This window comes from Sphingomonas sp. Root710 (assembly GCF_001429065.1).
Classification (GTDB): Bacteria; Pseudomonadota; Alphaproteobacteria; order Sphingomonadales; family Sphingomonadaceae; genus Rhizorhabdus.
On the sequence record NZ_LMIB01000012.1, the window covers coordinates 230,171 to 285,330 of the forward strand.

Annotated in this window: 57 protein-coding genes and 2 pseudogenes (1 of these 59 cut by a window edge); 28 read left to right on the forward strand and 31 right to left on the reverse strand. The window is 60.4% G+C overall.

Annotation, left to right across the window (positions count from 1 at the left end):
- Positions 1-217: 217 nt before the first annotated feature.
- Positions 218-433, reverse strand: a complete 216-nt coding sequence (locus ASE00_RS10920) for a hypothetical protein (protein ID WP_056380140.1) — start codon at positions 431-433, stop codon at positions 218-220.
- A gap of 76 nt (positions 434-509) precedes the next feature.
- On the opposite strand from ASE00_RS10920, the gene ASE00_RS10925 reads away from it, so the two are divergent.
- The 3 genes from ASE00_RS10925 (at position 510) to ASE00_RS10935 (ending at position 2,775) form a co-directional block, all read left to right on the forward strand.
- On the forward strand, positions 510-716 hold the full coding sequence (locus ASE00_RS10925) for a helix-turn-helix domain-containing protein (protein WP_056380142.1): 207 nt from the start codon (positions 510-512) through the stop codon (positions 714-716).
- Positions 717-1,159: 443 nt separating this feature from the next.
- Positions 1,160-2,149 (forward strand): NAD(P)H-dependent flavin oxidoreductase, encoded by a 990-nt coding sequence (locus ASE00_RS10930; RefSeq protein WP_056381582.1) that lies wholly within the window; start codon positions 1,160-1,162, stop codon positions 2,147-2,149.
- Entirely contained in the window at positions 2,149-2,775 is a 627-nt protein-coding gene (locus ASE00_RS10935) for a TetR/AcrR family transcriptional regulator (RefSeq protein WP_056380144.1), read from the forward strand. Before ASE00_RS10930 ends, ASE00_RS10935 begins: the two co-directional genes overlap by 1 nt.
- Before the next feature lie 27 nt (positions 2,776-2,802).
- Here the strand turns inward: ASE00_RS10935 and ASE00_RS10940 are convergent, their stop codons facing one another.
- From ASE00_RS10940 to ASE00_RS10950, 3 genes are all read right to left on the reverse strand, one after another.
- Positions 2,803-3,240 (reverse strand): VOC family protein, encoded by a 438-nt coding sequence (locus ASE00_RS10940; protein WP_056380146.1) that lies wholly within the window; start codon positions 3,238-3,240, stop codon positions 2,803-2,805.
- 108 nt (positions 3,241-3,348) lie between these two features.
- Positions 3,349-4,161: an SDR family NAD(P)-dependent oxidoreductase gene (locus ASE00_RS10945; protein WP_056380148.1), complete on the reverse strand. Its 813-nt coding sequence runs from the start codon at positions 4,159-4,161 to the stop codon at positions 3,349-3,351.
- A 108-nt stretch (positions 4,162-4,269) separates the two neighbouring features.
- Complete coding sequence (locus ASE00_RS10950) at positions 4,270-5,034, reverse strand: SDR family NAD(P)-dependent oxidoreductase (protein WP_162256443.1); 765 nt, start codon at positions 5,032-5,034, stop codon at positions 4,270-4,272.
- A gap of 256 nt (positions 5,035-5,290) precedes the next feature.
- Here ASE00_RS10950 and ASE00_RS10955 point away from each other — a divergent pair, with 256 nt between their 5' ends.
- Together ASE00_RS10955 and ASE00_RS10960 are read left to right on the forward strand one after the other, a co-directional pair.
- Positions 5,291-5,698 (forward strand): acyl-CoA dehydrogenase C-terminal domain-containing protein, encoded by a 408-nt coding sequence (locus ASE00_RS10955; protein WP_082594728.1) that lies wholly within the window; start codon positions 5,291-5,293, stop codon positions 5,696-5,698.
- A 267-nt stretch (positions 5,699-5,965) separates the two neighbouring features.
- Positions 5,966-6,709, forward strand: a pseudogene (locus tag ASE00_RS10960) (acetyl-CoA C-acyltransferase); the annotation flags it as partial.
- Between the two features lie 26 nt (positions 6,710-6,735).
- Here ASE00_RS10960 and ASE00_RS10965 read toward each other — a convergent pair.
- The 4 genes from ASE00_RS10965 to ASE00_RS10980 form a co-directional block, all read right to left on the reverse strand.
- Positions 6,736-7,275, reverse strand: coding sequence for a gamma carbonic anhydrase family protein (locus tag ASE00_RS10965; RefSeq protein ID WP_056381584.1), 540 nt, complete (start codon positions 7,273-7,275; stop codon positions 6,736-6,738).
- A gap of 404 nt (positions 7,276-7,679) precedes the next feature.
- Positions 7,680-8,630 carry an NmrA family NAD(P)-binding protein gene (locus ASE00_RS10970; protein ID WP_056380152.1) on the reverse strand — a complete coding sequence of 317 codons (951 nt, stop codon included), beginning with the start codon at positions 8,628-8,630 and terminating at the stop codon, positions 7,680-7,682.
- A gap of 223 nt (positions 8,631-8,853) precedes the next feature.
- Positions 8,854-9,738, reverse strand: coding sequence for an amidohydrolase family protein (locus ASE00_RS10975; RefSeq protein WP_056380154.1), 885 nt, complete (start codon positions 9,736-9,738; stop codon positions 8,854-8,856).
- Positions 9,739-9,877: 139 nt separating this feature from the next.
- Positions 9,878-11,548 carry a class I adenylate-forming enzyme family protein gene (locus ASE00_RS10980; protein WP_056380156.1) on the reverse strand — a complete coding sequence of 557 codons (1,671 nt, stop codon included), beginning with the start codon at positions 11,546-11,548 and terminating at the stop codon, positions 9,878-9,880.
- Between the two features lie 313 nt (positions 11,549-11,861).
- Between ASE00_RS10980 and ASE00_RS10985 the strand changes: the two genes are divergently transcribed.
- Positions 11,862-12,938, forward strand: a complete 1,077-nt coding sequence (locus ASE00_RS10985) for a zinc-binding dehydrogenase (RefSeq protein ID WP_235538629.1) — start codon at positions 11,862-11,864, stop codon at positions 12,936-12,938.
- Positions 12,939-13,005: 67 nt separating this feature from the next.
- On the opposite strand, the gene ASE00_RS24320 is transcribed toward ASE00_RS10985, so the two are convergent.
- From ASE00_RS24320 to ASE00_RS11025, 9 genes are all read right to left on the reverse strand, one after another.
- Positions 13,006-13,380 carry an alpha-hydroxy-acid oxidizing protein gene (locus tag ASE00_RS24320; protein WP_321164018.1) on the reverse strand — a complete coding sequence of 125 codons (375 nt, stop codon included), beginning with the start codon at positions 13,378-13,380 and terminating at the stop codon, positions 13,006-13,008.
- A 183-nt stretch (positions 13,381-13,563) separates the two neighbouring features.
- Positions 13,564-14,085, reverse strand: coding sequence for an alpha-hydroxy acid oxidase (locus ASE00_RS24325; RefSeq protein ID WP_321164031.1), 522 nt, complete (start codon positions 14,083-14,085; stop codon positions 13,564-13,566).
- Between the two features lie 73 nt (positions 14,086-14,158).
- On the reverse strand, positions 14,159-14,998 hold the full coding sequence (locus ASE00_RS10995; protein WP_056380160.1) for an SDR family NAD(P)-dependent oxidoreductase: 840 nt from the start codon (positions 14,996-14,998) through the stop codon (positions 14,159-14,161).
- Between the two features lie 89 nt (positions 14,999-15,087).
- On the reverse strand, positions 15,088-16,683 hold the full coding sequence (locus tag ASE00_RS11000; protein WP_056380162.1) for a class I adenylate-forming enzyme family protein: 1,596 nt from the start codon (positions 16,681-16,683) through the stop codon (positions 15,088-15,090).
- A 13-nt stretch (positions 16,684-16,696) separates the two neighbouring features.
- The gene (locus tag ASE00_RS11005) at positions 16,697-17,626 is read right to left on the reverse strand and encodes a PDR/VanB family oxidoreductase (protein ID WP_056381586.1); all 930 of its coding nucleotides are present in this window, start codon (positions 17,624-17,626) and stop codon (positions 16,697-16,699) included.
- A 17-nt stretch (positions 17,627-17,643) separates the two neighbouring features.
- Positions 17,644-18,513, reverse strand: a complete 870-nt coding sequence (locus ASE00_RS11010; RefSeq protein WP_082594632.1) for a 3-hydroxyacyl-CoA dehydrogenase family protein — start codon at positions 18,511-18,513, stop codon at positions 17,644-17,646.
- On the reverse strand, positions 18,513-19,697 hold the full coding sequence (locus ASE00_RS11015; protein WP_056380165.1) for an acetyl-CoA acetyltransferase: 1,185 nt from the start codon (positions 19,695-19,697) through the stop codon (positions 18,513-18,515). The genes ASE00_RS11010 and ASE00_RS11015 overlap by 1 nt, the downstream gene beginning before the upstream one ends.
- Positions 19,694-21,052: an OB-fold domain-containing protein gene (locus ASE00_RS11020; protein WP_056380168.1), complete on the reverse strand. Its 1,359-nt coding sequence runs from the start codon at positions 21,050-21,052 to the stop codon at positions 19,694-19,696. The genes ASE00_RS11015 and ASE00_RS11020 overlap by 4 nt, the downstream gene beginning before the upstream one ends.
- A gap of 2 nt (positions 21,053-21,054) precedes the next feature.
- A complete protein-coding gene (locus ASE00_RS11025; protein ID WP_162256444.1) occupies positions 21,055-22,350 on the reverse strand; it encodes a cytochrome P450 in 1,296 nt (431 codons plus the stop codon).
- Positions 22,351-22,622: 272 nt separating this feature from the next.
- On the opposite strand from ASE00_RS11025, the gene ASE00_RS11030 reads away from it, so the two are divergent.
- Positions 22,623-23,528 (forward strand): TetR family transcriptional regulator, encoded by a 906-nt coding sequence (locus tag ASE00_RS11030; protein ID WP_082594634.1) that lies wholly within the window; start codon positions 22,623-22,625, stop codon positions 23,526-23,528.
- A gap of 147 nt (positions 23,529-23,675) precedes the next feature.
- On the opposite strand, the gene ASE00_RS11035 is transcribed toward ASE00_RS11030, so the two are convergent.
- On the reverse strand, positions 23,676-24,338 hold the full coding sequence (locus ASE00_RS11035) for an alpha/beta fold hydrolase (RefSeq protein WP_056380173.1): 663 nt from the start codon (positions 24,336-24,338) through the stop codon (positions 23,676-23,678).
- A 512-nt stretch (positions 24,339-24,850) separates the two neighbouring features.
- On the opposite strand from ASE00_RS11035, the gene ASE00_RS11040 reads away from it, so the two are divergent.
- Positions 24,851-27,112: a TonB-dependent receptor gene (locus tag ASE00_RS11040; protein WP_056380175.1), complete on the forward strand. Its 2,262-nt coding sequence runs from the start codon at positions 24,851-24,853 to the stop codon at positions 27,110-27,112.
- Between the two features lie 169 nt (positions 27,113-27,281).
- Here the strand turns inward: ASE00_RS11040 and ASE00_RS11045 are convergent, their stop codons facing one another.
- From ASE00_RS11045 to ASE00_RS11050, 3 genes are all read right to left on the reverse strand, one after another.
- A complete protein-coding gene (locus ASE00_RS11045) occupies positions 27,282-27,677 on the reverse strand; it encodes a hypothetical protein (RefSeq protein WP_414819852.1) in 396 nt (131 codons plus the stop codon).
- A 127-nt stretch (positions 27,678-27,804) separates the two neighbouring features.
- The gene (locus tag ASE00_RS24450; RefSeq protein ID WP_414819846.1) at positions 27,805-27,960 is read right to left on the reverse strand and encodes a hypothetical protein; all 156 of its coding nucleotides are present in this window, start codon (positions 27,958-27,960) and stop codon (positions 27,805-27,807) included.
- 319 nt (positions 27,961-28,279) lie between these two features.
- Complete coding sequence (locus ASE00_RS11050) at positions 28,280-29,389, reverse strand: hypothetical protein (RefSeq protein ID WP_056380177.1); 1,110 nt, start codon at positions 29,387-29,389, stop codon at positions 28,280-28,282.
- 464 nt (positions 29,390-29,853) lie between these two features.
- Between ASE00_RS11050 and ASE00_RS11055 the strand changes: the two genes are divergently transcribed.
- From ASE00_RS11055 to ASE00_RS23445, 3 genes are all read left to right on the forward strand, one after another.
- Positions 29,854-30,585 (forward strand): TetR/AcrR family transcriptional regulator, encoded by a 732-nt coding sequence (locus ASE00_RS11055; RefSeq protein ID WP_056380179.1) that lies wholly within the window; start codon positions 29,854-29,856, stop codon positions 30,583-30,585.
- Between the two features lie 225 nt (positions 30,586-30,810).
- A complete protein-coding gene (locus tag ASE00_RS11060) occupies positions 30,811-31,005 on the forward strand; it encodes a helix-turn-helix transcriptional regulator (protein WP_056380181.1) in 195 nt (64 codons plus the stop codon).
- 101 nt (positions 31,006-31,106) lie between these two features.
- Positions 31,107-31,943 (forward strand): hypothetical protein, encoded by an 837-nt coding sequence (locus tag ASE00_RS23445; RefSeq protein ID WP_156405385.1) that lies wholly within the window; start codon positions 31,107-31,109, stop codon positions 31,941-31,943.
- A 44-nt stretch (positions 31,944-31,987) separates the two neighbouring features.
- Here the strand turns inward: ASE00_RS23445 and ASE00_RS24455 are convergent, their stop codons facing one another.
- Positions 31,988-32,227 carry a DUF6471 domain-containing protein gene (locus tag ASE00_RS24455; RefSeq protein WP_056380185.1) on the reverse strand — a complete coding sequence of 80 codons (240 nt, stop codon included), beginning with the start codon at positions 32,225-32,227 and terminating at the stop codon, positions 31,988-31,990.
- A gap of 104 nt (positions 32,228-32,331) precedes the next feature.
- Between ASE00_RS24455 and ASE00_RS11075 the strand changes: the two are divergent.
- From ASE00_RS11075 to ASE00_RS23450, 3 genes and pseudogenes are all read left to right on the forward strand, one after another.
- A pseudogene (locus ASE00_RS11075) lies at positions 32,332-33,287 on the forward strand (IS1595 family transposase).
- A gap of 93 nt (positions 33,288-33,380) precedes the next feature.
- Positions 33,381-33,932, forward strand: a complete 552-nt coding sequence (locus tag ASE00_RS11080) for a Panacea domain-containing protein (RefSeq protein WP_056380187.1) — start codon at positions 33,381-33,383, stop codon at positions 33,930-33,932.
- On the forward strand, positions 33,907-34,233 hold the full coding sequence (locus ASE00_RS23450; protein ID WP_156405386.1) for a hypothetical protein: 327 nt from the start codon (positions 33,907-33,909) through the stop codon (positions 34,231-34,233). The genes ASE00_RS11080 and ASE00_RS23450 overlap by 26 nt, the downstream gene beginning before the upstream one ends.
- 9 nt (positions 34,234-34,242) lie before the next feature.
- On the opposite strand, the gene ASE00_RS11085 is transcribed toward ASE00_RS23450, so the two are convergent.
- Complete coding sequence (locus tag ASE00_RS11085) at positions 34,243-34,488, reverse strand: hypothetical protein (RefSeq protein WP_156405387.1); 246 nt, start codon at positions 34,486-34,488, stop codon at positions 34,243-34,245.
- Between ASE00_RS11085 and ASE00_RS23455 the strand changes: the two genes are divergently transcribed.
- On the forward strand, positions 34,487-35,236 hold the full coding sequence (locus ASE00_RS23455) for a hypothetical protein (RefSeq protein WP_156405388.1): 750 nt from the start codon (positions 34,487-34,489) through the stop codon (positions 35,234-35,236). The genes ASE00_RS11085 and ASE00_RS23455 overlap by 2 nt on opposite strands.
- Here ASE00_RS23455 and ASE00_RS24240 read toward each other — a convergent pair.
- A complete protein-coding gene (locus ASE00_RS24240) occupies positions 35,233-35,355 on the reverse strand; it encodes a hypothetical protein (protein ID WP_268801353.1) in 123 nt (40 codons plus the stop codon). The two genes, ASE00_RS23455 and ASE00_RS24240, sit on opposite strands and share 4 nt — an antisense overlap.
- 450 nt (positions 35,356-35,805) lie before the next feature.
- Here ASE00_RS24240 and ASE00_RS11095 point away from each other — a divergent pair, with 450 nt between their 5' ends.
- The 3 genes from ASE00_RS11095 to ASE00_RS23460 are packed head-to-tail and all read left to right on the forward strand — an operon-like array spanning position 35,806 to position 38,278.
- The gene (locus ASE00_RS11095) at positions 35,806-36,570 is read left to right on the forward strand and encodes a PDZ domain-containing protein (RefSeq protein ID WP_056380192.1); all 765 of its coding nucleotides are present in this window, start codon (positions 35,806-35,808) and stop codon (positions 36,568-36,570) included.
- Complete coding sequence (locus tag ASE00_RS11100; RefSeq protein WP_056380194.1) at positions 36,567-37,766, forward strand: hypothetical protein; 1,200 nt, start codon at positions 36,567-36,569, stop codon at positions 37,764-37,766. The genes ASE00_RS11095 and ASE00_RS11100 overlap by 4 nt, the downstream gene beginning before the upstream one ends.
- Positions 37,763-38,278 carry a hypothetical protein gene (locus ASE00_RS23460; RefSeq protein WP_156405389.1) on the forward strand — a complete coding sequence of 172 codons (516 nt, stop codon included), beginning with the start codon at positions 37,763-37,765 and terminating at the stop codon, positions 38,276-38,278. Before ASE00_RS11100 ends, ASE00_RS23460 begins: the two co-directional genes overlap by 4 nt.
- 99 nt (positions 38,279-38,377) lie before the next feature.
- Here ASE00_RS23460 and ASE00_RS11110 read toward each other — a convergent pair whose 3' ends face one another.
- The 3 genes from ASE00_RS11110 to ASE00_RS23465 all read right to left on the reverse strand — a co-directional run bounded on the left by ASE00_RS11110 (position 38,378) and on the right by ASE00_RS23465 (position 41,777).
- Positions 38,378-39,799, reverse strand: coding sequence for a DNA modification methylase (locus ASE00_RS11110; protein WP_235538632.1), 1,422 nt, complete (start codon positions 39,797-39,799; stop codon positions 38,378-38,380).
- 26 nt (positions 39,800-39,825) lie between these two features.
- Entirely contained in the window at positions 39,826-41,076 is a 1,251-nt protein-coding gene (gene terL, locus ASE00_RS11115) for a phage terminase large subunit (RefSeq protein ID WP_235538688.1), read from the reverse strand.
- A 215-nt stretch (positions 41,077-41,291) separates the two neighbouring features.
- Entirely contained in the window at positions 41,292-41,777 is a 486-nt protein-coding gene (locus ASE00_RS23465; RefSeq protein ID WP_162256446.1) for a DUF5681 domain-containing protein, read from the reverse strand.
- Between the two features lie 722 nt (positions 41,778-42,499).
- Here ASE00_RS23465 and ASE00_RS11125 point away from each other — a divergent pair.
- On the forward strand, positions 42,500-42,700 hold the full coding sequence (locus tag ASE00_RS11125) for a hypothetical protein (protein ID WP_056380204.1): 201 nt from the start codon (positions 42,500-42,502) through the stop codon (positions 42,698-42,700).
- Between the two features lie 9 nt (positions 42,701-42,709).
- Entirely contained in the window at positions 42,710-43,528 is an 819-nt protein-coding gene (locus ASE00_RS11130) for an alpha/beta fold hydrolase (RefSeq protein WP_056380206.1), read from the forward strand.
- Between the two features lie 82 nt (positions 43,529-43,610).
- On the opposite strand, the gene ASE00_RS11135 is transcribed toward ASE00_RS11130, so the two are convergent.
- Positions 43,611-45,890 (reverse strand): TonB-dependent receptor, encoded by a 2,280-nt coding sequence (locus ASE00_RS11135; RefSeq protein WP_056380208.1) that lies wholly within the window; start codon positions 45,888-45,890, stop codon positions 43,611-43,613.
- A 485-nt stretch (positions 45,891-46,375) separates the two neighbouring features.
- Between ASE00_RS11135 and ASE00_RS11140 the strand changes: the two genes are divergently transcribed.
- Positions 46,376-47,041, forward strand: coding sequence for a TetR/AcrR family transcriptional regulator (locus ASE00_RS11140; RefSeq protein ID WP_056380210.1), 666 nt, complete (start codon positions 46,376-46,378; stop codon positions 47,039-47,041).
- On the opposite strand, the gene ASE00_RS11145 is transcribed toward ASE00_RS11140, so the two are convergent.
- A complete protein-coding gene (locus ASE00_RS11145) occupies positions 47,014-47,373 on the reverse strand; it encodes a TonB-dependent receptor domain-containing protein (RefSeq protein ID WP_082594636.1) in 360 nt (119 codons plus the stop codon). The genes ASE00_RS11140 and ASE00_RS11145 overlap by 28 nt on opposite strands.
- Between ASE00_RS11145 and ASE00_RS11150 the strand changes: the two genes are divergently transcribed.
- Entirely contained in the window at positions 47,305-47,493 is a 189-nt protein-coding gene (locus tag ASE00_RS11150) for a hypothetical protein (RefSeq protein ID WP_056380214.1), read from the forward strand. The two genes, ASE00_RS11145 and ASE00_RS11150, sit on opposite strands and share 69 nt — an antisense overlap.
- Before the next feature lie 18 nt (positions 47,494-47,511).
- On the opposite strand, the gene ASE00_RS11155 is transcribed toward ASE00_RS11150, so the two are convergent.
- A complete protein-coding gene (locus ASE00_RS11155) occupies positions 47,512-48,429 on the reverse strand; it encodes a LysR family transcriptional regulator (RefSeq protein WP_056380215.1) in 918 nt (305 codons plus the stop codon).
- 110 nt (positions 48,430-48,539) lie between these two features.
- On the opposite strand from ASE00_RS11155, the gene ASE00_RS11160 reads away from it, so the two are divergent.
- Genes ASE00_RS11160 through ASE00_RS11170 form a run of 3 tightly spaced genes read left to right on the forward strand, consistent with a single transcriptional unit; the run spans position 48,540 to position 52,322 of the window.
- Positions 48,540-49,697, forward strand: coding sequence for an iron-containing alcohol dehydrogenase (locus ASE00_RS11160; RefSeq protein ID WP_056381588.1), 1,158 nt, complete (start codon positions 48,540-48,542; stop codon positions 49,695-49,697).
- A gap of 35 nt (positions 49,698-49,732) precedes the next feature.
- Complete coding sequence (locus ASE00_RS11165; RefSeq protein WP_056380217.1) at positions 49,733-51,235, forward strand: CoA-acylating methylmalonate-semialdehyde dehydrogenase; 1,503 nt, start codon at positions 49,733-49,735, stop codon at positions 51,233-51,235.
- A gap of 10 nt (positions 51,236-51,245) precedes the next feature.
- On the forward strand, positions 51,246-52,322 hold the full coding sequence (locus ASE00_RS11170; protein ID WP_056380219.1) for an enoyl-CoA hydratase/isomerase family protein: 1,077 nt from the start codon (positions 51,246-51,248) through the stop codon (positions 52,320-52,322).
- Between the two features lie 74 nt (positions 52,323-52,396).
- Here ASE00_RS11170 and ASE00_RS11175 read toward each other — a convergent pair whose 3' ends face one another.
- The gene (locus tag ASE00_RS11175) at positions 52,397-53,065 is read right to left on the reverse strand and encodes a TetR/AcrR family transcriptional regulator (protein ID WP_056380222.1); all 669 of its coding nucleotides are present in this window, start codon (positions 53,063-53,065) and stop codon (positions 52,397-52,399) included.
- Between the two features lie 207 nt (positions 53,066-53,272).
- Between ASE00_RS11175 and ASE00_RS11180 the strand changes: the two genes are divergently transcribed.
- Entirely contained in the window at positions 53,273-54,439 is a 1,167-nt protein-coding gene (locus tag ASE00_RS11180) for a thiolase domain-containing protein (RefSeq protein WP_056380224.1), read from the forward strand.
- A gap of 10 nt (positions 54,440-54,449) precedes the next feature.
- Positions 54,450-55,160, forward strand: coding sequence for a CoA transferase subunit A (locus ASE00_RS11185; RefSeq protein WP_056380225.1), 711 nt, complete (start codon positions 54,450-54,452; stop codon positions 55,158-55,160).
- Position 55,160: a 1-nt sliver of a 3-oxoacid CoA-transferase subunit B gene (locus tag ASE00_RS11190; protein WP_056380227.1), read on the forward strand. The gene runs 635 nt beyond the window's last position; a 1-nt sliver of its 636-nt coding sequence is all that appears in the window; the start codon is cut by the window's right edge — 1 of its three bases falls inside, at position 55,160; the stop codon falls past the right edge of the window. Before ASE00_RS11185 ends, ASE00_RS11190 begins: the two co-directional genes overlap by 1 nt.

Here is a 55,160-nt window from a genome sequence, read left to right on the forward strand (position 1 = left end):
ATAGTCCTTAGGCAGCCAGTTCTGAGTTCCGTCGAGACAGAACGGCTCCACGGCTTCCCCCAAAACACCGGGGCCTTCAAGAATAACGAGAGTGTCGACAGCTACTGGTCTATCGTCACTTGCAGGCAGCACGGCGAAATGTCTCCAGCCCTCGTATCCTCCGGCCCTGCTCTTGGCGTTTATCTCACCACAGAAAGTCAGCCGGTCCTGGCTTTGATCACGCCTTTTCGAATATGTTGCTCGCACATTTTTGAATCGAGAACTGGGGGAAATCGGGCAGTTCGTTGTCCATGATCGTCTGACCGAGGGCGGCATAGCCGTCAGCCAGCGCTTGAACGCTGGCCGGTATCGAATCTTGCCCCCATGTTGGAGCGCAGACCACCATCAAGCCGCAAATCGACACCGTCGTAGAAAAAACCTTTATCAGTGGCATAGTGCAATAACCTCGAAAGCCGTTTACATATTATAGTTGATAAACTTAACCGGCCCGGGTCGGCAGTTATTTGTGCATGGACATGCGCAAACTCGTGGCGACGAACGTGGCGCGAATACGTCGTGAAAAAGGTCTGACTCAGGAGCGGCTTGCTGAGCTGTCTGGACTGAGCCAGCAGTACCTTAGCGGGCTCGAGCGCGGGAACCGCAACCCGACGATAGTCACACTCCATGAACTTGCTACCGCGCTGAAGGTAAGCCACGTCGACCTCGTCATGCCATGACGCCAGGTCGGCGATTGCTCCCGAATTAGCGTTACAGAGCGAGCGGAAGGTCCTTTTCGTCCGACCTACGTCCTCCCGCTCCAGCACATCTCGTTGTATTTATTGGTCTTTTTAGCCGGATAAGGTGCCCCGTCCGGGCTTCCATCCGGGTTTTGAAACCGGATACGCACGGTCCGATGCGGTCACCTGTGGATGAACCAAGACGAACCGTTTACGCCAACGTCCATCATCCTTCTGGCGTGAGCTTGCTGTCGATGGTCTTCATCCCTTCAGCCGCTCTCGATTTTAAGAAGCAACGCTCAACGCTTCGCTCACCCGAGCACGGTTCTCCGTCACCACTTGTCTGTGCCGACGATCTACGTCGTCTTCGAAATCCCTATGCCAACTCTGGAAACAATGTTACCTTGGGCAACGATGTTTCTCGAATGATAGAAGGGGCCACTGTGCGAACACGAATAACGCAATTGTTCGGTATTGAGCATCCAATCATGCAAGGCGGCATGCATTTCGTTGGACTTGCGGAATTGGCGGCTGCCGTCTCCAACGCGGGCGGCTTGGGGGTCATTACCGGCCTCACGCAGCGGACCCCCGAGCTCTTGGCCCGCGAAATCGCGCGCTGTCGTGATATGACCGACAGGCCGTTCGGCGTGAACCTCACTTTTCTGCCGACGTTCAGTACGCCCCCTTATCCAGAATATATTCAAGCGATCGCCGAAGGCGGCGTTCGGATCGTCGAGACCGCCGGCCGGAGTCCAGAAGCCTATATGCCCGCCCTCAAAGAGGCTGGCATGACGGTGATCCATAAATGTACCTCCGTTCGCCATGCGCTGAAGGCTGAATCGATCGGTTGCGACGCGGTGAGCGTCGATGGTTTCGAATGCGGAGGCCACCCCGGCGAAGACGATATCCCCAACATGATCCTGCAGCCCATTGCGGCCGATCGGCTGCGCATTCCGTTCGTTGCTTCGGGGGGAATGGCCGATGGGCGCAGCCTCGTCGCTGCGCTTGCGTTGGGCGCCGAAGGCATCAATATGGGTACGCGGTTCCTCGCGACGCTGGAGGCGCCTGTCCATGCGAACGTCAAGCAGGCCCTTCTGGAAGCGACTGAAACCGATACGCGCCTCATCATGCGATCGTTGCGCAACACCGAACGCGTGCTCAACAACGCCAATGTCGCGCGACTTATCGAGATCGAAAGAGAGAGGGGAGACAGCCTGACGATCGCCGACATCCACGATCAGGTGGCGGGCGTATATCCCAAGGTAATGATCGACGGAAACATGGACGCCGGGGCATGGAGTTGCGGAATGGTCGTCGGATTGATTCATGATATCCCTGCTGTGGCGGTTTTGATCGAGCGGATCATGGCCGAAGCGAGCACGCTGATCCGCGAGCGCCTTATTGGACTGCTTGATAGCGAGCCGACCCAGTAATGAGCACCTGCGACGCTTCGATTCTCGGCGACGTGCGTGCGGCCCGGATGGCAATGGAGACGGATACCCGCGCCTTATTGCTCAAGGCGGCCGCCGTGGTGCTGACTGAAGAAGGACCGTCGGCGCTGACGGTCCGCCGCGTGGCCGAGAGAGTCAACGCATCTACGAAGATGATCTACACCCATTTCGGCGGCAAGGACGGATTGCTCGAGGCCTTGTATCTGCACAGCTTTGCTGGCCTCACGGAGGCGTTCAAAGCGCAGAACGAAGAGAGCGATCCGGTCCTGCGGTTGGACAAGATGGTGTGCGCCTACCGCACTTTCGCGTTGAGCGAACCCGCGCTCTACAATGTCATGTTCGGCGATCTAGGGCGCGCATGGGAAGCACCGATCGAGAGCCGCAAGCAAGCATGGACGAGCTTTGAAACACTGCGCGACACAGTCCGGCTCTGCATGTCGCCGGCGCAGGCTGCGGAGGCCGGACGAATAACCTATCTATTGTGGGCGGCGATGCATGGTGTTGTGAGCTTGGAGTTGCGCAAGCTGATTGGCGGTCCGGACGGCGGTGAGCATCTATATCAACTCGCAGCCGCTGCTGTCCGCCAAGCGCATCAGGTGGGACAATGATCTGATCTGAATACCGGTGCCGACCGGTTATCCAGCGAAGGAAGAAGCGGTCATCTTCTCAACCAGTTTCTCGGCACCCTTGGCGAACTCCGCCACCGACGGCACGTTGTAAATTGCGAGCTTGTTACCGAAAGGGTCGCGGAAATAGGCGATGTACATCTCCGGCGTTCGGTAGCCGGGTCCGCCTTCGTCGACCGACCCGTTCCTCATGGCAATACCGTAAACTGCATCAACAAGACGCTTCGTCAGTGCGGGTATGCCAAACATCGAGCCATTACCGTTAGTGACGGCGCCCTTGTCGTAGGGGGCGGCTATCGCCAGCATCGTGGCTCCACCGTCGAGTGCGTAGAATATCATTTTGGGCGCGGCTACGATCGCTCTGCCGCCGAGAGGTTGCAGGATCGCGTCGTAGAAGAGGCGGGAAGCAACGAGATCATCAGATCCGATCGTGACATAACCGATCATTACAGCTCCCTCAGAACTTCGGACACCGTGGGCAGGCTTCGTTAGTGGAACACCATCCGAAGCAGCCCCTGGTGTGATCGATGGAGAGTTCCGTCCTCTCGCGCAATTTCACTTCGCCGACGCACGCGCACCCGTGCCCGTTATGATGCCGCCGTCGATAACCAGTTCGGTTCCCGTCATATAACTCGAAGCGTCCGAGGCGAGGAACAGCACCCCGTCGGCAATCTCGTCGGGCCGTCCTGCCCTGCCGAGCGGTACCACTGCCCGCAACGCTTCATCCGCCAGCATGGCCACAGCGATCTCTTGCCCACCCTGCTCAGCGGAAAGCTTTTCCCAGATTGGCGTGTCGACGAAACCGGGATGTACCGAGTTGACGCGGATACCGTCCGCCGCCTGGGCACATTCCATGGCAATCGACTTCGCGAATAGACGCACGGCGCCCTTGGTTGCGCTGTATCCCGCAAGATTGGCCGACCCACGGAGACCTGCCGCGGAGGACATCATAATGATTGAACCCGGCCCCGTGCGACGCATCAAAGGGAGGCAATATTTGACGGAAAGAAACACGCCATCAAGATTGATGGCAGTTTGGCGACGCCAGTCGACAAGGCTCATGTCCACGATCGAAACCGATCGAATGGCTATTCCGGCGTTGGCCACGAGGATGTCAAGGCCGCCATATCGTTTCTCAATGTCGGCGACCAAATCCCGCCAGCAACCTTCGTCCGTCACATCTTGGTGCAGGTAGATCGCTTCGCCGCCATCACTTCTGATCCGGTCGACCAAGCTTTGTCCGAGAATGTCGTCAATATCAGTCGCGATGACCCGAGCACCCGCTTTCGCCAAGGTGGAGGCACAGGCTGCGCCGATTCCCGAAGCGGCTCCCGTCACGAATGCAACTTTCCCGTCTACCTGACCCATGTTTCCTCCGCGGGGCGGCTTGGCCCGAATAGTTCGTCCAGCGCTGTCGGAATATGCTCAACTGGCGCGAGACGCTCGACAGATTGGTGCCACGAGAGCTTTCGGTAACTACAACAGGCTCTTGTTCATCCCGCCGTCCACCGCAAGCGTCGTCCCCGTGACGTATGACGCGAGGGGCGAAGAGAAGAATGTCGCGACAGCAGCAATTTCCGCAACATCGCCTTTACGGCCGAGCGGGATCATTTTGGCCGCTTCATGATATTCGGCGGCCGACGGACCACCTGCAAGCTCCAACCGCGGAGTCTCGAAGAGGCCGGGGCACAGCGTATTGATCCGGATACCTTTGGGCCCGAGTTCGTGAGAGAGCGTTTTGGCAAGACCCACCACGCCCGCCCAAGTGGAAACAGACAGGCCAAAGCTTGCCAAGGGCTGAATAGCGGTCAGCGCGGTAATATTAAGAATGCTGCCGCCTCCACGGCTTTCCATCATCGGCGCGACACCTCTGATCATTCGAACAACACTCAATAGATTCTGTTCGAATGCCCGGGTCCAGCGCAGGTCGTCGAAATCCAGCGCATTCCCGAGCGGCGGCGCGCCGTCATTATTGATCAAAATGTCAACGCCGCCCCTTTCACGGACGGCGGCAATGATATTGTCGCACCCATCCAGCATGCGGATGTCGCCAACAACGGTTCGAACAGCCTGACCGGTCTCGGCGTTTATTTGCTCAGCCGCCTTGCTAAGCGCATCTTCCTTCCGCGCGCTGATAAGTACGTCGACGCCCTCTGCCGCAAGGGAACGCGCAATCGCGAAGCCGATGCCTTGGCTAGCACCATTAACGACTGCCGCTTTTCCCCTCAGCTTCAAATCCATCATCGTCTCCCCAGAGGTCGTTTGTGCCGTCTTCCGAATAGGGGAGTAGGGCACGAAGTGAGCAAGGTCAATAACGGTTCAGTTTAATGACTTCAAAGTCACATTCTATTGGTGTTCGCGGAATTCACGATGGCGATGTCACCAACAAGCGACTCCGCAGGGGCGACTCCGGCGCAACGCGATTCGTTGTGCGACCGTGCGCTTCCGGACCTACGCGATACGCTGACACCCACCGGGTACCAACGGCGTGCCGGCGATGGATCTAGTCGGACGGAACCTGGCCCTGGGTGGCGGCACGGTGGTTGAAGACTATTTCGCCTTAGTCGCATCGGATCTCGATCAGGCGCAGGGGCTGCCAGTTGCGGAGAGAAGGCAGGTAGCACTCGCTCTGCTGCGCGACGTGACAGCCACGCTGCGCGGAGCGAGCGGAGGCGCGGCTGGCGCCGCAGCTGTGGACTATCTGCGGTTCTTCGCGCTGGTGGCAATCGGATGGATGTGGACGCGCATGGCCGCGGCCGCCCGGAGCGAGAGTTCTCTGTACCAAGAAAAGCGCGCGGTGGCTGACTTCTTTGTCCAACGCGTCTTGCCGCAAGTTCAGGGGCTGGCAGCAAGCACCGCAGCAGGCGACGAGTCGATTATGGCGCTGGACGCCGCGGTCTTCTGAGCAAGGGTGATTTGGATGCCTGGTGAGAGCATGCCTAAGGGGGCGGCCATGTCTTGCGGCGGGGTGATGAGATCGCTTACCGTCCGCGCGACGTCGATAGGATCCGCGTTCGCGGCTACGGCGTTAGCCACGGGCGCAGTGGACCAATGTTCCAAGCTGATATGAAGAGCTTGGCTGCCGTACTCGATAAGTATCGCGGTCGTGCCGTCGACTGTCACGAGTGGGCATGGACTCCAACGCCACTATTCGAACAGCCCGCAGCCAACCGGCGCGCTCAGCGATCCGTTCCAGGCGATCCACATGGGCGTAACCGCAGAGAATGTCGCGATACGCTAAGGTGTTTCGCGAGACGACCAGGATGCGCTCGCTTTCGAAAGCCAAAGACGAGCGGCCAATGCGATCGCGCAGGGCTATTTTAAAGATCAGATCGTTCCCGTCGAGGTGTCCGCGCGGCGCAAGCCCCTGTCTTTCGACACCGACGAATTCGTTCATGGTGACGCGACTGCGCTAGATTTCGCCAAGCTGAGGCCAGTCTTTCAGAAGGGCGGTACGGTAACCGCCGGCAACGCGTCCGGCATCAACGATGGAGCCGCAGCATTTATCCTAGCAAGTGAGGCAGCGGTTAAGGCTCATTCCCTCAAGCCTATTGCCCGGCTGGTGGCCTATGGACATGCAGGCGTCGAGCCAGCCTACATGGGCATCGGTCCGGTTCCCGCGACCCGTAGTGCGCTTGCCCGAGCCAACCTTACCGTCGAAGATCTCGATGTCATCGAGTTCAACGAAGCCTTTGCAGCACAGGCTTGCGCGGTTGCGAGGGAGCTTGGCTTCGATTCCGCGAAGGTGAATCCCAATGGGAGCGGGATCTCGCTTGGCCACCCGGTTGGAGCAACCGGCGCAATCGTCACCACAAAACTCATGTATGAGCTGCAGCGGGTGCAGGGCAGATTTGGATTGACCACTATATGCATTGGCGGCGGCCAGAGAATAGCAGCCGTCTGGGAACGGTTATAGGCTGACCAAGGTAGTGCTTTGCAGAGCTAGAGAATTTCGCACGGGTGTAGTTCGCGCGCAAAATGGCGCTGGCGATCGACATAGTGGGCCGCCCCCGCAGGGGCGAGCTTACCGATTTCTTCGGATGACAACGATCGAACGGCCTTTGCGGGCGATCCGACGATCAAGCTACCAGGCGGGAACCTTTTACCCTCTGTGATGAGTGCGCCTGCGCCGATTAGGCAGTCGTCGCCGATCACCGCGTCATTGAGCACCCGCGCGCCAAGTCCGACCAGTACGCGGTCACCGATCGTGCAGCCATGCAGGATCGCGTGGTGACCGATCGTACAGTCGGCGCCGATCACAAGGGGGCTGCCTACGTCCGAATGCAGCATTGCACCCTCCTGAACATTCGTGCGGTCGCCGATGCCGATCGAGGTATTGTCTGCGCGGATGACTGCACGGAACCAGACGCTCACGTCCCCGCCTAACCGCACATCGCCGATAACATCGGCCGATGGCGCGATCCAAGCTGAGCCGTCAGCAGGCAGCGTTGGCACAAGATTGCCGAGGGCATAAAGCGTCATGGTCGTCCTTTCATCATTGACCGGAATCGGCACCGTGCTGGCGACACGCAGACCTTTCAGTAGCGCGGATGCTCGCCTGTCGTGCAATCGCAGATCCGCTCGCCTTGATAGCTGATCTGGAGAGCGATTTTCGCGCCGAATACCAACGATTTTTCAGTAGTTCGACAACAACCTGCTCGCGGGGAAGGAATGTCCACAGTAACGGGCAAGGCCCACGTAAACGATTTCCTCGAATGCGTTGAAGACAATCCACCTCGAAATAGCTGCTGTGCAGCGGCGGCGAATCGGCGAATCGGCGAATGCCAGATAAGGCATATCGCCTGGGGGCGGGAGGTAGAAAATCTCCCTGAGCCCAGGTCCAATCTACATAATTCCGTCTGCACGCCGCCGCGCGCGCAAGCCTCCTAATCTCTGGCACCCCAAGTATAAAATGAGTCGGCCTCTTCGCGTCCAGAAGCGACCAGCTCCTGATAACGCGGCTTCCAAACGTCTCTGATGAAGTCTTCCATTTTAGTCGGCAACAGAGGACGCACGGGCGGGCCATCGCTATGAAAATGAACAACTCCGTTGTTGAAAGCGTCGGCGCTCTGATTGTCGTCGAGCCACCTTTCGGCCGTCCCGAAGCGTTTCAGAAATTCGGTTTCTATGTCCTTGCGCGATCTATCGATGCAACGATACTCAACCGGTCGGCCGATCTCTCGCCCAATCATCGCCGCCAGCTCGTCCATGGTGAGGTCTTCTGAGCCGGCTTCACGGATTACACGGTGTTCGCCTGTTGGCTGGGTCAGCTCTACTGCCGCAAGATCAGCAATATCATTTGTTGCGACCCATGGCATCTTGAGATCCGGCTTGTAGAACCAAGCCATCCGGCCATACTTTGCGACCGACTGGGTCCAAGCTGCGGTGTTTTCCATGAACCAAGCCGCCCGCACGTGAACGAGGTCTATATTGTTAAGTTCGTTCAACTTCTGCTCGAGAATATAGAAGCATTCGGAATGGCCGGTCTTGCCATTAACCTCGGCTCCGAAAGCCGATAGACTGACTGCCAGTTTGACGGGAGATTGGCTGAGCGCATCGACAAAGCGCTGGGAGACCACTGGATAGTGCCCGGTAGGATTATTCCAGTCGGACTTGACCATCAGGAAAGCAGCGTCGACATCGTCGAAGAACTTATCAAGTTCACCGGTGCCTGTGTCAAAGCTGCCCAGAAATGGTTCTGCACCAATTTCTGCCAGTTCGTCTAGGGCTGCGCCGCCCCTAGAGAGGGCTCTTACCTGGTGTCCCTCGCTCAGTAGCTTGCGCGTGAGCCGAGCGCCCGTTCTCCCGGTCGCGCCAACGACAGCAAATTTTGTCATAAAAGTCTCCAGACGAATTGGAATTGCAAAAGCCGCATTTTACTGGCGAAGCCTCGCTCCGCCCGACGGGTGAGCATGGCCATCACGCCACACCGCCTAATATTTACAAATCGCGGGACGGCGATCAGAGGCCCCAACTGTATCAGTGTCCGGCATGAGATTAATTGGAAACTCGCCCGCGGCAGTGTGGTACAGCTGATCGCCGGAGTTTCGAAAAACCCCATTAGATGACACCGAGGGATGTGAGGAACCTTTCCCCGTTGCCGGAGAACACATCGTCGAGAACGTCGGACTCGAAGCCTTCCTCCCGCCACTCTTTTACAAGGCGTTCGTGGGTGAGCATCGGGTAATCGGCTGCGAAGAATGTCTTCTTACGAAGCCGTTTGCTGATCTCGCGCTTGAGTTCGTCGGAGAAGTAGCGAGGCGACCAACCGTGGAGCTCCATCCATACATTGCCTTTGTGCAAAGCGATGGCAATCATTTCCGATTGCCAGGGCCACGCCACTCGGGCTGCGATGACGTTCAAGTCGGGATAGCGAGCCGCGATTCGATCGATGTAGCGCGGATGGCAGTCCTCGAGCTTGAGACCGCCGCCTCCACGTGTGCCGGCACCGCCCGCCGACATGCCCGCAAGCATGAGGACCGGACGGTTGGCCTCGATGCACAAATTGATGGCGCTCGCCCACCCCGGCTCGTCCGGCAGGCCCGCCGCGCAGAATGGATGGAGTCCCATCCCAATCAGTCCCGGCCCCTCGCTGAGGCAGCGTTCGAGTTCCTTGACGTGACCGGGCTTGGTCGGATCGATACCGATCCAGTTGCCGAGGACGACGTCGGGGTGCTGGCGAGCATAGTCGAACGCATAATTATGCTGATCGCGCATCGCGCCCACATCCATCTTGTAGGTATAGGCGAGATCGAGCATCGCCTTGACATTCGCGCGACGGAATTGAGCGGCCTGCTCCTGCTCGCTAACGAAGCTCATGTCCCATTTGAAGTAGGCACGTACGGCCTCTCGCGCCTCCGCGGATTCGAACGGGCTTCCCTTCCAGCCGCGCTCCGTGCCCCAATGGGAATGAAAATCGAGCAGACGCGGCGGCATGGCGGTCATGCGGGAACCCTTTCGTTATAAAATGCCGGAGGCAGTACGGACGCATCGACACTCCCGATTATTCGCTGGAAAGGTGTCCAGGGTTCGGTCATGTCGCAGCAGGGATGACCCGTTTCGTGCGGGTGTTGCCGATCTGTTTTCATTGTAGTGCCCCGCTGGGCCTTGCTGCGGTCAGGCGCCTTTCCACCTCATCGGCCAGCTCGCGCTTCAGGACCTTTCCTGTCGATCCCAGAGGAAAGGTGTCGAACAACTCGAGGTACTGCGGCAATTTGTACTTGGCGACGTCGGCCGACATGAACGCGATAACTTCCTCCAGCGTCAGCGTGAAACCGGGTCGCGGAATGATGCAGGCGCAGACATTCTCGCCCGAGCGGTCGTCGTTAACTCCCACCACCGCGACATTGGCGACGGCGGGATGCCGGGAGAGCACTTCCTCGAGTTCTCGCGGCCATATGTTGCGGCCACCATGGATAATCATGTCCTTGGAGCGGCCCGATATTGTCAGCCTGCCGGCCTCATCGATATAGCCGCGGTCGCCAGATCGGAACCAGCCATCGGCGGTCCAACTCTCCTTGTTCTTCTCCGGGTTTCGGTAATAGCCGACCATGATCGACGGCCCAGTCTTCACGATCTCACCCTCGACGCCGACGGGCACATCCTTGTCCTCGTCATCGAGGATTCGTACCTGCATCCATGGATAGGGCCGCCCGACCGTACCTACCCATTGCTCATAGGGTTCGTCGGGGGCCGTACATGAAGTGACGCCTGTTTCGAGCATGCCGTACAGGTCGACAACCGGGCAGCCAAGCCGCTCATTGGCCTCTCTGAGCACCTTCATCGGCGTCGATGATCCTCCCGTATACACCAACCGCAAGGACGACAGGTCCCTCAGGTCGAGACTTTCGTCGGCCAAGATCGCGATGAGGGCGGCCGGCGCCGCGATAAACGACGTGACTCTATATTTCTCGACGAGCTCCAGCGTCGCTGTTGGATTGAACCGCTCCATCAGGACGGCTCGCGCGCCAGCGATCGCGGCCTGAATCACCAGGCTGAAACCGGCGTTCATGCCCACAGGCAGTAGCACGAGAACCGTGGAATCGCTGTCGAACACCTGCCCGTTATTTTCGCGCTCATGGCCAAACAAGGTGGTGTTGCCGGTGTGGATCACCGCCTTTGGCTCGCCGGTCGTGCCGGAAGTGAAGGCGATGCGCATGACGTCGTTTGCATCATTGGGCCGGTCGGGCGCCGGGTCAGCAGGATCGATGTCATGGCGAACCTGATCAAGCGTGACCCAAGGGCTGGCGTCCACCGCGGCCACGGCTTCGCCCGTGACGACAGCGATTGTATTGACCAGATGCGGGAGGCGCTCCCGCATGCCGTCGATCATCGCGACGTGATCGAAATTCCGGAACTGGTCCGGTACTATCACGGTGTGCGCGTCGGAGAACTGGAGGATGAATTCGATCTCGCGTGCACGGTAATCCGGCGGAAACTGGCAGATCACCGCGCCAAGGCGTACTACGGCGCCCAAGATGTAAACGAATTCGACGCGGTTCGGAAGTTGAACGGCGACGACGTCGCCCCGCCCGACCCCAAGGCGGGAAAGCCCTGAGGCAACTTCCCCACTGATCCGCCAAAGCTCGCCCCACGTCACCTGCAGCCGAGCATCAATGAAGGCGGTCTTGTCCGGGGTTTCGTGGGCATTCCGCCGGAAGATGTCGGCAAGCGTGGTATCTGTCCAATAGCCGGCTTCGGTGTAAGTCTCGATCACCTCCGGCGTGAGGATCGTGTCGTTCCGGGTTATCGCCATGAATGTCCCTTGGATGCTCGCTAGTAGCTTCGACGAGATCGCGTCGAGCTAGACTCTTTCGGAGGGGTAGATCGCCTGTTCGAAAACCGCGCTCTCAGCCAAACCTTGCATCGGGAATTAGCCTGACCAAGCCCATCACATCCTCCTCCGTGAATCTATATGATAGCACGATAGTGACTAGCTTATTCTATCAAATGACTCCAAAGTCAATGTAGTGAGAGTAGCATCTCACGGACACTCCGGCTTTTTGAAGGACGCTGCCATGTTTGGATTTGGGCGCGAGATGCGATCTCGGATCGAACAGGACGGGACGATGACCGTTTCGCTCGAACAGGTCGAAATTCCCGACCCCCGCGAAGACGAGATTATCGTACGCGTGGAGGCCAGCCCAATCAATCCAAGCGATCTCGCGCTTTTGCGCGGCCCCGCAGATCTGGCGTCCTTTACGCAACTAGGGACAGCGGATGCGCCTCTTCTCTCTTGCTCGGTGCCCGCAGTGAGGCTTGCGAGCGTTCGGGGCAGGCTCGGTCAATCTCTACCGATCGGCAATGAGGGTGCGGGAACCGTTGTAGCAGCGGGCCCCGGTGCCGCTGGCCTCGAAGGCAGGCGGGTAGGGATGTTTGGGGGAGCTATGTACGCCGATTATCGACGGCTCAGCAGCCGGGACGTCATCCCGCTTCCCGACGGCGCATCCGCCGCTGATGGGGCCTCAATGTTCATCAACCCGCTCACAGCGCTTGGATTCGTCGAGACCGCCCGCAATGAGGGACACACCGCCATCGTTCATACCGCGGCGGCTTCGAATCTCGGTCAAATGTTGCAAAAAATCTGTCTGGTTGACAATATTCCGCTAATCAACATCGTCCGTTCACAAGCGCAGGTCGAAATCCTTCGCGGGATTGGTGCCGTTCATGTCCTGAATAGCGCTGATGACGATTTTACCCCTCGTCTCGCAGCTCTAATCGAGCAAACCGGCGCCACTATCGCCTTCGACGCGATCGGCGGGGGGATGCTGGGAAGCGACATCCTGCAGGCGATGGAACAAGCCTCGGTGCAGCGCATGACCGAATATAATCGCTACGGATCGGAAACCTTCAAGCATCTCTACCTCTACGGTGCCCTGGATCTCAAGCCGACGACTCTCAATCGCCTAACCTTCGGCTTTGAATGGAGCGTATCGGGCTGGCTTCTCTTTCATTTCCTGCGCAAGGCCGGGTCGCAGGTTGAGGATCGTCTGCGCAAGCGGGTGGCGGACGAACTAACCACCACCTTTGCCAGCCACTACACGCGTACCGTCGGCCTCGCGGAGGCGCTGCAGCCCGATCTACTTCGTGCTTACGCGCGCTTGGCGACCGGGGAGAAGTTCCTTATCGATCCGACTCGAGGTTGACGCGGTCCTCCCGAGAGGAAGCCCAGCCGATCGCCCCCGTGGATGCGATGATGTTTCGGTCGACGGCCTAGACGTCGCGCAGCCCGCACAGCGCCATCGTCACGTCCAGCTCGCGCCTGATGATATCAAGAGCGAGTGTCACCCCTTCCTCGCCCCGCGCGCCCAACCCGTAGAGGAACGAGCGACCGATCATCACGCCCTTCGCGCCGAACGCCAACGCCTTGATCACGTCCTGACCCGATCGAATACCTCCGTCCATCAGGATCTCCGTTCTGTTTCCGACTGCTTCAACAATCGCCGGAAGGGCTGAAATCGAGGATGGGGCGCCGTCGAGTTGACGCCCCCCGTGATTGGAAACAACGATCGCGTCCACGCCCGTTCGCGCGGCATATTCCGCATCCTTGGGGTCCAGGATTCCTTTGAGGATGAGTTTCCCGGCCACCTGTCCCTAAAATAATTCATGTTCTCCCCGCTCAACCTGGGATCGAATTGGGTGGCGATCCAGGAGGCGAGGGAACTCATGTCATCCACCCCCCGTACGTGCCCCTGGAGATTGCCGAACCCTCGCCTGTGCGTTCCGAGCATATTCCAGCACCAGCGCGGCTTGGTCGCGAGATTGATGAGATTAGCCAGGGTAGGTTTTTGGGGGCGTGCTCAATCCGTTGATAACATCCTTATGCCTTTGACCCATGATCTGCAGGTCCAACGTAAGCACTAGCGCGGAACAGCCTGCATGCTTCGCTCGATCGATCAGGCTATCGATGAAGGCGCGGTAGCGCATCACGTAGACTTGAAACCAGAATGGCCGGTCCGTATTCGCAGCGACGTGTTCGATTGAGCAAATGCTCAAGGTCGATAGGGTGAAGGGAACCCCGGCTTTAGCCGCGGCTCGTGCCGCCAGAATTTCACCGTCGGCGTGCTGCATCCCCGTCAGCCCGGTTGGAGCGAGCGCCACTGGCATGCTGACGGGCTGCCCAACCATCGTGCTCGCGAGCGAGCGATCCGTCATATCGACCGCAATGCGCTGGCGAAGCTGGATGGCCTGGAAGTCGCTGCTGTTCGCGCGATAGGTGCTTTCAGTCCACGACCCTGAATCGGCGTAATCGTAGAACATGCGCGGGACTCGCCGTCTGGCAAGCAGTCGCAGGTCCTAGATACAGGTAACCGGTTTCGACATGAGCACTGTCCAATATTCTCGGTGCCGGAAACATGGTGCCTGCCTATTGCTTCACGTCTAGAGTGTTCTGAAGCGATAGGTAAGCTTGTTGCTGCGCGCTCCAGTTCTTTCCACCCGTAACTCCACCGTCGATCACGAGGTCGTGCCCATTGATGAAACTGGACTCGTCACTCGCCAGAAAGACGGCGGCGTGTGCGACATCATCAGACATGCCGGCGCGGGGGATAGGTTGCGCGCTTTCATATAACTTGGCGGCCGCCGCCGCCGATTTTTCCGCAGCCTCCCCGGTGAGCCCCATCGCCTTGCCCAGGATTCCCGTTGCTATCGCTCCCGGAGAGATGCTGTTGACGCGAATATTGTCTTCGCCCAATTCCATCGCAACGCATCGCGTCAGATGGATGACCGCCGCTTTGGCGGCGCCGTAAACCAGGGAGGACGAATAACCTGCGGTTCGCCCCGCGATGCTGGCATTGTTGATGATGCTGCCCGACCCTTGTCGCCGCATATGGCTGGCGACATGCTTCATGCCGATCATCGCGCTACGCACCAGGGTGGCCATCGCTTCGTCGAAGCGGTTTACGTCAAGGTCGGCGATCCCGCCCGTTTGGGCCGGTCCGCCAGCGTTGTTGAACAAGCAGTCGATGCGACCGAATTCGTTAATGGCGTGTGCGATCAGGGCTTCGACCTGCGCCTCAACGGTAACGTCCGTTTGCATGAAGCTACACGCATCGCCAAGCCGATGCGCGAGCGCCTGACCTTCGCTCGCCCGGCGTCCGGCAACCACCACGCGAGCCCCTTCTCGGACGAAGATTTCGGCCGTTGACAAGCCGATGCCGCTGGTCGCCCCTGTGATGACCGCGACTTTTCCGTTTAAACGCCCCATGCGGTCCTCCCCTAATACCTATAAATGCGCGATGCGTCTGGATACGATTGGCGCCGAGCGCCTCGGCCCGGTCCGCGACGCTGCCCCGCCTAGCTTCGGGCCGCCAGGGTCTGAGCGCGAGCCTCTTTCAGTTCACGGCGCAGAATCTTGCCTGTCGCCGTTTTCGGAAGCGCTTCCACCAGCTCGATCGAGCGTGGCCGCTTGTAATTGGAGAGCCGCCCTCTGCAGAATTCATCCAGGTCGGTCAGCGTGATCCGTTCCGAACCTTGTGCCACGATCACCGCGTGAACCGCCTCGCCCCAAACGGGATGCGGAATGCCGATGATCGCGAGTTCCGCGATGGCTGGGTGGCTTGCAAGAACGTCCTCGACCTCGGCGGGGTAAATATTCTCGCCGCCGCTCAAGATGAGATCCGTCCGGCGATCTACGATGTAGATATAGCCTTCGTCGTCCTGCCGGGCGAGATCGCCAGCAGTAAACCAGCCGTCGCGAAAAGCACGGTCAGTAGCATCGGGGAGACCGTCATATTCATGAAACGTCGGCCCTAAAGAATAGAGTTCGCCGACCTCGCCCGGCGCTACCTCATTCCCTTCGGGATCGAGAAGCCGCACTTGCACGCCAAAAATCGGCAGCCCGACGCAACGTGTTTTGCGCGCCTGGTCCCTGGGCTTCAGGTTGGTCACGATGCCCGCTTCCGTCGAGCCATATAATTCGTTCAGTTCGGCATTGGGGAAAACCTTGAGAATGCCTTCCTTCGTTTCAGTCAGCAAAGGTGCGGAAGACGAAATGAAGACCCGCATGCTGCGAACATCGTATTGGTCAAGCGTCTGCTTCGGCAAAGCTAGGATACGGGTATACATGGTTGGCACCAATGACACGTAACTCACCCCATGGCGCTCGATCGCCTGCAGGACCCCCTCGGGCTCGAAATTACGCTGGATCACGATGGTGTTGCCGAGCATCAGCCCGATGTGAGTGAACGCAAAGCCATTGGAGTGAAACATCGGCATCACGACGAGAGCGACGTCAGTGTCGCGTAACCCGTACTCGATGGCCGCATACAGTGCCGGCATGGTGCGGGCACCGTGGGTCAGCACCGCGCCTTTGGGGAAGCCGGTGGTGCCCGAGGTAAAGCCGATGAACCACGGATCATTGTCGCCGACGGCAACCGACGGCTCAACCTCACTGCTGACGGCCAGCAATGGCTCGTAAGCGTGGGTGCCCTCCAGCAGCGGCGCACCGACCGCGACAAAGTGACGAACCTCGACAAGGTTGTTGCGAATCTGCGCTACGTGGCCTGCATAGTCGTCGCCAAAAACGAACGCCTTGCAATGCGGCTGCGTCACCACATACTGGATTTCGGGCGCACTGAAGCGGAAATTCACGGGCACAGCCACCATCCCGCATTTGCCGACCGCCATAAGCAACTCGGCCATCTCGCTGCAATTTCCCAGCAGAATGGCGATACGATCGCCCTTCCGCAGTCCCAGCGATAACAAAGCGTTGGCGGCACGATTCACACGCGCGTTGAATTCGCGGTAGGTGTAACGGCGTTTCTCGAAGACAATGGCAGTCTTATCCGGATATTTCCGGACGCTGCTCAGTAACGAGTCCGTGATCGTCAGATGAAGATTCATGGATTGACCGGTTTCAGCGTTATGATCGACCACATTTTGCGGCACCATTGATTCGAAAATATCATAGGTCTAGCACTAGACGTTTTGACTTCGAGCGCGATACGCAAATCAACATCTTGTCGCCGGCTTCTCTCTCTTCGTTATCCAGCAATGAGTCCCTGTGGTCCGGCGTGCCTTTTAGAACCATCGTTAAACACGTTCCGCACGTACCCTGCCCACAGGAGGAAAGCGTTGAAATTCCGGCATCTTCGATAGTCTCGAGGATCGATCGATCTTCGAGCACCTGCAGTATCGTACCGGACTGCCTTAATTCAATCTCAAAGCTCTCAGACATCCGATCGTCCATCGGCTTGGGCGCGAAACGCTCAACATGGAGGGAACCGCGGGGCCAATGCGCGGTCCCGCGCTCGACCGCCTGCAGCAGCGACTCAGGTCCGCAACAGTAGACCTGCATTCCTTGAACCGGCGTCTCGAGCCAGGATTTCAGATCCAGGAGGCCGCTTTCGTCCTGCGGCGCCAGCGTGACTTGGTCGCCATATTTTTGTAGCCGATCGACAAACGCCATCGACTGGCGATCCCGCCCGCCATAGAGAAGGCGCCAGTCCGCCCCCGCCGCCTCAGCAGCTTGTATCATCGGAAGGATGGGCGTGATGCCGATGCCGCCGGCGATAAACAGGTAACGGGGCGCCGGCACCAGCTTAAACAACAACCGTGGCTCGCTGACGTCAAGCATGCTGCCCGGTGCCACGTTGCGGACGATATGTCGTGAGCCCCCTCGTCCCTCGGCTTGGTCAAGCACCGCGATCTCGTAACGATCCACATCCGATAAATCGCCGCAGAGCGAATAATGCCGCACCAGGCTACCGGGCAGATCGATTTCGAGATGCGCGCCCGGCTGCCACGGGGGCAGCGGCTTGCCCTCGGCGTCGCGTAGCACGAGCCGAACAACGTCGCGTGCGACGATTTCGCGCTGTTCAACGACCAGGGTCATTCGCCCAAGAACCATGTTCAGGCGCCCGGATAGTCGTAAAAGCCGGCGCCGCTTTTCCGGCCGAGACGACCCTGCGCCACTAGCTCCTTCAGATAGCCCGGTGGCGTAAATCGGTCGCCGCCGTAATGCTCCGACAAAGCCGTCGTCGTCAGTAGCGCAGTATCGAGTCCGGCTAGGTCGAGCGTTGTAATCGGCCCCATCTTGTGCCCGAACATGAGCCGCGCAACGGCGTCGATATCGGCCGGCGACGCGATGCCCTCGTCCACCAGGCGCGCGGCCTCCATGAAAAGAACGGCAGACATGCGGTTGGAAATGAAGCCCGGCACGTCCTTGCGGCATACCACCGAGGATCGGTTGCAGGCATGGACAAAATCGACGGTGGCGGAGAGCACCTCGTCGGTCGTCAGCGAGCTGACGATAATCTCGACGAGCATCATCAAGGGCGGCGGGTTCGACCAGTGCATACCGATGACGCGCTCCGGTGAAGCGCATCGCTCGGCAATCTGGCCTATCCGGAACTGCGAGGTGTTGCTCGACAGGACAACGTCGTCGGAACACCACTCGCCCAGCTTGGCGAACAGCGCCTGCTTCGGTTCCAGCGCCTCGATAATCGCCTCGATGACGAGATCGGCGCGTCCCGCGGCATCTTCCAGATCCAACGTGAAGGCGATGCGGTCGAGGATCGCTTCGGGAGCGTCGCTGAGTTTGCCGGAAAGCTCAAGCCGTTTCAGGCTGCCAAGGATGCGCTCACGCGCCTGGTCGAGCGCACCCTGTTGTGAATCAACAAGATCGACTCCGAAACCAGCCGTTGCGGCCACCTGCGCAATGCCAGCGCCCATTAGGCCGGAGCCCACCACGAGAACCTGGCTGATAGCTCGCACCGTCATCAGCCGAGCTCCTTGCCGAACAGCCCGATGAACGAGACGAACTCGCCCGGCAGTCCACCCATATTGTGAGCAAGGCCGATCTGAGGGTCCGGTAACTGACGACCGCCCGCCTCGCCACGGAATTGCAGCCAGAGTTCGAACATCATTCGGAGACCGCTTGCGCCCACCGGGTGCCCGAAAGATTTCAGGCCACCATCAGGGTTGATTGGCAACCGCCCGGTCAAATCGAAGGCGCCGTCCAGCACATCTCGCCACGCCTCGCCGCGTTTGGAGAAACCGAGATCCTCCATCAACAGCAATTCCGTCGGCGTGAAGCAGTCGTGCACTTCCGCCATGGAAATCTGATTTCGCGGATCGGTGATCCCGGCATGTGCATAGGCTTCGGCGGCGCAGGCCACCACTTCGGGGAAGCTGACGTAGCTCTGGCCGGCAGTGACAGACCCCTCGCAGCGGCCCGCGTGCAGCGACATGCCCTTAAGGTACATCGGCTTGTCCGTGTAGCGCAGCGCATCCTCGGCGCGCACGATAATTGCCGCCGCGCCGCCATCCGCGACGCCGGAGCAATCGAACACGCTGAGATCGCCGGCGACGCGCGCTGCACCGTTGATGCGGTCCTTACTGACGGGGGTGACATACTGAGCCCGCTCCGGATTCAGCGCCCCGTTGCCGTGATTCTTCCACGCTATATGCGTCAGCGCGTCCCGCATGTCGGCTTTGTCGACACCGTAAGCTTCGGTGTAGGCGTCGGGCAACATCGCGTAAGCTGCGGGATTGCTGATTTCCGCCGCCGTATTGTCCCCGGGCGGGGCGTTCAGGGTCAGTCCGGAGTAACCGCTGTCCTTCAGTTTTTCCACGCCAACAGCCATCGCGATGTCGTACACGCCTGCTGCTACGGCAAAGGCTGCGTTTCGGAACGCTTCGGAGCCGCTGGCGCAAAAATTCTCGACCCGCGTTACGGGGCGGTCCACCTTGAGCGCGCGAGAAAGCATCAGCCCGGAATGGCCCGAGGCCTGTGTCGAGACCCAATAGGCCTCGATATCGTCTTTCTTGAGCCCCGGCACCGAGGCCAAAGCTTCGACCGAGGCGTCGATCATCAAATCTTCGGCGGAGCGCTCCCAGCGTTCACCGAACTGGGTGCACCCCATGCCAATAACCGCGATCCTGTCTTTGAGACTTTTACTCATTTCGACACCCCGATCAAAGGCCGCGCCTTCCAGAAATAGTTTGGCGTTCCGTGAACTTTGTAGGTGCGTCGGAAAGCCACCTCGACCGGATCGCCGATCGCCAATGTGGCGGGGTCCGCTTCGGTCAACTCCATCATCACCCGTCCACCGTCCTCGAAATCGATCATCGCGGCGACGGCCGGGGTTGCCGGGCTGTCGGACACGAGGTCGGTACTGAACGACGCGATATGCGCAGCCTTGCCTGAGGCGTCGTAGATCTCAGTCTGGTCGATCGCATCGCACGAGGAGCACACCCGCTGGGGCGGCAAATGCACGGCGCCGCATGCAGTGCAACGCGATCCTCTAAGACCGAACTTCCAGTCATGGTTGCGATAACTTGCCGGTGCAGAAACCGATGGACGGTCGGGCCGTCGTGCCGGCTCCCGCTCCAGCAGCCCGCGCCAGACCAGATAATCGGTATAGCTCAGGCCAAGTCCGTCACCGACTTTGAGCTTCCCCTCGCCATCGCGGAGCACGCGCAGCAACAGCGCATCGGCGCCGCTGCCGGTGCCGACCACCATGATCGTATCGCCCGCCTTCGCCTCATCGAGCGCCAGCGCCAGCAGCATGCCCGGGTCCGCCGATCCACAGAAGCCTACTCGGCCACGGTGGTTCTTCTGCAGCGTCGTGCCGCGTGTCGGGTTCAGCGCCGTCGCCGTAGTCAAGGCGAAACGGCCATTGAGGGCGCTGATGAGGGCATAACTCGGGGCGGCGTTGCTGCCCGAACCGGCCTGTAGCTCCCGGGCCACCTCCGCGACCACCGGCGCCATCACCGTAGCGGCAAAGCGCTCCTCCCAGACGTAGGACCAATCCGATCCAGGCGTACGCCATACGTCCATCAATTCGATCGGACGCGATACAGTGCTGATCACTTCGGCAACGGCATTGTCGCCATCGCCAAACAAGAAAGCCGCAGCGGCGTCTCCGCCCTCCAACTCTTCTGTCGAGCCGGGCCGGCCCGTCCTCAAGTCGCTGAGGACGGCTATTCCGCCAGTTTCAGAGACCAGTTGCAGCGCGGCAACCCCTGAGCGAAGCCCGACGAGATCGATACATTGCGCGTCGGCGGGCAGGTCGCAGGCAACGTGAACGACACCGGCATTCGACTTGTCCCAGAACGGCGAGGTGGAGGTCGCGAGATAGAGCTTTTTCTGCTGCTTTCGCATGTCCGGCAACTGCCGAACCGCCTCGACCGACATGGTGATGACATCTTCGTCATAGCCCGCGACGGAGCGGTGCCCCGCGCCTGAGGAGAATGTGGCTCTCGCAAGCGCATAGCGAGGTACAAAGGCGCTGAACGCCAACAATTTCTTGCTCATTATCAGTGCGCCGTCGCGTCGGGCGAAGCCAGGCGGGCAGGCAGATAGTCTAGCCCGCGCAGCAGAAGAACACGCTGCCATTCAAGCGATCCGAGCGGCACGGCGAGTTCCAGCCGTGGCATGATGCGCAGAAACGTCGTGAGCGCCGCCTTCATCTCCATGCGAGCCAATGGCGCACCCATGCAGAAATGCATGCCGCCGCCAAAGGTGACATGCGCATTGCGCTGCCTGTCGATCATGAACCGATTCGGCTCCTCGAACCGCCCGGGATCGCGATTGGCGGCACCGGTGACGATAAAGATGCGACTGCCCGCCTGAATGTTCTGCCCGCCGAACTCGATATCGCGGTCCGCGCGCCGGATGATGTAATTGCCCGCCGGTGCGAAGCGAATGCACTCCTCGACGGCGCTTTGGGCGACCGCAGGGTCGCTCGCAAAACGGTGCCAGTCGGACGGCGACTGGAGCAGGGTCAGCAACCCGTTGACGAGCGAATATTGCACGGTTTTGTAACCCGCATCGATCAACAACATGCACGTCGCGATTAGTTCGTCGTAATCGAGCTTGTCACCCTCATCAGCCGCCTGCACCAACCCGGATAGAATATTGTCCGCAGGGTTCTGGCGATACGCATCGATATGACCGCGCAGATAAGTCTCGAGGTCGGTCATGGCTTCGGCAACCCGCTCGTTCCGATCAGGATTGTCGAGCGCCGCGTTCATGAACATCCCGAGATTGTGCGCCCAGCTCTTCAACAGCGCGCCATCCTCGACCGGCACGCCAAACATCCTGGCGATGACCTGCCCCGGCAGCGGCGCACAGAATTCCGAGAAGAGATCGACATGCTCCACCCCGTCTTTCAGCCGCTTGAGCATGGCCTCGGACAATTCGGTCGCGATGCGCTCCACGTCGCTCTCCAGCGCTTTCACTCTCCAAGGCGTGAAGGACTTTTGAACCAGACCGCGCAGGCGGGTGTGGATCGGGGCAGCCTTGAACAGCAGCATGCTGCCGAGCAGGTCGAACATCCGCTTGAATCGTTCGCGGTCCTCGATCGGCACGCGACTTTCCAGGTACGGCGCAATCCGGTCCGAACTGAACGCCTCATGCTTCAGCGCGGCAGTCACGTCTTCATGACGCGAAATCAACCATGCACGATGGCGCTCGCTCCAGAGCACCGGGGCGCTCTGCAGCAATTCAGCGAAAAAGGGATACGGGTCAGCCCGAAGCTCATCGCTTAGCAAATCAAGCTGCGCCAACTCGGCTGCTGGGCGCGCGCCTGTTTTCAGTGTCTCGACGCTCAAACCGACCTCCTCCATTCGCAATGTCTCACCGCTGCTGTTTACATTATGAGTGAGCGAGCGCTCGGTCAACCTTAATTTTGGGTTTGCTTTTATAGATTAGCTCTTGTCTGTGCGATCGGCCTATTCAAATACCCCTGTCATACTCTACGCCGGAGATTGTAAGCGGTAGGACGGCTGTTCTGGGACACGGCAAGCCCGGCAGACACGGCGGAGCCTAGAGCATCGCCGACCCCGTTCTTGTAAACATTAACAATCTGCGGAATTATGACGTTATGCCAAGGGAAAAGGGACTGTCGATTGACGGGGGAGCGCTTCGCGCGGCGCGCGAGCGCCGTGGTCTCGGTGTGCGCCAGCTCTCGAAGCAGCTTGCTGTCAGCCCCGCCACGCTGATCGGAATCGAGACCGGCCGAGTCAAAGTGACGCCGTCACGACTGGCTAGGATTGGGGAGCTGCTTGACTGTCCAGTATCCCGGCTCCTGCCCTCGCTTGAAGCTGCGGGGCCTGTCGATGGCCACTCAGCTAAGCTTTTGCCGCCGCACTGGAGAGACTATCCACCGCTTGCGCTCGACAAGCCTTTGGCTGCGGCCCTTGATGCCTTCGTAGAATTTGGCTATCATGGCGCCAACACGCGCGACATTGCGCGACGCTGCGGGCTGTCCGTTCCAGGCCTTTATTATCACTACGCGACCAAGCAGGACATGCTGGTTGCAATTCTCGACTATGTCATGACCGACATTCTCGCCCGCAGCCGCGCCGCCATCGCCGACGGCCGGTCGCCCGCCGAACGTTTCGCCTTGTTAGTCGAGTGTCAGACCTTGTTCCATGCTGCGCGGCGCGATCTCGGCTTCATCGGCTCGAGCGAGCTCCGAAGCCTGGAAGAAGCTAATGTTGGATCTAACCGAAGGCTGCGACGGGAGAGCAAGCAACTCTTCGACAACGAGGTAACCGCAGGGATCGCCTCAGGCGAGTTCCGCTGCGATGATCCCAAAGCCGCCTCGCGCGCCGTAGTCGGCCTCTGCACCGGATTGCCGCTATGGTTCCGGACAGACGGGCCCCAGTCACCACGCGAAGTGGCTGCGCAGTATGCCGGTTTTGCTCTGCAGTTGGTCGGCTATACCGGCTCCAGTTCGAAGCTCTTACGCGCGCTCAAGATTGGCGAAGCGCCTTTTGAGCGATAGCTCCACGCCGACACGTCAAAGCGATTAAACACACAGACCCACTTCATCGTTGCTTAGGCTGCCGATGAAATGACCGTTCTCGCTTAACGTTGTTCTCGGAACGGGACGAATCCCCTACATACTGGCCCGCATTGAGGCAGAAGAAGCTCAGACATACCCAAGCAATATCTCGAGAAGCTGTTCAGGCTTGTCGGCCATAACAAAATGTCCGGAGTCAACTTCGTGGAATTGCCATCCAGGGTCGCATTTCAGTTTCTCGGAATACACGGCATACGGATTCGAATAACCGGTGGCATAGATGAAGACACGCCGTTGAACCTTGCTCTCCTCACCAGTGAAACGGACCGGTTGTAAAGCCGTTAGCAGTGGCTGTGGAGTGAGGGGCAAATGTGCCCATGCTGGTAACGGCATCATCAGCCCGGGCGTATCACGCTGCAAATCGATCCACAGCCCGCCCCCATCGCCGGAGATGTCGTAGATCGATTGGCCGTCGTCAGGAACGAAGGCGTCAACGTAAATCAGCGCATCGATCCGCGCACCCAACGATGCGGCCACCCCGGTGATGACCATTCCGCCATAAGAATGGCCCACGAGATTGAAGCGATCAAATCCGGCGTCCTCAATCTGGATTCGTACGTCATCTATATGGGTAGCCAGGGTGATAGCCGGGCTCAGTTCCGCTTTTCTGATGCCAAGACCTGCGAGCGCGGGAGTGAGGACACGGTGCCCCAGTGCCCGAAGGTCCGCAGCGGTGCGATCGTAACACCAGCTTCCGCACCATCCGCCGTGCACGAGAACGTAGTTAGCCATCCTGGGATTTCTCCAGCTTAAGGATGTCGGCTTGATCGCCTAGCCACTGCGAGCCTTCCGGAGGCTTCTGGGAAGCCGGACCGGGCGTTCTCGGCGGACAATCATGCCCATGCTCAAGGTAAAAAAGGGCGTCCCTGAGGTCGTTCCAACCGACAGATCCACCGCTGAATACCAGCTAACGCCTCGGGTTCCTAACCGCAGAATTTCCCTCACATCGACTCGTTGACTTATGAGTCATACGATAGTACTCCTTGGTCATAGAAGCAACAGCGAAGGTCATAACGCGCTGCCTGGCTGCGAGCAAAATCGAGGAGCTAGACCGCGATAGTCCATCAGTATCGATCAAAGTGCCGTCGCAGTGCCGAGTCCGTCTTGTACGGTTTCTAGAGCTTGTACCCGGTCTTTGGGCTGAACCGCAGGCATGTCTCCATGAACAGCCAAATACCGCATTATGTAATTTGAACAGAAGTCCACAACACGAAGGGCTCAATTGTGAGGGGAGGTCTGAGATTATGAATATTAAGCTTTGCCTGTTGGCTGGTGTCTGTGTAACCAGTTTAGTGCAACCTGCCTTTGCGCAGGACGTGAAACCAGCTGCGGCGGTGGACACGGTTCCGGACATCATTGTCACCGCTCAGCGCACGTCTCAACGTTTGCAGGATGTGCCGATCGCGATAACCGCTGCCAACGCGGAGGCGCTCGCACAGGCCCGCGTCCTAAATGTTTCTAACATCGGGACGATCTCGCCCAGCATCACTTTCCATGTGAACAACAATTCCTCCGCCAGCTCCAACCTAGTCATTCGTGGCTTGGGGACGAACGGGATAAGCCGGGCGTTCGAAGGCTCAGTCGGCGTGTTTATCGATGGCGTGTACCGGACTCGGGCAGGCTCTGCGCTCCATAATTTCCTGGATATCGACAACCTTCAGGTCGTGAGGGGGCCGCAGGGAACGCTGTTTGGTAAGAACACCACGGCGGGCGCGTTGCTTCTGGATTCGACAAAGCCCTCGACGACCGAGCGTGCCGGTTCCATCGAGGCTAGTTACGGTAACTATGACTCGCATGTTGTGAGGGCTGCGGTAAACCTGCCTTTGGGTGACAACGCCGCCCTGCGCGTAGCCGGCCTGACTTCGCACACCGATGGCTTCTTCACCGACGCCACCACTGGGAGTCGGATCAACGGCGATACGACTAAGGCGGTCAAAGGCCAGTTGCTGTGGAAACCGTCGTCCGATGTCTCAGTCCGGTTGATCGCGGACTATTCGCACAGCCAAGGAGTTTGCTGCTACGCGACCTACAGGGTGACAAAAGGACGCACCCAGCCGGCAATCGCTTCGTTGACGCTCGCAAATGGGCTGAAACTTCCTTCAACTAACCCTTCCGATTTTCAGGTTTCGCTCAACTATGCTGGCGACCAGACGATTGAGGACTATGGCGCCACACTTATGATCGATGCCCAGCTCGGGACCGGTAGTCTCAAATCGGTGACCGCTTATCGCCGTTTCAACGTTTTCCAGGCAATCTCTGATGGGGACTTCTCCGGTGCCGATATCATCAACGTCGGCGATCGCTTCAAAAACTATTTTGCGTCACAGGAGCTCACCTATAATACGAATATTGCTGCTTTAAATGCGGAAACCGTGTTTGGTGCCTTCGTGGCCAAAGAAACGATCCATGACGTCCATTCTCTCTTCAACGGGTCGCAGGCCGAATTTTACTATAACGCATTGCTAGGCCTCCCACCCCATACGGTTTCGGCAAACCCAGGCCTACTGGACGAAGGTGGATTTCGCGCCACAAGCGAATCCTATGCGTTGTTCGGACACGCCGACTTCAAGCTCACCGACGAACTCCACTTGATCACGGGCGTGCGCTATTCGATTGAGCACAAAACTGGATCCTATCATTCCCTGTACACTGATCCTGCTCCTAACGCATGGGCCACGGTTCTGGGCTTGCGGCCTTCGCCGGAATATAGGCGAACCCACACCGACCGAGCTTTTTCAGGCACGCTTGGGCTGCAATACGAATTCAGCCGGGACGCTATGGTCTACGCCACCTTCAATCATGGCTTCAAGGCGGGCGGTGTGAACATCGATGAGAACGCCGCGGGACTTAAGGCGAATTTAGCAGTTCCTCTGGACCCGACATACAGGCCGGAGACTGTAAACGCCTACGAAGTCGGAGCCAAGTTCCAATATCTCGACCGCCGTGCACGTACTAACATCTCGTTTTACTATTATGACGTGAAAAACATGCAGATCGCTCAGTATGTGGGTACGCGATTCCAAATTATCAGCGCAAATCAGGCGAAAGACTATGGTGCGGAAATCGAAAATAGCTTTCAATTGACCAAGGCTCTGGCGCTGAACGCCGACGCGATCTGGATCCCCCATGCGCAGTACGGCACAGTTCCTGGCGTATTGGCAAATGCTCGTTTTCGATTTGCGCCGAAGGTATCGGCCAACGTCGGGCTAAATTTGGATACTCCACTGACCGATCAGGTCGATCTGCTTGCCCGTGTCCAGTACCGATATACCGCCAGCCAGTATATCAATACCGCCGCGCTCAATGTTCAAGGACGGGTCGGCTTGGTCAATGCCAACCTCGGGGTGAAGATCGGCCAGCGCTACACGATAGAAGGTTGGGTGCAGAATCTGACCAAGAAGACATATTTTGATAGTGTGGTCGAAACCCCGCTGCAGGCCGGCACTCAAGAGGCTTTTGTGGGTGCGCCACGCACATTTGGTGTTCGTGTACACGCCACCTTCTAGGCACGGGGCTATAAGCCGGGTGGAACAGATACCGATCCTTCCGGCTACGTCTCTGATCCAAGAGGCAGACACAAACCTGGATAGGCGACCGCAAGCTCATCGCTCGTCTAATCAGTAGATTTGCAAATCGGGGGGCGTCACCACTGGCGCCCCCCCTCTTCGCAAGTACTCAAATATTCGGACGTACCGTCAAAGTTTTCGAGACAGCCGCGAAGGGGCCAATCGAGTCGTGAAGAATGCTGTGCGTAAGGCCAATCCCGACGGCGCTGCTGCACACGGAAATGTCGAAACCGATCCATTCGCCCACTGGCGACCGAAGAAGGTGAGCGGTGAGATCAAGATTTGGAAAAGCGACGTCCGTTGGAGAAAATAGCGGCGTCAGACCGTTAGCGATATCAACGACACCCATGACTCGGGCGGTTGTCGATACGGGTTCCCCACGAAGTAGTGGGAGCGACGGGCGGACCCAGCATCGCGCACGTCCCAAACTGTACTCGTCCCGCCTTGCTTCCACACTCGCGATGAACCCGCCCGGCCAGATAATGGAGGGGTTCCAAGCAGGCATGACGTCAGGCGGCGGCAAGGTGGGAAAGTTGACCGTCTCCAAAGCCTTATTGTCATAGGTTTGAGCCAACCACGCGCGCAGGACGATAGCGGGGCGACCACCGTGGATAAGTCGAGCCTCGATAAGCTCAATGGTCCGACCGGCCCGTAGCAAAAGTCACCTCAATGCTGACCGCTTCCATCGGAATGACGCCCAAAATATCGTACGACAAACGAGCGATTTGCAACCGGTCGGCGCGCCGCGACGCATGATCAACGTCGATCGCGTGGACGAGCAGACCCATAGCCGGCGCAACATGCTGTTCCGCAACACTCCAGGCGCCGCCAACGTGAGGCGTGGATATAAACTGTCCATCTTTCGTCCGCGCAAAATAAGCTGGCGGCGAACTCTCCTCAAGCTCCAAGGCTCGGTTCCCGTTCCACGATCACCCACATCTTGAATTGTGTATCTTTTCCTGCCATAGCATGCTCCGGGTCGCCCTTACGACAGATAGATTGGCAGATCTTCACTGCCCCACTTGGCATTCGACGTTAACGATTTCTCGTGGACAGGTTAGTATTAGGCTGACGTCGCTTCATCTACTCTGTCTGCGAGAATCTTAATCAGCGCCCAAGCTTATGCGGAGAGACCAAGAACTTTTGTCCAGTCGCGTTTTGAGCACATCGTTCTAAATTCGCGGGCATGAGTAATTCCTCCAGCGAGAGATCAGCGCCATATTTAGTCAAAAAGGTCGTGGTCAGCTGCTGAGGTACTTGGGCCCACAACTCTGCCATGCGCTGCCGGGATAGCGGGAGCAACCACCCGGAGACCGTCCACGATAGATCCGATTTGCGCTGATATTGAATCGGTTGATCCTCCAGTGCTCCGTAGACGTACACCGTCTTGCGGATCAATGATCCGTAGCGGCTATATTGCGTCGCTCGGCGGAGAGCTACGGACTCCATTGCCTCAAGTAGCTGCCCAATTAGAGGCCCTCCACCAATAGCATCAAATGCGAGGGTCGCTTGAGTTTCATCGAGCGCGTCCAAGAGCTGGTCACGAAAACCATCTTCGGTTGACACGCAGACATATCGCGCACCTTGACTACGTAATAAATCGGCTTGTTCCTGCCGGCGAACAACGTTGACCAGTGGAATATCTTGATCGATGCACACCCGGTTCAACATCTGTCCCAAGCTTGACGCGGCCGCCGTATGGAGGAGCGCTGAATGTCCGTCAGAGCGCATCGTATCAATCATAGCCAGCGCGGTCAGAGGATTGACAATGCTTGAGGCTCCCTGGACCGCAGGGATGTCGTCAGGAAGGACGAAGCAAGCGCTAGCAGGAAGACGAATATACTCGGCGTACATTGCCCGACCCATACATGCGACTGTCTTACCAATGAGATGTGCTGCGTCTTGCCCCGCGTCCACGACTAAGCCCGCTCCTTCGGTGCCTGTTTCCGTTGGTGTACCAAAGCGCCCCGCGAGCTCCGCCAACCGCCCCCCTAGAATGAGGGCCTTCACCGCCGGCCGATCCTCTGTACCCGCCGCTTCAAGCGTATCTAAATCTACCGCCGGGATAAGAGTTAATAGATCGGCCGGGTTTATCGGCGAAGCATCAATGCGAATAATGACCTCATTGGGCCCCGGAGGGCCAGTTTCAACATCTTCAGCGTACAGCTCAAATGTTCCATTCTCTTGGACTAGGCTAAATAGCTTTTTCCCTCTCATTGAAATCCCTTTTCGTAATTAGATTGCTTAACAATTTGCGCCCACTTGGCTCGATCTGCAGCGAGGCCCCGAACTCTTGACGCTCCATGCCATCCTTCAGGGTAACATTCTGCGTGCGACCCGTGGAATGTTGCGCACGGCTGCGCCCTCTCGCTAACGCTGCCCAAACCTGACCGACGGCTCAAGTTTCTGTAGTCCAAATGACTCCAGGGTCAAAATAATAAATTTATAGAACAGGCCGTTGGGGGTCATTCGATTGAGGCAGGCTATCCGACTCTACAGTGCGCCCCCTCGGCGAGCAGCGGCAGTCATTGAGGTCTCGATTCTGATCGCTTTGATCGGCCGACCTCGGTCGCGCGCCTCCGATGTCGTAAAAGTTCACCCGGCCTATCATATTGACCCGCGAGTTCGCTTGATTTATCGCAAATGACAAATGATCGGGCAACTGACGCGAAGGGTGGCCAATGCCCCGCTGGGAAAACGGCTTTCAAACAAATGAGGAAATTCAGCGGTTCAAGCGTAACGCCGTGATCCGCGAGGCGGCGCGGATCATGTCACGCCGGGGCTTCCACAATACCTCTTTGGACGAAGTCGCAAAAGTACTCGGGATCTCAAAAGGGACACTCTATAACTACGTCAAGGACAAACAAGAAATCCTGTTCGAGTGCCATAATATCGCGCTCGATCTGGGGCTTCATGCCGCGCAATTTGCAAAGCTTGCAGGTGGCGTGGGAATTGACAGGCTGAGGCTCCATTTACGATGCTACACCATATGGATGTATGGGCAGGCCGGTGTCGGCGGTGTAACATTCGATGTCGACGCCCTGCGTCCTGACGATCGCTCAGTCGTAATCGAGCAACGAGACGCGGTGGTAGCTAGCCTTGTCGCGATGTTAGAGGAAGGCCTGGCCGATGGAAGCACTCGTGCTTGCGACGCCAAAGTTGCAGTCTACGCCATCATGAGCGCGATCAACGGGATATCGACCTGGTTTTCTCCCGATGGTCGCTTGAGCATTGAGCAAATCGCAGACCAGGTCGTGGATTTATGCACGCTGTCGCTTGCCACACGACCAGAAGCGCTGGCGCCTTACCCCCCGATTCCGGCCGCTCCAACACGAGACGCACCTCTGGGATTCGCCAATTCAAGCCCTCCAGCCGCCCCTCGACGCAAAGTCATGGCTAAGAGCGGCGCGTAAGATATGTCGATCGATCTATCGGGGCGTTGGCAATCATCACCGGCGCGGGCGGAGGATTGGGCCGAGAGCACGCTTATCTGCTCGCGAGGCGTGGCGCGAAAGTTGTTGTAAACAACCTGGTACTGCTGCGGACGGAACGGGGGCCTCGGTATCGGCTGCTCGCCGCGTTCTGGCGAGCGATCGTGGCTTCGCAAAAGCGCGTGAAGCGCGGTCAGGGTCTTCGTCATGACCGAGACGCCGGAAAGGCTCTTGCGCTTAGCCGATGTCAAGGCACGGGTCGGGCTTGGGAAGTCGAAGATCTACGAGCTGGTCGCGGAGGGCGGCTTGCCCAAGCCGTACAAGCTCACGGCGACTGCCTCCCGGTGGCACGAGAACGAGATCGAGGCTTGGCTCGCGGACGTCATATCCTCACGCAGCTAGGCGGGTTTCGACGCGTGCGGCACGAGGAGGTGCGCGCGTCTTTTTCGCGGCATTATATAGCATACGCACCAAGGCCGATGCCTTCACCCTCGAATGCGGTGATGACCACCGGGGTTCCGGTGATTAGTGCGTTTTTGTCGGCGCTGGCACTAATGCATGATGGCGGGAGCCACCTTCGTTATCCTAAACTCTCGTGGCTCTGGGGGCCGTCCGAGATGGTCAGCAATCATATGGAAGGTCTGAACGGTCTCAAAGATCTCGGCCCCGCCATTTTCACGATAGGCACAGACCACGACCGCTTCGAGAAAGAAAATGGGGCCAGCATCGTCGAACGGCATATAATAGGTGGCGGTATCGGTATGCGAGAAGTCAGGAGCGACGGTATATCCTTGCCCGGTATCGGCGGAGCCTACCTGCCCTCTAAGGTGTTTAATGATCCTGTCGATCTGAGATCGGGGGTCTCCCGGCTGTCCAGCGATCACTTGGGGAAGCAGGTTAGCCGCTGGCGTTTTCCCGCTGTTATGCGGAACAGCCTCAAAGGCCACCGCGATCCTGTCTTCGAAGCCCGGGATCGCGATGCGGATGGCAGGCTCGACAAGTTCAATGCCGGTCACGCTGATCCAGGGTCGTCGGTCAATCCGTGCGGCACTACCGGCTATGGTGTTGGACTGGACGGTAAGTGCGAGCGCACCAACAATCCCGAGAACGCTAATCGCGCTGAGGACGGTGCCGATCTTTGTCCACAGGGCCGCGTCCTCGGCGGCCCGCGCTGCCTTCCACTGGGCACACAGATCGGCTTCGTCTGCACCTCTGGGATTATCGCATGGCTGTCGATATTCCACGGGCTTGGTTTGATCGGCAAGGGCCGCTTCCGCAGCCTGTTTGTTATCGGCGGCGTAGCCGTAGGCCTCATACCTTTCTTCTTCGGGATAGTTTGAGGCTGCTAAGCTAAAACCCCATATCGCAGCCCAAATGAGGGCGATTAGTCCAGCCGCAGCGATGAGGCTCCTATAGCCTCTAGACATTGCAGCAGAAACGCAGCCGTAAAGCCGCCCCGGCTGATCTTGTTATTAAGGTTCCGCTCGTTCTCTGTGACGCCAATTGACGCCAGCTTCTCCGCAAGCTGAGCATAAGTGACCCCCCGTCGCTTCAACTCACCCTTAAGCAAGTTCTTCGCGCGAGTCTCATACTCGACGTTCACGGGGTCCGACTTCGACACCATAACGGATCAATCCTAAAAATATCATCACTTATGATGATATACACCCTTGACTTCGGTTATATAAACCGCCATATCCAGTGCATAACATCACCGGATATGATGGCATGCAACACATTCTCCTCTCAGCCGCCGCCCGCACGCTCAGCCTCAAGGCTGTGTTTCGCATGGGCGAAGATGGGGCTTACGAGACGTTCCGCCGCCTGCGTTGGCCGGAGACGGACGGCGAGGCCGTGTGCCCCAAGTGCGGCTGCACCGAAACCTATGAGATCAGCACGCGCCGCCGCTTCAAGCGCGTCGCCTGCTACGCGCAGTTTTCGGTTACGAGCGGCACCATCTTTGCTTCGCGCAAGCTGTCGTTCACCGATCTGCTCGCCGCGATCGTCATTTTCGTAACGGCGCTAAGGGCGTCTCAGCGCTACAAGTCAGCCGCGACCTGTGCGTCCAGTACAAAACCGCTTTCGTCCTCTCGCACAAGCTGCGGGAAGCGATGGCGCGCGAGAATATGAACGCTACCCTTGGCGGTGTGGTCGAGGTCGATGGCGCCTATTTCGGCGGCTACAGCAAGCCGGCCAATGAAAAATCGGATCGCAAGGATCGTCGCCTTCTGGAAAACCAGACCGGCAAGCGCCAAGTCGTTGTCGTGGCCCGCGCTCGTGGCGGTCGCACCCTCACTTTCATTGGCAAGACCGAAGCGCAGGGCGTTCCCTTCATCCGTTCGGTTGTCGAGGCTGGCGCGACCGTCCACGCCGACGAGGGCACCGCATGGGACGCGCTGCACGCCTCCTACGATACGGGCCGGGTCAATCACTCGATCCGCTACATGGACAAGGGCGTCTGCACCAATCAGGCCGAAAGCTACTTCTCGCGCCTGCGCCGGATGGAAGTCGGCACGCACCATCATATCGCGGGCCCGTATCTCAATGCCTATGCTGGCGAGGCTTCGTGGCGCGAGGATAACCGCCGCGTGTCGAACGGTCAGCAGGCAGCGCTGGTTAGCTATGCGGCTATGGCGTCGACTCAGTCGCGCAGGTGGGCTGGGTATTGGCAGCGCGCCGCTTGAAAACGTAACGAGAACAGCATATCTTCCATACCAGACGATGCCCCGAGTGCGCCATGCACGAGGGGCTTTTGATTCGGGAGAAAGGAAGCTGCTATGACCCAAGCGGTTGCCAATGGCGCTCCCGCCTCGACCGTCGCGGCGGTAGCTAATGAATTTCTGGCCCTAGGCAGGGCCGAGCCTTCCGTGCCAAAAATCGATCAGATGAAGTTGCAGAAGCTCTTGTTCTATGCCCATGCATGGTATCTGGCGATGAACAACCGGAAGCCTCTATTTGAGGATGATTTTGAAGCGTGGCCTTGGGGGCCGGTTGTTCGCCCTGTCTACACACAAACGGTGGATTGTGGCCGTCGCGAAGTCGACACCCTAATCTCTGAGTTTGGTTCGGTTGGCGACGGTTTCAGCTTCGTCACCCCCGACGGTGTTCCGGAAGAGTTAAAGCCGTTCATCCGAAGCGTTTGGGATATCCATAAGAAATACACGGGTGTTCAACTATCGAACGCGACACACGCCCCGGGCGAGCCGTGGACGATTATCAAAGAGCAATACGGAAGCTTAGACTCCAAACCTAAAATCCCGAACGATTTGATTGCGGCGGTTTTTGAACAGAAATTGAAGCAAAATGCCGCAGCAAATACTGCCGCCTGAGCATACTTCCCCGGTCCCTGATGACGATACCAAACTTGGGATTCCAGATCATACAGGGCCGGGCAAAGCTGGAGGCCGGGTCCTTCGGCTGAACTTGGGAATAGTAAAATTTGGCACGGACAACACAACGCAAGCAATTGCACTTTTATTGTCCGTTCTGGTGCTTGCCCTTATCATGATTATCGTTTTTTGGGGCCCAGGAACGCCTCAATCGAACGACCTCTTGAGCGCCCTCAAAAATATACTGCTCATCACGATCGGCGTAGCTGTTGGGAATGGCATTCAGGCAAAAAACGGCTGATCTGTAGGCTCACGCCGCTGCGCGAACGCTACCGGTTATCATGTCAAATAGGCGCACGGCGGCTTCCCACGACGGGGCCTTCGCCAGCACTACCGCAGTGTTGCCGGGCTGACTTTCATCCATTTCGAATACGAAATATCCGCGATCACCGCCCAAACCTGAACCTACCGCGTGCTTATAGGTCTGCCGCGATATAGAAGAGACGCAAACACGCCTAGAATCGCCGATATCGGCCGAGAGGAAGAGGTCTTCCATGCCGTCACCCAAACCAAAGTATCGCGAAGTAGACACGCCGTCTATCTCCGCCAACCAATTGGCAGCCTATTTAAATGCAGGGCCTGCGGCACGCAAGCGAATTATTAGAGATGCCCGATGGCAGTCAACCGCAGTCGTTTCGCGTTACCAACAAGCGAGAAAGGCAATCAGCGCCTGTCTATGCGATGCCATCAAAAGCCCCAACACCTTTGCTCAACATAGACAGGCTCTAGTTGATCGCCTTTCTAATGAAAGTAATACTGTTTGGACTAAGGCTGATCTAGAGTCGTCTATCGAAGCTCTGGACAAGTACGCCTCATCCTTGAACCAAACTGGCCTGAACAAACTGAATTGCAAGGGAATCACGGGACCGGTTCCGCCGCTTTCAATTGGCGGCTTAAGAGTCAAAGTCACGCCTGATGTGACGGTTCATCGCGCAGGAAAGGGCGAGGCAGAGTCGTCTGTCGGTGCGATTGTTACGATGATCGCAAAAGGCGAGGGATCGACCACGAAGCGGAAAGAACAAGCGAGGACTGCCGCCGTTCTGGTCTGGATGTTCGCGCAGGCCCATCTGGGAAAAACAGGGATACCGGACCGTGCCATCTGCTTCTCATATGATGTGTTTGATGGGCAGTTGATTCCGGCGGGGGCGAATATCACCACGCGGATAAAAAATATCGAAGCGGCGTGCGAGGAAATCGCCCATGCTTGGCCTAATGCAACACCCCCGGACGATCTCGACGATTAACGGGCCACTTCCCACAACTGATACAGCCCCGCGCCCTCGACGGTGCGCACCAGCCCCTTTTCGCGCTTATCCCGCAGCGCCGATCCGACGCGCTTCGTCATGAGCCTGAGCAGCTTCATATCCATAGCCATGCCGCGCTCTAGGATAAGCTGGGAGACTATGTCGCGGGATGCCAGCGGTTCCTTGGCGTCGCAACTGGAAGACGCCGGGCGAGATATATCAGCCGCGCTATAGCGATGCTGACGAGGAAAGCGGCGGGAACACCTAATCCGACGCCCACGCCGGCCTTAGCACCGGACATTAGACTTGCTTCCTTATCGGAAGCACGCAATCTGACCCGGCTCCCGCGACACTCGGGAGTGGGGCTTCGAAACCCCTCGCAAAGCACCTCGGTCGAACCGTTTCGGCCGGGTGGCATACGCGCATGTCCAGCCGGCAACGGTAAAGGCGTATGCGCTCTGTGCTTTGCCAGGGTTTCGAACATCCGGCTTTGGCCGTCGCCCCGAGAGGACATAGGCGCGACGAGATAGGCCAAAGCCCAAGGCGTCGCCCTCTAACAGGGGACGTCGATGAATGTGATGATGGGCCGGCGCTGCACCGGCAAACACAGGACCACGCTCGCGCTAGCGGCCGCGGCCGTGCTGCAACTACCCGGCCTTCCGATCGAGGCCAAACCGCTTCCCATGGACGAGATCAATTATGGTCCGGAGCCGGAGTGGGAGCAGTTTCGTGAAATGGCCGAATCAGCGATCAAAGATGCGCTTATCGATCCGGATTCCGCGAAGATCAGCTGGCGCTACGGCCTGCACAAGGGCGGCTGGAAGCCATTTCTGAAGGGATGGGTCTATGGGTATTATACCTGTGGTGAGGTCAACAGCCGCAACCGCCTAGGCGGCTACGTCGGCAAGAAGGACTTCGTGATCGTGGTCAATTACGACCGCGTCGAATATCTTGCCATCGATGGGCCAGACGCCGGGGATTTCGTCAAAGAAAACTGTGCGCTTGGGGTTAAGCAAGGTCTGCTCGTGCCGCTTTCCGGCCCCAGCAACAAGTCCGCTACTACCGCGCTGATCAAAATATCCGTTTATGGGTTCACCTTTAGCGACATTACCTATGGCGCCTATGTGGACGAGGTGGAGGCGAGCGCGAAAAGCTCCGGCCTCGATGCGGGCATGGTCATCACGGCCTTCAACGGCATCAAGCTCCAAGGGCTCCCGCCTGCCGTGAAGGGTCAGTTGATGAATGCGGCAACCGGCCCTGCCACCATCACGATCATGGGCAGCGACCAGATGATACGCCTCGAACACGCAACCGCTTCGGGAGCCCAACAGTGACCCTGGTGCTGGTCGGCGACAGCCATGATGCTTTGGTCGTACCGCGCGAACCTCAAGGTATTGCCCGCTACGAAGACAGCTTACGCGACATGCTCTTCGACAATCCGTCGATGCTCCCCGTGCGCGAGATCGACCCAGGCATCGGCCGGCTGCTGCCGGTCGCCAAGGAGTTCGTTCTGCCGAGCGCGGGCCGGATCGACGCGCTGCTCATCGACGAGCATGGCCGGCTCGTCATCGTCGAGTGCAAGCTCTGGCGAAACCCGGAAGCCACGCGCGCAGTGATCGCGCAGATCCTCCATTATGCGAGCGAGCTCGCCAGGCTCAGCTATGAGGTGCTCCAGCGCCAAGTCTCTCGGGCGACCGGCCGACCGGGCAATGTGCTGCACAGCCTCCTCGTCGAAGCCGGCATCGAGATCGACGAAGCCCGGCTGGTCGACCGGATCACCCAGGATTTAAGGCGCGGACGCTTCGTGCTGCTCATCGTCGGCGATGGCATCACTTCCGAAGCGAACACGATTGGCGAATATCTGAATCAGCATGCCGGGCTCGCTTTCGAGTTCGCGATGATCGAGATGGCGCAATATCGCTTTCACGACCCTGTGCTCGGCACCGAGCGGACCATCGTGCAGCCGCGCATCGCTCAAAAGACCGAGCTCATCGAGCGCTACGTGATCCGCAATGAGGCTACCGGCGTCGTCATCGAGCCTCTTGCCGACACGAGCGGTACCCAACCGCCCGAGGGCGGCACCGCCACCGAGACGTCGGTGCGTTGGCAGATCTTCACCGAGCTTTTCATCGCTCAGCTACAGCTCGACGATCCGACCCAGCCCCCGCCCCGCTCGGGCGGACTCAACTGGATGAAGCTGCCGCTCCCCGGCCCTGCCCATCTGACGCTGTGGCGCGGCAAGAGCGACGGGGTCGTTGGCGCCTTCGTCACCTATAAGGGCAGCGAGGGGCTCGCCATCTTCGAGGATCTCCTCGCCGAGCGCGCGACGATCGATCAGGAGTTTGCCGACAGCGGCCTGCCGCTCCCTGAATGGAAGACCGAGGGCACTGATCGATCGATCGCTCTCAACTGGTCGTCACCCGCGCCTTGGAGCGACGAGGAGGAGGGGCGGCAGCGCTCGCTGCTTAGCGCCGCCGCCAACCAGTTCGTGACGTCGCTGCGCGCCCGACTGCTCCAACGACAGGCATGATCGCGCCTCTGCGCAACCGGGTGACGCCGTTCGGCGAGATCGTCGCGACACCGCATCGTGGTAGCCTCATGGGCAATCGAGGATGCCTTCACGACGATGAGGGAAACATCGTCCGATACGAGCATCCCGAGCGGAGTGCCTGGATTAGCTGCGTGCTCGCCTGGCCCGGGGTTCGCCGCCAGTTGATGCAGCCTGAATGCTATACCGAACTGTTCTTCCTCGATGAAGCAACCGCGCTCGCCGCCGGCCATCGGCCATGTGGAGAATGCCGTCCAGAGCAACTCCAGGCCTTCAAGGAAGCCTGGGCGCGCGCTTATGGCTTGCGCCGTCTACCGCGCGTGCAGGCGATCGACGCAGAGCTGCGCGCCACCCCGCCACTCGCTCACCGCTCACCGCTCAGAGATGCTGGCAGACAATGTGCCCGATGGCGCCATGGCGTGCCTCCGCGGTTCGAGCAATGCCTGGCTGCGCTGGAAGGACGGCTGGTATTGCTGGTCCTTCGCCGGATATGAAAAAGGGGCCGGTGCCCCGGCCCCTTCCCTCATTCCCCTGACGCCAGCACCAATCATGGCGGTGCTCAGCGAAGGCTATTTGCCTATGGTCGCCATGCGCTAATCGGCCTGATCAAGCCGCTCCTCTTTGAGCTGCTCGAATGACAGCCCCAGCTCCGCGTGGACGGCCTTCCCGCCGGTCATCGCCTGCCATCGCTGGATGGTGACGTCGACATAGGCGGGATCGAGCTCGATCCCATAGGCGATCCGATCGGTCGCCTGTGCCGCGATGAGCGTCGTTCCCGACCCCATGAACGGATCGAAGACAAGATCGCCACGCCCGGTGACGTCGTAGAGGGCGTCAGCAACCAATTCGACAGGCTTGGGCGTCGGGTGATCGCCAAGCGCCTTGCCCGCCGACGAGCCACGCTGATTGGCCCCAGGATAGGTCCAGACATTGGTGCGGTTGCGCCCATGACGACCGAGCTGGACATTGTTGGTCGCCGGCGTTGACCCATTGCAGAAGACGACCACCTCCTCGTAGCCCGAGCGGTAAAGGCCGCCCATGCCTCCGGTGCCCTTGTTCCAGATCGCCTTGTTGATCCGATGGAGCCCCGCGTCGCGGCCTGCAAACAGGAGCAAATCGACCTGCCGCCAGTCCATACAGGCGAAGATGACCGCGCCTTCATTGGCATGGGCTTTGCTGAGCTTGAGATAGTCGGCGAGGAACGTCCGGAACTGATCGTCGGACATTTCGCCTACGCCCATGGCGAAATCTCGATGCTTGGTCTTGCCGAGCCCGCTGACCACTCCATCGATCTTGATGTTGTACGGTGGGTCCGAGAAGACGCAGTCGATCTTTGCCGACCCCAACAGGCGCTCATAGCTTGCCGGGTCGAGCGCATCTGCGCACAGAAGCCGGTGCTCGCCCAGCAACCATAGGTCGCCCGGCTGCGAGACCGAAACCATGGGCGGAGCCGGCACCCCCTTATCCAGCGCCGCCATCGACGAACCACTATCGAGGATAAGGTCGAGTTCACCGCGACTGAATCCGCTGACATCAAGATCGAGACCCGACAGGTCCAGCTCACTGAGTTCGAGTCCCAGCTCCTCCAGATCCCATTCTCCGGTCTCGGCGATCCGGTTGAGCGCGATCCGGGCCAGGCGCAGCTCATCGTTGGAGAGGTGGTCGATGATCGTGCATTCGATGTCGGGCAGCCCCATGCGGCGCGCGACCTCGACGAGGATATGCCCGTCGACGATCCGCCCGGATGCATCGATCAGGACCGGCTTGAGAAAGCCGAACTGCGAGACCGCGTGCGTCACGCGTTCGAGCTGCGCCGGCGACGTGCGCCTGGCGCGGCGCTCAGCGTCCTTCAGCGTGTCGAGGGGCCGGCGTTCCGAACGAAGGGCTGGTGCCGGATCGTTGCGGGTAGCCATGGCGCGGCTATCTGCCCCCACGCGGCCTTCATTGCCCTTGACCCGCCGGCGGTTGCGCTCCTGTATTTGATCCTTGAGCCCCGTGGGGAGCGAGGCAGACATTCGATCGTTCATAGCTGAGGTCCCTTTCATCGAGATATGTCCTGCCCGTGGCTCGAGCGGCGGCCGCCGAGCGGTCTTGGTAACCGGCGTTCCCGGCTGTTCTTGCGCGTCAAAGCCTTGCCGCGCGGCATCGCCGTCCACCGTACGAACTGCGTCAGCGCGTCCACCTGATCGTCGTTCTCGGCGTTCGGAAACCCGAGCAATTCGCGCTTGAAGGTCGGCAGCCAGGGCGCCTCCTCAGGGATTGCGACAAGCCCATCCTCGAGCCGCGCCGAAGCCAGGTCGAGCCGCTCTTCCTTGCCCATGTCGGGCGGGATTCTGATGATCTTACTGCGTCCGACACGCAGGATATCGCAGAGCTCCTGGATGAGCTGACGACCGCTGCTAGCGTCTTCGATGAGGATCTTGTCCGGCTGCCACTGATCATAGAGCCGAAGCGCTGCCGCGCGCAGGTCGCCAAACCTGACCTGTCGGCGCCAGATATCGAGCAGATACCATTGCCCTTCGCAGAAACCTAAGACCAGACAGACGGAGAAGTCGCTATTTGGGTCCTCGCTCGTGGCCGTGTCGAAGGACAGCACCACCCGGCTGAATATCTCTCGGTCGCAGGGAAGATCGAAACGGGGTAAATCCTCCCAGCGGACGCGAGCGCCTTCTGGGGAAATCGGGTTCTGCTGATATTGTGCCTCAAACGCCGAGATGCCGATCATCAAGCGGATTTCTTGCAAGACCTCGATCGTCTCTGCGCTGGACAGCGTGTCGCCGGGCTCGCGAACGAAGGTTCGCCCATAGTAGGTCTCGAACGTCTGCCGCTCGTCGGCGATGGCGGGCATGATCAACTCATCCCACGCGCATTTGGTTTGCAAATGGCCGATGATGTCGCGCTCGTGAAGGCGCTGGCCTATGGCGATGATCGCGCCGGTTTTCTTGTTGTTGAACCGCGAGAACAGCACTTGGTCGAAAAAGGTGTTCGCGCCCTCGCGCAGCGCCTCGGAATAGACGTCGCCGGCCTTGAGGAGATCATCGATGATGATAATGTCCGCGCCGAAGCCGGTGGTTGCCCCATTAGGCGTCGTCGAACGACGGAAACCTCCCTGGGTGGTTTCGAACAGCTCGCCTAGCTTCCGGCGTATCGCGAACCGCGGAAACATCCGAGCAAAGGCATGGTGCTCGATCAGCTTCTGGAAATTGCGCGTCTGAGCCGCAGCGAGTTCGCCGCCATAGCTGACCGAAATGATCTTCTTCGACGGATCACGTCCCAGCATCCAAGCGGTCATGGCGACCACAGCCACGGACTTCAGATGCCGAGGCGGTAGCGCGACCATCTGGCGTCGCCGGCGCCCGCGCGCGACCTCTTCGAGCGCGAAGCACAGAGCCAGGATATAGGGGTCTGCCCGGAGCGTCTCCCCCGGGCAGAGAACGGAGAATGACCATGTCAGGAACCCGTAGAGGCTCGATCGCCGAAGGTGATCAAGCGTACCGACCTGCCACTTCACGCGACCGGCTCGTCGCGATCGTCATCCTCCTCCTTGTCAGGATCTTCGTCCGGATCGTCCTTATCCGCCGGGGGACCCATGAGGTCGATCAACGCCTGCAGCGCATCACGGCCGTCGGCATCAAGATCGAATTCTTCGCCGGCGGCCTCGCTTTGCGCGTCCACTAGGCGGATCACATTATGCCGGGCGAGTAGATCGATCTTGCGGTGATCACCCTTGATCGCACCGTTCACGATGGTTTGAACGATGAGCTCTTCCTTGGTGAGCCGAATTTCCCGGCCACCTTGAACGAGGGTGACCTTGCTGGCCAACTCGCGCTTCACCATCGCCCCAAAGCCTCGGGCCTTCTTCTTCCGGCCAGGGGGATTGCCGTTGGGCTCTCCGAAGCGCCGATTTCTGGGCGGTCGGTTCTTACCTACCTCGTAATCCGCACGGGTTTCACTTACGCTGGCGGCAGCAGCTTCGGCCGCCTCCTTCGCCACGAGGCAAGGCGGCTTACGACGGTATCTAAACTTAGGTTCCATTTGCATGGCTCCAGCTACAGAGTTACGATCGCCGCACCGTGCGACGTTCGGACCTGAACTGATTGCCTGGATTGAAGCGGAGCTTCTCAAGGACTGCCGTTCGGGGCAGATCGCATTCTATTTGCCGGCCCCGCGTCAGCAATGCAGCTCTTCTTTAGAGCGGCCTAGAAGTGTCCATATATGTCAGAGTGTTCGTCAAACAAACCTGATCGCCGATACTTCGCTATGGGGCAGAATTATTTTCCGTATTTGCTCACACCCTTCCCATTTCCTTCCCATTTCAACGTAACCGGGAAAAAGCGGCATAGAGGCCCGGATTTCGGGCATTCGGCAAAGCGCCTCGGACTAAAAACGGAGCGAAATCAGCAGATTTTGGCATTAAACGTGCCGAAATGGGTAAGAGACCAGATCGCTCCTAACTGCCTCACGAGCCATTTCTTCCACCGCCAAGAGCGGCTTTTGAGACTTCCCCGATATCGACGGAAAATACCTCACTTTCCGTGGGTCTGCGACTCCATCTGCGGATCGGAGCCCCCGCGAACGCGCGGACGTAAAGACTGGCAAGTTTGCGCTCCTTCTCTGCGTCGTTCATGCCCCGCTTGCACCCGCGGCTACGTGCCGCTATCGCCATTCATAACTTGTACGTTCAACTAAACTGGAACGCGACCGGTATTGGAGCTATGCAAACCGAACGGCTGAAAACATCGCGCTACGATATGCTGATCGCGGTCTTCTCGGCGGTCCCTCTTGCCGCACAGGCGCGGCCTACCAACTTGGTCGCTCTCGAGACATGCACCACGGTGCGCGCGACGGTCGCGCCCACCCCTATGCGCGGGCGGCGCAACAGCAGAAATGCCGGGCTGGTGAAGACGGCTGCCTAGGAGATGCGGATGGGATGGATTTTCCCAATCGTGATGACGGCGGCCGCCGCGCTGGCAATGCCGGCGCGGGCGACCGATGTGAAGCTGCACGGCCGCGCGGTCCATTACAACGTGCAGGGGACGGGACCGACGATCATCTTCGTTCATGGCTGGACCTGCGACGAGACCTCCTGGTCGGGACAGGTCCCCGCCTTTGCCGGCAGATATCGCGTGGTGACGCTCGATCTGCCCGGCCACGGCAATAGCGACCTTCCCGCGCGAAACCGCTTCACGATGAAGCTGTTCTCAGACGCGGTCGAAGCGGTCCGCGCCGCGGTGAGAGCCGACCGCATCGTGCTGGTCGGGCACAGCATGGGCGCGGTGGTGATCCGCCAGTATGCGCTCGATCATCCCGGCCATGTCGCGGGGCTCGTCGCGGTCGACGGGCCGCTCGACATCCGGGCGATCAGCCTGCCGCCGGGCAGCCTGCCGCCGATGACGGTCGAGATGCGCGGCCAGCTGGTCGGCAACATGTTCGTGCCCGAAACGTCCGCGGCGCTGCGGGAACGGATCACCGCGATGATGCTGGGCACGTCCCAGACCACTGCTGCCGGCGCGAGCCCGCTGATGTTCGATCCCGCGCTTCGGTCCGACCGGACGATCCCGGCCCCGGCGCTGACCGTCTACGCGGGCAAGCCGCTGTTCCCGATCGATCCGCACACCAGGGAGATGCTGCCCGGCTGGCAGCAGAGCCAGGTCGAAGGCACCGGCCATTTCCTGATGATGGAGAAGCCCGAGGCCTTCAACCGCCTGCTGGCCGACTTCCTCGACCATCGGGCGCGCTACTGAACCGATAGCCGGTTTCACAAGAAAATCCCCGCCGGCGGATCCGTGGATCGGCGTCGGCGGGGATCTTGTTTTCCAACGCTGCTTAGAACTTGTAGCCCAGCGTCAGGCCATAGGTGCGCGGGTCCTCAAGATAGCCGTTCAGCGGGAAGCCGACGACGCTTGAACTGACCAGCGCGTTGCCGACCACGGTCTTGTTGGTCAGGTTCTTCACGAACAACGAACCCGTCCAATGGCCGTCATCGGCCGCCCAGTTGAGGAAGGCGTTGACCTTGGCGTTCGCCGCCTGGCTGACATATTTCAGGTTGAACGGCGTGAAATAGACCCGGTCGCGCCATGCCACTTCGCCGCGCAAGGTGAACTCGCCGAGCCGCGAGGGCACATGATATTGCGCGCCGAAATAGGCGGTGAAATCGGGCGCCTGCGACAGGCTGTTGCCCTTCAGGTTGAGTTCGCCCGCGCCGCAGCCCGGATCGCCGCCCAGCGCGGGCCGTGCAGGATCGGCGCTGCAATAGCGCGTGAAGCGGGCATGCAGCCAGGAGGCGTTGGCGTCGATATCGAACGCGGGGCTGATCTGCGCCTTCAGTTCGGCTTCGAGGCCGTAGATCCGGGCGGTACCGGCATTTTCCAGGACCAGCGTCGCCGAGCCGGTGCCGGTAACCTTGCCGATCTGGAGATCCTTATAATCATAATAGAAGCCCGCGAGGTTGAGCCGCAGGCGCCGATCGAACAGCGAGCTCTTCACACCGGCTTCGTACGCGTCGACCTTTTCGGGATCGACCGGCGGCGTCAGCGAACCGAGGCTGTAGGTGCCCGCCTTGAAGCCTTTCGACCAGGACGCATAGAGCAGCACGTCCGGCGTCGCCTGATAGTCGAGCGCGATGCGGGGCGTGAACGACTTGAAGCGCTTGCTGCGGTCCAGCACGAACTGCGGCACCGACAGCTGCCCGTTATAGGGTGTGAAGATGTCGAATGCGAACTCGTCATGGTCGGTCTTCTTTTCCGAACTATACCGCGCGCCGAGGGTCAGCCGGAGATTATCGACGATCGCATAGCTCGCCTGGCCGAACAGCGCTAAGGCGTCGGTCTTGATGAAGCCCGCACCGAGATAACCCGAGGAGATCTGGTCGGGGCCGAAGAAGATCGTCCGCGCCGGATTGAACGGGTCGGCCTGGGTGCCGTTGGTCTTCTCGTGGAAATAGAAGCCGCCGATCAGCCAGTTCAGGCGGTCGGCCTTGCCGGACAGCTGCAGCTCCTCGCTGAACTGCCTGGCGTGTTCGAACTGGATCTGCTTCGTCAGATAGAGTTCGGTGCCGTCGAGATCGGTGAAGGTCTCGTTGTCGGTCTTGCGATAGGCGGTGAGCGAGCTGAGCTGGATGTCGTCGGTCAGATCATAGCTGATCTTCCCCGACACGCCCCAGAACTGCGCATAGTTGGTCGGGTCGGTCGTGTTGCTGATATCGCGCAACCTGGGCGCGAAGGTGCCGCCCTGCGCGACGCCGAAGGGGACGATCGGGTTGCCCGCCAGATCGAAGCCGCCGGCGCCCGTGACATGATAACCGCCGGCATGATCGCGCTCATGGAAATAGTCCGCTACGATATTGATCGTCACGCGATCGCCGGGCGTGAACAGCAAGGAGCCCCGGACCGCGCGGCTGTTGAGATCGTCGATGCCGTTGCCGGTCACGATGTTCCTGCCATAGCCGTCATGGTTCTGGGTCTGGAACGCCAGACGCGCCGCCAGGACACCCGGAACGATCGCGCCGCTCACCGCACCCTCGGCGGTCAGGCGGGAATAGTTGCCGCCCGTCAGGTTGAAATAGCCGGTCAGCTCCTCGGTCGGCGTCCGCGTCGTGATGTTGACCGCGCCGCCGGTCGCGTTGCGGCCATAGAGCGTGCCCTGCGGTCCGCGCAGCACCTCGACCTGCTGGACGTCGTAGAAGCTGGCCAGTGCGGTGATCGTGCGCGACAGGAAGACGCCGTTCATATGGAAGGCGATGCTGCCCTCGGCCCCCGAAGAGATATTCTCCAGGCCGATGCCGCGTAGCGCGATCTTTGCCATGCCCAGTTGCGCACCGAGGTTGAGGTTCGGCACGCTGGAAACTATGCCCTGCAGGTCGCGAATACCGCTGCGGTCGAGATCGGCCGCGGTCACGGCAGTGATGGCCAGCGGCACCTTCTGCAGCGATTCCGAGCGCTTCTGCGCGGTGACGACGATATCGCCCACCCCGGCGGCACCGGCATCGTCCGCGCCCTGTGCGGCGGTTGCCTGCGCCTGATCGGCGGCCTGCGCGCCGGTGATGGCGATCATCGATGCCGACAGCGCGGTCAGCACCATCATCGAGCGGCGAATGTTCATGATCATCATGCTCCCCTTCCCGTGTCCCGAGCGCAGCTTGGACGGCTCCGCTGTCATTATTCTTTTTGTCGCATCAGGCCTGGCGCGTGATGCGGCCCCGTAAGCGAGTCGATCCGATGACCGGATCTGTGATGCACCCTATATTCAATTTAGTTGAACGGTCAATCAAATATTGAGTGTCTTATTCCGTTGGCGGCCGACAACCGCTATGTGCTGATTTAAACTGGATTTTTTGAAGATTGGCGTTTGCTGTCGAACGGGTATCCACCTTGCGGCAGGTCGCTTTCGTCGTCCCCGCTGCGCGGTCGCCTCTCCTTCTCCCTTTCAATCTTTGTATATTCATACGATCGTTCGTAATATATATCAAGCGGCGATCGGCGTTAAAGGCTCGCGATAGCGAAGGTTGGTGCACGTTGACATGGCGGGCTTGGCAATGGCTACAGTTCCGCCACGGCGAAACGGTGAACCGGTGTGGCGGGGGTAGAGAGGCAATGGCGACCAAACCGCGCAAACGCATTGCCAATGCGGATCATGATACGCGGCAGCAGCTTATCCGGACGGCGATCCGCGAATTCGCCATCCACGGCTTCGACGCGCCGTCGATCCGCGACCTGACCGTCGCGGCGGGGGTCAATCAGGCCGCGATCAACTATCATTTCGGGTCGAAAGACGGCCTGATCAAGACGATCTTCGAAGAACTCGCCACCCCGGTGATCAATGAACGGTTCGAGGGTCTCGATCGACTTGAGCGGCAGGCCGCAGGCAAGCCTTTGCCGATCGAGGCAATCATTCGCGTTCTGGTGGAGCCGGTCGTCCGGCGCGCCAAGGAAGGCGTTGACGGCCAGCGCGATCTCGCCAAGCTCCTGCTGATCGCGTCGTCACTCGGCTCGAAACCGATCGAGCTCCAGGTCGAGACGATGCACGACGAACTCGCACTGCGCTTCGTCGACGCGATCGCGAAGGCGGTTCCGCATCTGTCGCGGGTCGAGGTGATGTGGCGATACAAGTTCAGCCTCGGCGCGCTGCTCTATACCCTGTCCGACCATATGCAGAACCACCGGCTGCGGCGGCTGTCCGGCGGCGAATGCGACACCGATAATCCCGACGAGATCATCGATAATCTCGTCCCCTATATCGTCGCGGGCTTCACCGCCTGAGAGATCAGCCGGCGCAGCAGCGATGCAGCGCCAGCAGATCGGGCATCGTCGCCGGTCAGCCGCAGCGCCGCGACCGGACGCGCCTTGATCGACAGGTCGATGCCCTTGGCGATGGTCGCACCCGCATTGCTGACCAGGTTGATCGCGCCCGGCAGCGTCTGGAGGATCTGCCGGTTGCGGATCTTGGTCAGGAACAGGTCGACGTTGAAGGTGACCATGCGATCGAACAGCGAGGACTTCAGGCCGATCTCGTAGGAATCGACATGTTCGGGATCGAAGCGCGTGTTGCCGACCGCCAGGCTGGCGACCGGTGCGGGCGGGAAATCGCCGATCGCATTCCGTCGGCGGTGAACAGGAAGCGGACGTCATCGCCGCGCCATTCGATCTGGCCGCGGCCGCTGAGGCTCGGCAGCTTGCCGGGGTCCTCGCCGCCGCTCAGGTCAAGAAATTGAAAAAGAATGATATTTTATCTAAAGTTGCTTCGGCAGCCGGGTGAAGAAGTCTCCGGCCTCAGCCAGCAGACTGCGCAGGAAGCGTTGGGTCAACCGCACTTGGGCGGTCTCCGCCATGTCGCTATCGGCAACCATCCAATAGGAGCGCTTGAGCGACACCTCACCCGGAAGCACCGCGATCAGATCGGGCGCGGTGCAGGCGACATAGGCGGGGAGGACGCACAGGCCATAGCCGGCTACGGTCGCGCTCAACTGCGCATGGAGGCTGCTGTTCTGCAGCCGCGCGCGCAGATGCGGGCGGATCTCGGGCAGATAGTTGAGCGCGCGGGTGAAGATCAGGTCGTCGACATAGCCGATGAAAGGATGATCGCCGAGATCGTCGCGCGAAAGGATCGGCGGCGCGGCGGCGAGATAGTCGCGCGATGCGTAGACGAAGAGGCGATAGTCGGTGAGATGCTCATGGACGAAATTGCCCCCCGCCGGCAGCGTCATCGTCACCGCGACATCGGCCTCGCGCCGCGACAGCGCGACGATCTGCTGGATGGTGATCATCTCCACCGCGAGGCGCGGGTGCGCCGCCGCCAGCGCGCCTATCCGCGATGCCAGGAAGAAATTGCCGAAGCCTTCGGGGGTGCTGATCCGGATCGCGCCGGTCAGTCCTTCCTGCTGCCCGGCCACCGTCTCCTCGATCTTGACCGCCTCGGCCTCCATTGCGCTGGCCATGCCGAGCAGCGCCTCGCCATGCTGGGTGAGGTTATAGCCGCGCGGATTGCGCTCGAAGAGCTGGAGGCCCAACGCGGCTTCCAACGCACTGATCCGGCGGCCGACGGTCGCATGATCGGTGCCGGTGCGCCGCCCGGCGAGCGAGATCGTTCGCGATCGCGCGACAGCGAGGAAGAAGCGGAGGTCGTTCCAATTGAAGGGCGGCGCGCTCATATGTGCAAAATCCCACAGAAATTGCGCGAAATCTCTCGTGGTCGTGCGGATATGTCAATGATAGCAGCGCACCATAAGGATCAGGCCGCCTGGCCAGACAGGAGACGATGATGTCCGCGATCTTTCTGCCCCGCGCGATGCGGATCGGCGCGGGAGCGCTGACCGAGCTTCCCGCCGCCCTCGCCCAGCTCGGCCTGCGCGCGCCAGCGATCCTGACCGACGCCTTCCTCGCCGGCAGCGGCGCGCTCGACCGCGTGCTCGGCATCCTCGCCGAAGCGGGGATGGAAGCGCGGGCCTATAGCGCGGTCATTCCCGATCCCACCGTCGCATCGGTCGACGCCGCCGTCGCCTTCGTCCAGGGCGGCGACCATGACTGCATCATCGGTTTCGGCGGGGGTAGCCCGATCGATACCGCCAAGGCGGTGGCGATCCTCGCCGCGCGCGGCGGCACGATGCGCGAGCGCAAGGCGCCGCATCAGGAGAATGTCCCGGGGCTGCCGATCATCGCGATTCCCACCACCGCCGGCACCGGATCGGAAGCGACCCGCTTCACGATCATCACCGACGAGGCCAATGACGAGAAGATGCTGTGCGCGGGCCTCGCCTATCTGCCGGTGCTCGCGATCGTCGATTATGAGCTGACCCTCACCAAGCCGCTGCGCCTCACCGCCGACACCGGCATCGACGCGCTCACCCATGCGATCGAGGCCTATGTCTCGAAGCTCGCCAATCCCTTCTCGGACGGGATGGCGATCGCCGCGATGCGCTCGATCTGGCCGAATCTGCGCCGCGTCTGCGAACAGCCCGGCGACCGCGCCGCGCGCGAGGCGATGATGGTCGGCTCGCTTCAGGCGGGCATCGCCTTCTCCAACGCCTCGGTGGCGCTGGTCCATGGCATGAGCCGTCCGATCGGCGCGCATTTCCATGTCGCCCATGGCCTGTCGAACGCGATGCTGCTCCCCGCCGTCACCGCCTGGTCGGCCCCGGCGGCGCTGGGCCGCTATGCCGATTGCGCGCGGGCGATGGGGGTGTCCGACTCGGGCGAAGGCGATCAGGCGGCGGTCGCCCGGCTGGTCGAGGCGCTGCGCGACGCCAATCGCGACCTCTCGGTCCCGACCCCGAAAAGCTACGGTATCGACGAAGCGCGCTGGACCGAATTGCTGCCGTTGATGGCCGAACAGGCGCTCGCTTCGGGCTCGCCCGGCAATAATCCGCGCATCCCCGACGCCGAGACCATCCAGGCGCTTTATCGTCAGGCCTGGGCCTGAGCAGCCAACTCTTTCAGACCCCACAGGAGTCCACCGTGCCCGAAGCCGCTCTCGTCGATCATGTCATCCAGGGTCGTGCGCCCGCCGCGCCCGCCAGTCTGGCCGACATCTTCAATCCTGCAACCGGGGAAGTGACCGGGCGTCTGGCGCTGGGCGGATCGGCGGAGGTCGATGCGGCGGTGACAGCTGCGCTGAAGGCGTTCCCGGACTGGGCAGCCACCCCGCCACATGTCCGCGCGCGCGTCCTGTTCCGCTTCCGTGACCTGATCGAGCGCGATCTCGACCGGCTCGCCGCGCTGATCACCGCCGAACATGGCAAGGTGCTGTCCGACGCCAAAGGCGAACTGATCCGCGGTCTCGAGGTCGTCGAATTCGCCTGCGGCATCCCGCAGGTGCTGAAGGGCGAGTTCTCCGAACAGGTCGGCAACAGCATCGACGCGGTCTCCTTCCGCCAGCCGCTCGGCGTAGTCGCGGGGATCACCCCGTTCAACTTCCCGGCGATGGTGCCGATGTGGATGTTCCCGGTGGCGCTCGCCTGCGGCAACGCCTTCATCCTGAAGCCATCGGAGCGCGACCCGAGCCTCGCCAATGAGCTCGCCAGGCTGCTCGCCAAGGCCGGATTGCCCGAGGGCGTGTTCCAGGTCGTCCATGGCGGCAAGCCGGTGGTCGACGCGATCCTCGACCATCCGGGGATCGAGGCGGTGTCCTTCGTCGGCTCCACCCCGATCGCCGAATATGTCCACAACCGCGGCACCGCGGCGGGCAAGCGCGTCCAGGCGCTGGGCGGGGCGAAGAACCACATGATCGTCATGCCCGACGCCGATCTCGACAAGGCGGTCGATGCGCTGATGGGTGCGGCCTATGGCTCGGCGGGCGAGCGCTGCATGGCGATCTCGGTCGCAGTGCCGGTGGGACAGGACACCGCCGACGCGCTGATCGAGCGCTTGGCACCCAAGGTCCGCACCCTCAAGATCGGGCCGGGCACCGACGCCGAGGCCGAGATGGGCCCGCTCGTCACCCGCGACCATGCCGACAAGGTGCTCGGCTATATCGATACCGGCATCGCCGAAGGGGCCGAGCTGGTCGTCGACGGGCGCGGGCTCAACATCCAGGGCTATGAGAAGGGCTTCTTCGTCGGCGGCACGCTGTTCGATCGGGTCACCCCCGACATGCGCATCTACCGCGAGGAGATCTTCGGACCGGTCCTCTCGGTCGTCCGGACTGAAAGCTTCGACGAGGCGCTGGGCCTGATCAACGCCCATGAGTTCGGCAACGGCACCGCTTTGTTCACCCGCGACGGCGACACCGCGCAGGCTTTCCTCGGCCAGGTTCAGGCGGGCATGGTCGGCGTCAACGTGCCGATCCCGGTGCCGATGGCCTTCCATTCCTTCGGCGGCTGGAAGCGCTCGCTGTTCGGCGATCATCATATGCATGGGCCCGAGGGCGTCCGCTTCTACACACGGCTGAAGACCGCGACGCTGCGCTGGCCCAAGGGCATCCGCGCCGGGGCCGAGTTCGTCATGCCGACGCTGAAGTGAGGCGCTGACGATGTCCGCCGGTCTTCCCGCAGACGAGGTGCTGGCTTCGGTCGAGGGGCGTCTGGGGGTGATCACCCTCAACCGCCCCAAGGCGCTCAACGCGCTCAACCTGGCGATGGTTGAACAGCTCGACGCGATCCTGACCGCCTGGGAAAGCGATCCAGCAATCGATGCGGTGCTGGTCCGCAGCGCCAGCGAACGCGCCTTCTGCGCCGGGGGCGACGTCCGATCGATCGGCATATTGCCCGATCCCGCCGACCGGATGGCGCTGGGCCGGGCCTTCTTCGGCACCGAATATCGCGTCAACCGCCGGATCAACGGCTTCCCGAAACCCTATGTCGCGCTGATCAACGGCGTCGCGATGGGCGGCGGCCTCGGCCTGTCGATCCATGGCAGCCACCGGGTGGTCAGCGAAAATCTCCGCATGGCGATGCCCGAGACGGTGCTCGGCCTGTTCCCCGATGTCGGCGGCACCTGGTTCCTCAACCGCTGTCCCGGCATGATCGGCCGCTATCTGGCGCTGATCGGACCGCAGATCGGTGCCGCCGACGCGCTGACGGCGGGCCTCGCCACCCATCATGTCCTCTATGCGACGTTCGATGCCTTGGCTGCCGACCTCGCCACTGCCGGCCGGCTCGACCATGGCGCAGTCGACGCGATCATCGCCGCACACGCCACCCCGGCGGAGGGCGGCACGCTCGGCGGCCGCCGGGCGGATATCGACCGCCTCTTCTCCGTCTGCGATCTCGAGGGCGTCGCCGCGGCGATCGATGCGGCGGCGGCGGAGGCCGACTGGATCGCCGAAGCGCAGGCCGTGCTCGGTCGCGCCTCGCCGACCAGCCTCCACGCGACCTGGCGGCGGATGGTCGAGGGCAAGGACCAGCCGATCGAACGCATCCTGTCCGACGATTTCCGCATGGGCGTCCGCATGGTCGGCGGCCATGATTTCGCCGAGGGGGTACGCGCGATCCTGGTCGACAAGGACCAGTCGCCGCGCTGGGACCCGCCCACCCTCGCGGATGTAACGACCACGGAGATCGACGCGCTGCTTGCGCCCTTCGACGACGGCGCGGAGTGGGCGGCGTGAAGCCGAACATCATCCCGACATCCACTCTTCGGCCCGATGGCGATATCGAGATCGCGCTGGCCGGAGCGCCGGTCCTAGCCGTGCAGGAATTTCTCGGGATAGAGCACGCCGAGCAGCCCGCCCGCGATGAAATTGTCGAGCTGGTCGATAACCCGATGCTGGTCGGCGCGATATTTGCCGCCCGAAAGCCGCTCGACCCGGCCGGTGCCCGCGAGGTTGGTCGACAGCGCGCCGACCGCGAAGACAAAGGCCCAATAGAAACGCTCGTCAGCGACGTCGGGCGCGGCGCGGCGCAGCACGTCCACCGCCGCCACGCCGATCGGATCCAGATATTCCTCGACGATGCCGCGCCCGCCCTCGACCGGATCATGCACTTCGCGGGCAAGCAGCTGGGCGAAGGTCCGGCCGCTTTCGGTTTCGCGCAACAACAGCAACGGCTCGACGAGCGCGCGGGCGACCTCGATCAGATTCTCGCGCAGGTCGGGGCCCAGCTCGATCGACTTGAGCTGATCGAGGCGCTGGGTGGTCAGCGTTCCGCTGCGCCGCTTGAACACCGCCTTGTAGAGGCCGAGCTTCGATCCGAAATGATAGCTGACCAGTGCAAACGGCACATCGGCATCGGTCCCGACCTGCCGCATCGAGACCGCGTCGAACCCGGCCGAGGCGAACAGCCGCTCGGCAACATCGAGGATGCGTTCGCGGGTCTGGTCCCCGCCCGCGCGCTGGGTCACCTGACGCGCCATCAGATCATGCCCCGTCGATCGAAGATAGGATGTCGCTCGGCCATCGTTCCGTCATGCTGCGTCTCCCGGCTCTCTTCGAATACTAATGCGCAATGGTCAATAAGCCCGGTTCGGTACCGAAGACAGCTTGAGCCCTCGTTGACCTTGTCGTGCCATGGCGGCATAGCGGCAAAAAATTGAACGTTCAATCAAACGATGGGACATGACATGAGCGACGCGATAATCGTTGGCTGGGGCCACACCAAGTTCGGCAAACTCGACGCATTGTCGCTCGAGGATCTGATCGTGGCGGCGGCGCGCGAGGCGCTCGACGACGCCGCGATCGACGCGGCGGAGATCGACGCGGTCTGGCTCGGCCAGTTCAATTCGGGGCTGGTGCCCGACGGCTTCTGCTCCTCGATGATCCTCGGCGCCGATCCGGCGCTGCGCTTCAAGCCCGCGACGCGGTGCGAGAATGCCTGCGCCTCGGGCGCAGCCGCGCTCTATTCGGCGATGGACGCGATCGACGCGGGCCGCATCCGCGCCGCGCTGGTGGTCGGCGCGGAGAAGATGACCGGCCTCGACACCGCAGGAGTCACCCGCGCGCTGGCGGGGGGCAGCTATCAGCGTGAAGAAAGCGGGGTCTCCTTCCCCGAGATCTTCGCCCGCTATGCCCGCGCCTATCGCGACGTCCATGGCGATCCCAGCGAAGGCATGGCGCGGATCTCGGTCAAGAACCACAGCAATGCGCTGCGTAACCCGCTGGCACAGATGCACCGGCCGATCGACCTCGACTTCGCGATGACGGTGTCGGACCGCAATCCGATGATCGCCGATCCGCTCAAGCTCAGCGACTGCTCGCTGATTTCCGACGGTGCGGCGGCGGTCGTCGTCGTCCACCGCGATCTCCTCCCCGCCTTCCGCCGCGCGATCGGTTTCCGGGCCGTGGCCCAGGTCAACGACCTGCTGCCGCTGTCGGCCAAGACGCTGGTCGACTTCGAAGGGCCGCGCCGCGCCTTCGCCCAGGCCTATGCCGCGGCGGGCGCGGGGGTCGGCGATATCGATTTCGCCGAAGTCCATGACTGTTTCACCATCGCCGAATTGCTGACCATGGAGGCGATGGGCCTCGCCGCCCCCGGCGGGGCATCGGCGGCGCTCGCCGAGGGCGTCACCAGCCGCGACGGCCGCCTGCCGATCAACCTGTCGGGCGGGCTCAAGGCCAAGGGGCACCCGGTCGGCGCGACCGGCGTGTCGATGCACGTCACCGCCGCGCGGCTGCTGACCGGCGAGGCGGGCGAGATGAATCTCGCGCAGCGGCCCGAACTCGGGCTGTGCTTCAACATGGGGGGCGGCGCGGTGGCGAGTTGCGTGTCGATCCTCGAACAGATCAAGTGAGGCGAGGACGATGATCAACAAGATCTATCCAGACGCGGCGGCGGCGCTCGACGGGCTGCTGTTCGACGGCATGCAGATATGCTCGGGCGGCTTCGGCGTCTGCGGCATCCCCGAACGGCTGATCGATGCGATCCAGGCCAGCGGCGTGCGCGGCCTGACAGTTGCGTCGAACAATGCCGGCATCGACGGGGTCGGGCTCGGCAAGCTGCTGCTGACGCGCCAGATCAGCAAGATGATGAGCTCCTATATCGGCGGCAATCGCGAGTTTGAGCGGCAATATCTCTCCGGCGAGCTCGAGGTCGAATTCTGCCCGCAGGGCACGCTGGCCGAGCGGTGCCGCGCGGGCGGCGCGGGCATCCCCGCCTTCTACACCCGCACCGGCGTCGGCACCGAGGTGGCGAAGGGCAAGGAGGTCCGCAACTTCAAGGGCGTCGATTATCTGATGGAGGAAGGCATCTTCGCCGACCTCGCGATCATCAAGGCGTGGAAGGCGGACACCAGCGGCAACCTGATCTTCCGCAAGACCGCGCGCAACTTCAACGAGGTGATGGCCACCGCCGCGAAGGTCTGCGTCGCCGAGGTCGAGGAGATCGTACCGGTCGGCACGCTGGAGCCCGACTCGATCCATCTGCCCGGCATTTTCGTGAAACGGCTCGTGCTCGGCGCGCCCTATGACAAGGTGATCGAGTTCCGAACCACCCGCAGCAAGGAGGCGGCATAA

What these genes read in the sequence shown, in the direction of transcription:
- ASE00_RS10920 (WP_056380140.1), bottom strand. Translation starts at nt 433, where the DNA reads ATGCCACTGATAAAGGTTTTTTCTACGACGGTGTCGATTTGCGGCTTG.
- ASE00_RS10925 (WP_056380142.1), top strand. Translation starts at nt 510, where the DNA reads ATGGACATGCGCAAACTCGTGGCGACGAACGTGGCGCGAATACGTCGT.
- ASE00_RS10935 (WP_056380144.1), top strand. Translation starts at nt 2,149, where the DNA reads ATGAGCACCTGCGACGCTTCGATTCTCGGCGACGTGCGTGCGGCCCGG.
- ASE00_RS10940 (WP_056380146.1), bottom strand. Translation starts at nt 3,240, where the DNA reads ATGATCGGTTATGTCACGATCGGATCTGATGATCTCGTTGCTTCCCGC.
- ASE00_RS10945 (WP_056380148.1), bottom strand. Translation starts at nt 4,161, where the DNA reads ATGGGTCAGGTAGACGGGAAAGTTGCATTCGTGACGGGAGCCGCTTCG.
- ASE00_RS10950 (WP_162256443.1), bottom strand. Translation starts at nt 5,034, where the DNA reads ATGGATTTGAAGCTGAGGGGAAAAGCGGCAGTCGTTAATGGTGCTAGC.
- ASE00_RS10955 (WP_082594728.1), top strand. Translation starts at nt 5,291, where the DNA reads ATGGATCTAGTCGGACGGAACCTGGCCCTGGGTGGCGGCACGGTGGTT.
- ASE00_RS10965 (WP_056381584.1), bottom strand. Translation starts at nt 7,275, where the DNA reads ATGACGCTTTATGCCCTCGGCAATCTTGTGCCAACGCTGCCTGCTGAC.
- ASE00_RS10970 (WP_056380152.1), bottom strand. Translation starts at nt 8,630, where the DNA reads ATGACAAAATTTGCTGTCGTTGGCGCGACCGGGAGAACGGGCGCTCGG.
- ASE00_RS10975 (WP_056380154.1), bottom strand. Translation starts at nt 9,738, where the DNA reads ATGACCGCCATGCCGCCGCGTCTGCTCGATTTTCATTCCCATTGGGGC.
- ASE00_RS10980 (WP_056380156.1), bottom strand. Translation starts at nt 11,548, where the DNA reads ATGGCGATAACCCGGAACGACACGATCCTCACGCCGGAGGTGATCGAG.
- ASE00_RS10985 (WP_235538629.1), top strand. Translation starts at nt 11,862, where the DNA reads ATGACCGTTTCGCTCGAACAGGTCGAAATTCCCGACCCCCGCGAAGAC.
- ASE00_RS10995 (WP_056380160.1), bottom strand. Translation starts at nt 14,998, where the DNA reads ATGGGGCGTTTAAACGGAAAAGTCGCGGTCATCACAGGGGCGACCAGC.
- ASE00_RS11000 (WP_056380162.1), bottom strand. Translation starts at nt 16,683, where the DNA reads ATGGTGCCGCAAAATGTGGTCGATCATAACGCTGAAACCGGTCAATCC.
- ASE00_RS11005 (WP_056381586.1), bottom strand. Translation starts at nt 17,626, where the DNA reads ATGACCCTGGTCGTTGAACAGCGCGAAATCGTCGCACGCGACGTTGTT.
- ASE00_RS11010 (WP_082594632.1), bottom strand. Translation starts at nt 18,513, where the DNA reads ATGACGGTGCGAGCTATCAGCCAGGTTCTCGTGGTGGGCTCCGGCCTA.
- ASE00_RS11015 (WP_056380165.1), bottom strand. Translation starts at nt 19,697, where the DNA reads ATGAGTAAAAGTCTCAAAGACAGGATCGCGGTTATTGGCATGGGGTGC.
- ASE00_RS11020 (WP_056380168.1), bottom strand. Translation starts at nt 21,052, where the DNA reads ATGAGCAAGAAATTGTTGGCGTTCAGCGCCTTTGTACCTCGCTATGCG.
- ASE00_RS11030 (WP_082594634.1), top strand. Translation starts at nt 22,623, where the DNA reads ATGCCAAGGGAAAAGGGACTGTCGATTGACGGGGGAGCGCTTCGCGCG.
- ASE00_RS11035 (WP_056380173.1), bottom strand. Translation starts at nt 24,338, where the DNA reads ATGGCTAACTACGTTCTCGTGCACGGCGGATGGTGCGGAAGCTGGTGT.
- ASE00_RS11040 (WP_056380175.1), top strand. Translation starts at nt 24,851, where the DNA reads ATGAATATTAAGCTTTGCCTGTTGGCTGGTGTCTGTGTAACCAGTTTA.
- ASE00_RS11045 (WP_414819852.1), bottom strand. Translation starts at nt 27,677, where the DNA reads ATGCCTGCTTGGAACCCCTCCATTATCTGGCCGGGCGGGTTCATCGCG.
- ASE00_RS24450 (WP_414819846.1), bottom strand. Translation starts at nt 27,960, where the DNA reads ATGGGTCTGCTCGTCCACGCGATCGACGTTGATCATGCGTCGCGGCGC.
- ASE00_RS11050 (WP_056380177.1), bottom strand. Translation starts at nt 29,389, where the DNA reads ATGAGAGGGAAAAAGCTATTTAGCCTAGTCCAAGAGAATGGAACATTT.
- ASE00_RS11055 (WP_056380179.1), top strand. Translation starts at nt 29,854, where the DNA reads ATGCCCCGCTGGGAAAACGGCTTTCAAACAAATGAGGAAATTCAGCGG.
- ASE00_RS11060 (WP_056380181.1), top strand. Translation starts at nt 30,811, where the DNA reads ATGACCGAGACGCCGGAAAGGCTCTTGCGCTTAGCCGATGTCAAGGCA.
- ASE00_RS23445 (WP_156405385.1), top strand. Translation starts at nt 31,107, where the DNA reads ATGACCACCGGGGTTCCGGTGATTAGTGCGTTTTTGTCGGCGCTGGCA.
- ASE00_RS24455 (WP_056380185.1), bottom strand. Translation starts at nt 32,227, where the DNA reads ATGGTGTCGAAGTCGGACCCCGTGAACGTCGAGTATGAGACTCGCGCG.
- ASE00_RS11080 (WP_056380187.1), top strand. Translation starts at nt 33,381, where the DNA reads ATGACCCAAGCGGTTGCCAATGGCGCTCCCGCCTCGACCGTCGCGGCG.
- ASE00_RS23450 (WP_156405386.1), top strand. Translation starts at nt 33,907, where the DNA reads ATGCCGCAGCAAATACTGCCGCCTGAGCATACTTCCCCGGTCCCTGAT.
- ASE00_RS23455 (WP_156405388.1), top strand. Translation starts at nt 34,487, where the DNA reads ATGCCGTCACCCAAACCAAAGTATCGCGAAGTAGACACGCCGTCTATC.
- ASE00_RS11085 (WP_156405387.1), bottom strand. Translation starts at nt 34,488, where the DNA reads ATGGAAGACCTCTTCCTCTCGGCCGATATCGGCGATTCTAGGCGTGTT.
- ASE00_RS24240 (WP_268801353.1), bottom strand. Translation starts at nt 35,355, where the DNA reads ATGAAGCTGCTCAGGCTCATGACGAAGCGCGTCGGATCGGCGCTGCGG.
- ASE00_RS11095 (WP_056380192.1), top strand. Translation starts at nt 35,806, where the DNA reads ATGAATGTGATGATGGGCCGGCGCTGCACCGGCAAACACAGGACCACG.
- ASE00_RS23460 (WP_156405389.1), top strand. Translation starts at nt 37,763, where the DNA reads ATGATCGCGCCTCTGCGCAACCGGGTGACGCCGTTCGGCGAGATCGTC.
- ASE00_RS11110 (WP_235538632.1), bottom strand. Translation starts at nt 39,799, where the DNA reads ATGTCTGCCTCGCTCCCCACGGGGCTCAAGGATCAAATACAGGAGCGC.
- terL (WP_235538688.1), bottom strand. Translation starts at nt 41,076, where the DNA reads ATGACCGCTTGGATGCTGGGACGTGATCCGTCGAAGAAGATCATTTCG.
- ASE00_RS11125 (WP_056380204.1), top strand. Translation starts at nt 42,500, where the DNA reads ATGCAAACCGAACGGCTGAAAACATCGCGCTACGATATGCTGATCGCG.
- ASE00_RS11130 (WP_056380206.1), top strand. Translation starts at nt 42,710, where the DNA reads ATGGGATGGATTTTCCCAATCGTGATGACGGCGGCCGCCGCGCTGGCA.
- ASE00_RS11135 (WP_056380208.1), bottom strand. Translation starts at nt 45,890, where the DNA reads ATGATCATGAACATTCGCCGCTCGATGATGGTGCTGACCGCGCTGTCG.
- ASE00_RS11140 (WP_056380210.1), top strand. Translation starts at nt 46,376, where the DNA reads ATGGCGACCAAACCGCGCAAACGCATTGCCAATGCGGATCATGATACG.
- ASE00_RS11150 (WP_056380214.1), top strand. Translation starts at nt 47,305, where the DNA reads ATGTTCGGGATCGAAGCGCGTGTTGCCGACCGCCAGGCTGGCGACCGG.
- ASE00_RS11155 (WP_056380215.1), bottom strand. Translation starts at nt 48,429, where the DNA reads ATGAGCGCGCCGCCCTTCAATTGGAACGACCTCCGCTTCTTCCTCGCT.
- ASE00_RS11160 (WP_056381588.1), top strand. Translation starts at nt 48,540, where the DNA reads ATGTCCGCGATCTTTCTGCCCCGCGCGATGCGGATCGGCGCGGGAGCG.
- ASE00_RS11170 (WP_056380219.1), top strand. Translation starts at nt 51,246, where the DNA reads ATGTCCGCCGGTCTTCCCGCAGACGAGGTGCTGGCTTCGGTCGAGGGG.
- ASE00_RS11175 (WP_056380222.1), bottom strand. Translation starts at nt 53,065, where the DNA reads ATGGCGCGTCAGGTGACCCAGCGCGCGGGCGGGGACCAGACCCGCGAA.
- ASE00_RS11180 (WP_056380224.1), top strand. Translation starts at nt 53,273, where the DNA reads ATGAGCGACGCGATAATCGTTGGCTGGGGCCACACCAAGTTCGGCAAA.
- ASE00_RS11185 (WP_056380225.1), top strand. Translation starts at nt 54,450, where the DNA reads ATGATCAACAAGATCTATCCAGACGCGGCGGCGGCGCTCGACGGGCTG.